The sequence below is a fragment of the Saccharopolyspora sp. NPDC047091 genome (assembly GCF_040643635.1).
GTDB lineage: Bacteria > Actinomycetota > Actinomycetes > Mycobacteriales > Pseudonocardiaceae > Saccharopolyspora_C.
The window spans coordinates 1-55,780 of the sequence record NZ_JBEYUS010000023.1 but is presented as its reverse complement, the minus strand read 5'-3'; the positions used below and the strand labels follow the sequence as shown (position 1 = coordinate 55,780).

Here is a 55,780-nt window from a genome sequence, read left to right as displayed (position 1 = left end):
CGCGGTGCGGGTACGGCCGTGTAGGCCGCCGCGATCAACAGGTACGGTCGTCACCTGTGCGGCCACGGTGGGCGACGGGCTGCCGGTGCCGACGGGCCGGCCGACCCCCGCCCCACCTGGCCATCCAGCCGGTGCCCCCTCCTCCTCGGTCTGGTCCGATGTGGACGGTTCGGCGCGGCGAGCCGTACCGGTGACGCGGAAGAGGAGAGCGAACAGTGAGTGGCCGGATCTCGTTCATCGGCGCTGGACCCGGCGCCGCGGACCTCATCACGGTCCGCGCCGCGCGACGCATCGCGGAAGCCGACGTCGTGGTGTGGTCCGCCAGCGTGCTCGCCCCCGAATGCGTGCGGGAGCACGCGAGCGCCGACGCGGAACTGCTCGACTCCTCCCAGCTCACCCACGAGCAGGCGGTCGAGGTGTACCGCCGCGCGGAGCGGGACGCGCTGCGCGTCGTGCGGCTGCACTCCGGTGACCCGGCGCTGTGGGGCTCGGTGCAGGACCAGCACGACGCCTGCGCCAAGATGGAACTGGACGTGGAGATCGTGCCCGGCGTCAACGGCTTCTCCGCCGCCGCGGCCGCCGTCGGCCGCGAGCTGACCACCGCGGAAACCGCGCGATCGGTGCTGGTCACCCGCCTCGGCGCCGGGAACCCGGACGCCGAGCAGGTGCGCGAACTGGCGCGGCACCAGGCGACGATGGCGGTGACGCTGCCCGCGTCCCGCGCCGCGCAGCTCGTGGAGGAACTGCGCGCCGGTGGCTGCGCCGAGGACGTGCCCGTGCTCGTCGCCTACAAGGTGAGCTGGCCGGACGAGGTGCTGCTGAGCACCACCGTCGGCGAACTGGAGCAGGCGGTGAAGCAGCGCAAGCTGTGGGGCACCGCGCTGTTCCTCGTCGGCAAGGCGCTCGGCGCGAGCGGCCGATCCCGCGGCTACGGCGACGCCGGCTACCGCCGGACCGAGTCCACCGGGCGCCGCCGCGGCTACCGATCGGCGCGGCGCCCCGAAGCCGACCGCACCGGCTCCGACCAGGAGGACGCCCCCGGCTCCCGCGCCGCGTTCCAGGTCGGCACCGGCCCCGCCGCCGCCCGGCCCGCGCCCGCGCCCGCTCCCGCTCCCGCGCCTGCGCCCGCGGCCGAACCGGCGGCGCCCGCGGACCCGATCTCCGGCCGGGGCTCCGACGGCGCGACCGCGGTGCCGAACATCGCCTGGTGGGCGGTGCGGGAGTGGCAGGAAGCCGCCCGCGGTGCCGCCCGGGCGCAGACCCGGCAGCGGCGCACCGAGGACCCGGGGCAGTCGGAGCTGTTCGGCGAAGCACCGGAAACCGGGGCGGCGTTAGGCCCGGACGCGGCCGACGAACCGTCGAGCACCGCGCAGGACCCGGTGGACCCGGACACGACCGCTGGCGGGACGGCCCCCGAAGGGTCCGAAGTGGACGAAACGGCGCGGCCCGCGCTCTCGGTCGTCCGCGACTCCGGCGCCGAGGACGCGGTGGCGGAACGCGGCCCCGACGGTGGTGCGGCGGATCCCGGCTCGCAGCACGGCGCCACCGACGCACCGGCCGCCACCCCGGCGGACTCCGAGGCGACCGGCGAGGCGAACGGCGCTCAGGCCGGGACCGAGGACACCGCGCGCACCTCGGCCGCGGCGACCACCGGCTCCCGCGCCACCGCCAAGACCCGCAGCAAGGCGAAATCGCCCGCCAAGGCCCAGACCAAGGCCCAGACCAAGGCCGCGGGCACCAGGTCTCGCGGCGCTGGCGCGAAATCGGCCAAGAACAAGGGCGACGCGTCCAGCTGAGCGCAGGCGCATCTCCAGACGTGGCAAGGTGAAACCGGGCTCGTGATCCGCGGGTCCGGCCGGTGAAGCGGCGTGGCAGGACGAGGTGGAAGACGTGACGGTCACGGTGATCGGGATCGACGGGGCGGAGCTGCCCGCGGGCGCCGCCGAGGTGCTGGGTTCGGCGCGGCTCGTGGTGGGCTCGCGCAGACACCTCGACGCGCACGCCCCGCAGCAGGCCCGTTCGCTGGACCTCGCGCAGTGGAGCCAGGCGCTGGGCGCGCTGACCTCGCTGGCCGGCGAGGAGACCGGTGTCGTGCTCGTCGACGGCGACCCGGGGTTCTTCGGCGTGCTGCGGGAACTGCGGGAGCGCGGGGTGCGCTGCGCCGTCACCCCCGCCGCGCCGGGCGCGGCCCGGCTGATGGCCCGCCTCGGCAGGCCGTGGGACTCGGTGCCGGTGGCGGCGGCGAGCGAGGACGACCTGCCGCGGGTGCTGAACCTGTGCCGGGCGCGCCCCGCCGTGCTGGTGCTGGGCGGGCCCGGCGCGGGTCCGGCGCGGCTGGCGTCCGGGTTGATCGGCTGGCGGCGCACCCTCGTCATCGGCGAGGACCTCGGCGGCGCGGACGAGAAGATCAGCACCACCACCCCGGAGGAGGCCGCGCAGCGCAGCTGGCGCCCGGACGCGGTGGTGCTGTGCGCGGCGGAACCGAAGGAGGTCGGCGCCCGCGGCTGGCTCGCCGGTGGTGAGGTGCTGCCGCCCGCGAACGGGTGGGCGCTGTCCGAGGACGAGTTCTCGCACCGCGACGGCGAGGTGACGCCCGCCGAGGTGCGCGCGGTGGCGCTGGCCGACCTGGCCGCCCGGCCCGGCGCGCTGATCTGGGACGTCGGCGCCGGTTCCGGTTCGGTCGCGGTCGAGTGCGCCCGGCTCGGCGCCGCCACGATCGCCGTCGAGTCGGACGAGACCCAGGTGGTGCGGCTGATCACCAACGCCGCCGGGCACGGCGTGGACGTGCGGGTGGTGGAGCGGGCCGCGCCGGACTCGTTGCGGGAGCTGCCGAAACCGGACGGCGTGTTCGTCGGCGGCGGTGGCCCGGACGTGGTCGCGGCCTGCGCGCACGCGGGCGCGGCGCGGATCGTGGTGGAGCTGACCGAGCTGGAGCGGGTCGGCCCGACCCGGGAGGCGCTGCGCACCGCGGGCTACGAGGTCCGCGGCGTGCAGCTGGCCGCGAGCAGGCTGGTGGAGCTCGCCGACGGCGGGTCGAAGCTGGAGCCCACGGCGCCGGTGGTGCTGGTGTCCGGGCGCCGGAAGTCCGACTCGTGATCGGTCTGTTCCCGCACACCCCGCAGGAACGCCGCACCGCGACCGAACTCGCCGCCCGGTGGGGGCCGGACGCGGTGCTGGTCGACGGCGGGCCCGGCCCGGCGCTGCGCCGCACCTGGTCCTCGCTGGACGCGGTGGTGCTGTTCCTGCCGGTCGGCGCGGCGGTGCGGCTGATCGCGCCGCTGCTGGGCGCGGAGCGCGCCGACCCGGAGGTGGTGTGCGTCGACGACCACTTCGCCGTCACCGTCTCCGGCGGTTCGCGGGCGATCGCGGTGCAGGTCGCGGAAGTGCTGGAGCGCACCCCGGTGGTCACCACCGGTGCCGCGGTCACCGAGCTGGACGAGCTCGTGGACCACCTGGGGGCCACTGTGGACGGTGACCTCGCCGGGTGCGCGCAGGCGATCGCGGCCGAGGAACCGGTGCTGCTGGCGAACCCGCGCGGGTTCGCGCTGCCCGCGCTGCCCGCGACCGTGTCCCCGGACTGCGGCGAACCGTCCTGGACGGTGCTGCTCGACGACCGGCGGCCCACCGGGGAGCTCGGCGACCGCGTCGTGCGGCTCATCCCGCGGACGCTGCTGGTGGGCGTCGGTTCGATGAGCGGCGTGTCGCGGACCGCGGTGACCGAGCTGATGTCCCGGCTGGACCGGGAGTACGGGTTCGACCCGCGCGCGATCGGCGCGTTCGCCACGGTGGAGGCGAAGGCGGCGGAGCAGGGAGTCCTGGACGCCGTGGAAGACCTCGGCTTCTGGTACGCCGAGGACGGCGCCGAACCGCCGCTGTTCGCCTACCCGGCGGCGGAGCTCGCCGAGGTCGACGTGCCGAACCCGAGCGAACGGGCCCGGGCGGAGACCGGTACCGCGTCCGTCGCGGAAGCCGCCGCGCTGCGCGTCGCCCACGAGTTCGCCGCGCGGACCGCCGACGACGTCGAGCTGGTCGTGCCGAAGCAGGCGGGCGACGGCGTCACCGTCGCCGCCGCCCGGCTCCGGCCGCGCGGCGAGGTCACCGTCGTCGGCATCGGCCCCGGCCCGGAGGACCTGCGCACCCCGCTCGGGAACACCACCATCCGCCGCGCCGCCGCGGTCGTCGGCGACGCCGCGGCGATGGCGCTGGTCGGCGACTTGGTGCACCCGGGCGCGATCACCCGCACCGTCGAGTCCGCCGCGGAGGGCGCGCTCGCGGTCGCCGAACTGGCCACCGGAGGTCGCTCCGCGGTGTTCGTCGGCTCGGGGGACGCCACGCCGGAACGCGCGGCCGTCCAGGCCGAACCGGCCTGCCGCGCCGTGCGCGTCGCCGACGTTCCCGGCGTCCGGGCCTGACGCCGGCGGCGATCACGCCATCAAGTGCACCCGCCGGTGCTGGCGGGCGCCGATGTCGTCCGCCGCGGTGTCGAGCAGCTTGTGGCCGAGTTCGAACAGCGCCCTGGCGAGCGCGATCTCATCTCCGATCTGCGGGACGTCCGGGTCGTCCGGGTGCCGTCGCGCGGCGCCGTGCCCGTGCAGCGCCCGGCCGTCGCCGGTGACCATCCCGACGTCCGCGGTGGTCTTCATCCCGGCTTCGATGACCTGCATGTCCAATGTGAGCGTCCGGTTCGCGTGCATGGCCGCCTCCCTGGGTCGCCTGTCCCCAGGATGCGCCGCCGCGAACCGCGCGGCAAAGCGGTCCCGGCACCGGTTCCGCTGGTGAGAGAGGTCACCGCAGGTTTGACCTCCGTTCCGGGCCGGGTGACGATACTGCGGCCGGTCGAGGCGCCGCCGGATCGTTCGGCGGCGGACCCGGCGGCACCCCGTGGCAGGATGGTCCGGCGCCGCGCTCGGCAGGCGCCCCGCCCCGGCGGATCGGACCCGGCGACGGGTCGAGGTGACGCAGCGGCGTCCCCCGCTCAGGCCACGGCGACGCGCCGCGGTGAACATCGACACGAACGACGGACGGCATGACCACGCACTCATCTGCGCAGCACACCTCGGGCGAACACCACTACTTCGCGGGACTCGACCTCACCGGCAAGCGGGTGGTGGTGGTCGGTGCGGGCGGCGTCGCGCAGCGACGGGTGCCCCGGCTGATCGGCGCGGGCGCGCTGGTGGAGGTCATCTCGCCGGAGGCCACGCCCGCGGTCGAGGCGATGGCGCAGTCCGGGGAGATCACCTGGCACCGCAGGCCGTACGCGGACGGCGACCTGGACGGCGCCTGGTACGCGGTGGCGTGCGCGACGGGCCACGAGGTCAACGCGGCCGTCTCCGCCGAAGCCGACCGCCGCCGGGTGTTCTGCGTGCGCGCCGACGACGCCGCGCAAGGCACCGCCGTCACCCCGGCCGTCGCCGAGCACGGCGGGCTGCTGCTCGGGGTGCTGGCCGGGGGAGCGCACCGGCGTTCCGCCGCGGTGCGGGACGCGCTGGTCGGCGCGCTGCGCTCCGGCGTCGTGGACGAGCACGCGGAACGGCCCGCGGCGGGCGTCGCGCTCGTCGGCGGCGGACCGGGCGCCCCGGACCTGATCACGGTGCGCGGCAGGCAGCTGCTCGGCCAGGCCGACGTGGTGATCACCGACCGGCTGGCGCCGCGCGAACTGCTGGAGGAGCTCGGCCCGCACGTGGAGGTCGTGGACGCCTCGAAGATCCCGTACGGCCGCGCCGCCAACCAGGACGTGATCAACGAGCTGCTGGTGGAGCACGCGCGCGCCGGGAAGTTCGTGGTGCGCCTCAAGGGCGGCGACCCGTACCTGTTCGGCCGCGGCTACGAGGAACTGCTGGCCTGCGTGGCGGCCGGGGTGCCGGTCACCTCGGTCCCCGGCATCACCAGCGCGTTCTCCGTGCCCGCCGCGGCCGACGTGCCGGTCACGCACCGCGGGGTGGCGCACGAGGTCGTGGTGGTCTCCGGGCACGTCGGCCCGCACGACGAGACCTCGCTGGTGGACTGGCCCGCGCTGGCGCGGCTCCGCGGCACGCTGGTGCTGATGATGGCGGTCAAGCGCATCGGCGAGTTCGCGGCGGTGCTGGTCGAGCACGGCCGCGACCCGGAGTCGCCGGTCGCGATCGTGCAGGAGGGCACCACCCGCACCCAGCGGACGGTGCGCACCACGCTCGCCGCGGCCGCCGACGCGGTCCGCACCCACGAGATCGCGCCGCCCGCGGTGATCATCGTCGGCCCGGTCGCCGACCTCACCCCGCCGGAACGCCGCTGAGACGCGAACGCCGCCGACGCGTGGAGGTCGTCGACGCCGGAAGGCTGCTGATGTCCGAAGGTCGTTGACGCCCGAGGGCCGCTGACGTCCCGACACCGCCGACGCCCGAGGGCCGCTGACGTCCGAGGGCCGCCGACGCCCCGACGCCGCCGACGCCCGAAGGCCGCTGACCGCAGGCGAACGGCCCACCCACCCGGTACCGCCGGGCAGGTGGGCCGTTCATGCGCGGATCAGCTCTCGTTGGGGGCGCCGCCGAAGCGGGCCCGATAGCTCTCCAGGTCGTCCTCGGTGACCTTCGCGAACAGCACCGGCGGGATGGTGAAGTCGGTGCCCGCCGGGACGAGCTCGAAGGACCGCGCCTCCTCCACCGACACCCAGCTGCGCTGCGGGTCGTCGGAGGCGAACGCCGCGCGCATCGCCTTCGCCGCGCCCGGGATCAGCGGCTCGGACACCACCGCGTACAGGTAGATCAGGTTCATCGCGGTGCGCAGCGTCAGCGCGGCCGCGTCCTGGTCGGTGCGGATCTGGATCCAGGGCGCCTTCTCCTCCAGGTAGGAGTTGCCCGCGCTCCACATCGACCGCAGCGCCTGGGCGGCCTTGCGGAACTGCTTGGCCTCCAGGTGGGTCTGGTAGTCGACGAGCAGCCCGCCGATCTCCGCGGCGAGCCGCTGCTCCGGTTCCCCGGCCGCGTCCCCGGCGGGCACCTGGTCGCCGAACCGCTTGCGGGAGAACGACAACACCCGGTTCACGAAGTTGCCGAGGGTGTCGGCGAGGTCCTTGTTCACCACCGAGGCGAACAGCTCCCAGGAGAACGAGGAGTCGTCGGACTCCGGCGCGCTCGCGATGAGGAAGTAGCGCCAGTAGTCGGCGGGCAGCAGCTCCAGCGCCTGGTCGGTGAAGATCCCGCGCTGGTCGCTGGTGGAGAACTTCCCGCCGTAGTAGGTCAGCCAGTTGAACGACTGGACGAAGTCGACCATCTTCCACGGCTCGCGGGTGCCCAGCTCGGTCGCCGGGAACATGACGGTGTGGAACGGGACGTTGTCCTTGGCCATGAACTCGGTGTAGGTGACGTCCTCGGCCTCGTACCACCAGGACTTCCAGTCCCGCTCGGCCGGCGCGAGGTCCGACCACTCCTTGGTGGCGCCGATGTAGCCGATGGGCGCGTCGAACCAGACGTAGAAGACCTTGCCCTCGGCGGCCAGCTCCGGCCAGGTGTCGGCGGGCACCGGCACGCCCCAGTCGAGGTCGCGGGTGATGGAGCGGTCCCGCAGCCCCTCGGTGATCCACTTCCGGGCGATGGAGGAGGACAGGTTCGGCCACTCGGCGCTCACCTCGTCCAGCCAGCCCTCCACCTCGTCGGTGAGCTTCGACTGGGTGAGGAACAGGTGCTTGGTCTCGCGGACCTCGAGTTCGGTGCTGCCGCTGATCGCCGACCGCGGCTCCACCAGGTCGGTGGGGTCCAGCACCCGGGTGCAGTTCTCGCACTGGTCGCCGCGGGCCTTCTCGTAGCCGCAGTGCGGGCAGGTGCCGATGATGTAGCGGTCCGGCAGGAACCGGCCGTCGGCGGCCGAGTAGACCTGCCGGATCGACTGCTGCTCGATGAAGCCGTGCTCGTGCAGCTTCCGCGCGAAGTGCTGGGTGATCTCGCGGTTCTGCTCCGAGGAGGTGCGGCCGAAGTGGTCGAAGGACAGCTGGAAACCGCGGTAGATCTCGGCCTGCGCCCGGTGCTGCTGCTCGCAGAACTCCGCCACCGGCAGCCCGGCGTCGGCGGCGGCCAGCTCGGCCGGGGTGCCGTGCTCGTCGGTGGCGCAGATGTAGAGCACCTCGTGCCCCCGCTGGCGCAGGTACCGGGAGTAGACGTCGGCGGGGAGCATGGAGCCGACCATGTTGCCCAGGTGCTTGATGCCGTTGATGTACGGGAGCGCACTGGTTACCAGGTGGCGGGTCATTCGAGAATGCTCCAATAGCGTTATTTCGGTGCAGACCCCGCGGAATCCGGCCGACGCCGGCGCGCGCACAGGTGCTGACGAACACCGTTGACCAGGGAGATGCTACCGGCACGGGATCGTCGGCACGGCTCGCCCTCGCCCGGCCGGACGCGGTTCGCGAGGGGGCGTCCGGGCCGGGCGGGCGCAATTCAGTCCCGCACGAGGAAGGACGGCGCGCCCGGCTGCCGGATCTCCCGGACGCCCAGGTGGCCGAGGTCGGCGACGAACCGGTCGCGGGACACCGGGGGCTGCCGCCGGCCGCGGACGTGCGCGAGGTACTCGGCGTACAGCTCGTGCGCCTCCCGCTCGCCGTCCCACAGCAGGCCGCGTTCGAACCAGTCGACGACGGTGTCGTCGGGGGTGGGGTGCTGCTCGGTCGTGGTGCCTCCTCGGCGTGCTGCGACCGTCCCGCCGCGCGGCGGCGGCCTCCTGCTCAGGTGCGGGCAGGACCGCCGGCGTCGGGCAGTGGGCACGCGCCCGGCTTCGACCGCCCGGCCCGGGCGGCTCGGTCGATGGGCCCGGAGGGATTCGCGACTGCGGCGGCTCCGCGCGGGTGGGACGTGGTCGAATGTCGCGGTGGACGAGGAGCAGCAGGACGGGCGGCGGCGCCGGGTCCGGAATCCGCAGTGGACTCGGCAGGCGATCATCGACGCGCTGCTCGGCGCGATCAACGAGGGCCAGTACTCGCCGACGGCGCGCGGCATCGCGGAGCGGGCGGGCGTGTCGGAGCGCAGCGTGTTCACGCACTTCCGGGACTTCGACGATCTCCGCACGGCCGCCGGGCAGCACCAGCGGGACCGGATCGCCGCCGAGCTGGCGCCGATCCCGGCGGAGCTGCCGCTGGCGGACCGGCTGGACCGGGTGCTGGCGCAGCGGGAGGCGGTGTTCGCGCTCATGGCTCGGGTGCGGGTGGTGGCGCTGTGGCAGAGCCCGGACGCGCCCGCGCTGGACGTCGACGACCTGCTGCGCGGCCAGCTCGCCGAAGTGTTCGCGCCGGAGCTGGCGGTCAGCGCCGATGCCGAGCGCCTGCTGGACGTGCTGGAGATCGCCTCCGGCTGGTCGCTGCGCTTCCCGCTGCAGGTCCAGCGGCGGCGCGACCCGGCCGACGTCACGGCCACCGCCCGCCACGCCATGCTCGCCGCCCTCAACGTGAGGTGAGTGGCCCACCTGCCCAGCCGTACTGGTCGAATGGGTCATTCACCTGGGGTGGGCGCGCGGTGTTCGTCGTCGTCGACGTGAGGTGAATGGCCCACTGGCCCAGTCGCGTTGGTCGGGTGGGCCACTCACCTGGGGTGATTTGGATCGGTCGGGTCAGGTGGGCAGGGTCTGGAGCGCGGTTGCGGCTTCGTCCCACGGGTGCGGGGTGGCTACCAGGGTGCGGAGGGCGCGGGTCGGTTTCGGGGGCACGCCGATGGTGAGCGCGCCGCAGGCCGCACCGCCGCGCCGGTAGAGGGCCGCGGCCTTCGGCGCCGCCGGATCGGTGCCGTCGAGCACGCGCAGCAGCACCTCGTCGGGGGCGTCCAGGTCGCCGAACGCCTGCACCTTGAACCGGTACTGGTCGGACCAGAAGTACGGCACCGGGGCGAACGGGCTGCGCTCCCCGAAGCGGTCCGGCGCGAGCTCGGCCAGCAGGTTCCGCGCGGCCGCCATGCCCTGCTCGGTGGCGTTCATCCGGTGCTCCACCCGGAGGGCGCGGCCGAGCACCGGGTGCGGCCAGCGCGCCACGTCCCCCGCCGCGTAGATGCCGGGCGCGGCCGCGCAGAACTCGTCGCAACCGACGCCGTCAGCGACGTCCAGCCCGCTGCCTGCGAGCCAGTCCACGGCCGGTCGGGAACCGATCGCGACCAGCACCGCGTCCCCGGTGATCTCCTCGCCGCCCGCCAGCCGGACCCCGACCGTGCGGCCCTCCTCGTGCACGAGACCGGTGACGGATTCGCCGAGCCGCAGGTCGACGCCGTGCGCCCGGTGCGCGGCGGCCAGCAGCGCGCCCGCCTCGGCGCCGATCGCGCGTTCCATCGGCACCTGCTCCGGCGCGACGAGCACCACCTCGTGGCCCAACTCGCGGGCGACCGCGGCCACTTCCGCGCCGAGCACCCCGGCGCCGACGACGACCAGCCGCCGCCCGGGGACCGCCAGCGGGGCGCGCAGCGCCAGCGCGTCGTCGAGGGTGCGCAGCACGTGCGCGCCCGGTGACTGCTCCGGCAGCGCGCGGGCCGCGACACCGGTCGCGATGACCACCCCGTCGCAGTCCAGCGCGTCCGCGCCGAGCAGCACCCGGCGGTCCGCCACGTCCAGCCCGGTCGCCCGGGTGCCCAGCCGCAGGTCCAGGTCGAGCCCGGCGAGGGCGTCGGCGGCGCGCAGCCCGGTGCGGTCCGGTTCCCACGCGCCCGCGAGCACCTGCTTGGACAGCGGCGGCCGGTCGTAGGGCAGGTGCGGTTCCGCGCCGACCAGCGCGATCTCCCCGTCCCAGCCGCTGCGCCGCAGCTGTTCGGCGGCGGTGAGCCCGGCCGCGGAGGCGCCGATCACCGCGATGCGACCGGCGCTCATGCGTCGACCCGGATCACCGCTGCCGGGCACACCGCCGCGGCCTGCCGGACCGCCTCGTGCACCTCGGGCGGGGGCGCGGCGTCCAGCAGCACCACGACGCCGTCCTCGTCGCGCTGGTCGAACACCTCCGGTGCGGTCAGCACGCACTGGCCCGCGCCGCAGCAGCCGTCCTCGTCGATCGTGATCTCCATGCTCCCTCCTTACTCCTCAACGGGTTCCGGCGTCACCAGGTGACGGGCGGTTCGCGGCAGCCGTGGATGAACAGGTCCCGCCGGAACCCGATGTCCCCGACCGGCACGCCGCATCCCGGGGAACCGCGCCGGCAGCACGCGCAGCGCGATCCGCGGTTCGACGCGGGCGAGGCACTGGTGCACGCCGAAGCCGAACACGAGGTGGCGGGTGTCCCCGCGGGCCGGGTCGCCCACGTCCGGGCCGGAGCGGGCCTCCTCGTCGTGGTCGCCCGCGGGAACGGGCCCCGGCCCGCAGCAACCGCCCGCCGATCTCGACGTCGGCGACGACGGCCCGACGCGGCCCGGTGCGCACGATGCCGTGCACGTGCCGCAGTTCTTCGACGGTGCCCGGCAGCGGCGCGGGGTCGGCGCGCAGCCGGTCGGCGAGCCGGCTCAGCAGATCCGCACGTCCTCCCGCTCCCCGTCGGAGAGGAACCGGGCGAGCCGCCGGGCCTCGTCGGCGACCTCGGCGCGCTCCGCTCGGGTGAAGCGGCGCAGCGGCTCGACCCGCAGCGCCGCCGGATCGGCCCGCCAGGTGCCCGCGACCCGGCCGTCCACCAGCACCAGCCGCTCGCCCGCGACGGACAGGCCGCGGTGCTCGTCCGCCACGATCCGGCTCCGGTCCTGGTAGCCGAGGACCGCGTTGTCGAACGCGGGCAGGAATCGCACCGGCGCGGGCGCGTCCGGGTCGGGGCGCGGCGCGTCCGGCAGGTCGAGCAGTTCCCGGCCGCGCTCGTCGCGGAACGACACCAGTTCCTCCCGCAGCTCGGCCACCGCGCCCGGCAGTCCGGCGAGCCCGCACCAGGCGCGCACGTCGGCGGTCGCCGCCGGGCCGTGCGCGGCCAGGTGGCGGCGCACCAGCTCCCGGCCCACCGGATCGGAGCCGGGCGGGGCCTGCGGATCGGCCTCGTGGCCCAGCCAGTCCGCGAGCGGCACCACCCGCACCCCGCCGCTGCTGCGCCACAGCCCGCGCGGCGGCAGCTGCACGGTCGGGACCAGCGCCGCCACCAGCACTTCGCCCAGCGCTCGCCGGGACGGGCCGGGCCACCGGTCGGTGAGCTCCGCGGCGAGCTCGGCCATCGTCCGCGGCTCGCCGTCGGCGAGCACCGCCCGGCCCGCGGCCGCCAGCTCGTCCAGGTCGATCCCGGCGAAGTCGCGGCGGTAGGCCGAGAGCCCGCGCTGCCGCAGCATCGCGTCGTGCCGCGACCGCCAGGCGAGCGCGTCCTCGGCGGTGAGCAGGTGCACGGTGCGGCGCATCAGGTGCGCGCGCACCAGCCGCCGCCGCACCAGCAGGTCCGAGAGCTCCGCCGGGTCGAAGTCGCGCAGCCGCGCGAACAATCCGGCGAACGGGGCCTGCGGTTCCTGCGCCTGCATCCCGCACAGGTGCGCCACCGCCGCCGCCACCGGCAGGTCGGCGCGGTCCAGCAGCAGCTGCCGGGCGAGCGCCGCGCGGTTGAGCGCGCGGGTCCCGAGAACGGTCATCCCAGTCCTGTTCGTGGCCGGGCCGGCACCCGCCCGGGAGCGGGCGCCGGCGGGGTGATCAGAATCCGCGGCGGCCGTCGATGGATTCGCGCAGGATGTCGGCGTGCCCGGCGTGCTGCGCGGTCTCGGCGATCACGTGCATCAGCACCCGGCGGGCGCTGCGCACCTCGCCCGGCGGGTTCCACGGCACCTCCGGCAGCGGGTGCGCGAGGTTCAGGTCGGGCAGCGAGGACACGACCTCCGCGGTCCGCGCGGCGACCTCCGCGTAGCGGGCGAGGACGCCGGCGAGGGTGTCCTCGGGCTGCATCCGGAACTCCTCCCGGAACTCGATCATGCGCTGCGGCAGCGTCGTCGCCGTGCCCGCCATGAGGTCCTCCCAGGTGACACCGTCGGGCAGTTCGACGGCCATCGCGGAGGTGCCTTCGAGGATGAAGCGCAGCCAGTTCGCCTCCACGGACGCCACGTGCTTGATCAGGCCGCCCAGGCACAGCTCGCTGGCCGTCGGCCGCAGGCCGAGCTGCTCGTCGTCCAGCCCGTCGGTGGTGGTGATCAACGCCTTGCGGGCGGCGTCGAGCTGGGCGAGCAGGTCGGTGCGTTCGGCGTCGAGGGTGGTGGTCACGGTGGTCCTTCCGGTCGTGCTCCGTCGTTGTGGTCCCCACCTTGGCACCGGTAGCGGACAGGGTGCGTCCGCTTCTTCGGGCAGGATGGAATTCGTGCCCAAGACTTCCGCGCGACTGCTGTCGCTGCTGTCCCTGTTGCAGGCCCGCCGGGACTGGCCGGGCGCGCTGCTCGCCGAACGCCTCGACGTCAGCCCGCGCACGGTGCGCCGCGACGTGGACCGGTTGCGGGAGCTCGGCTATCCGATCGCGGCGAGCAAGGGGCCGGACGGCGGCTACCGGCTGGGCGCGGGCAGCGAGCTGCCGCCGCTGCTGTTCGACGACGACCAGGCCGTGGCGCTCACCCTCGCGCTCCAGCTCGCCACCACCTCGGGGGCCGGGGTGGAGGAGGCGGCGGAGCGGGCGCTGCACACGATCCGGCAGGTGCTGCCCGCGCGGCTGCGGCACCGGGTGGACACGCTCCAGGTGACCGCGGTGGCGCCGCCGGAGGCGCGGGTGCGGGTGGAGCGCGGGGTGCTGGTGGCGCTGGGCGCGGCGGTGCACGCCCGGGAGGAGCTGCGCTTCGACTACTCGCACCCGAGGCGGGAGGGGCCGCCGCGGCGGGTGCAGCCGCACCACCTGATCACCTGGGGCGGGCGCTGGTACCTGGTGGCGTGGGACCTGGACCGGGCCGACTGGCGCACCTTCCGCGCCGACCGCATCGCACCCCGCACGCCGACCGGGCCGCGGTTCACCCCGCGCGAGGTGCCCGGGGGCGACGTGGCGCGGTTCATCACCGAGAAGTTCCGGGGAGCCGAGGGCTGGCCGTGCCGCGGCGAGGTGGTGGTGCACCGGCCCGCGGAGGAGGTCGCCGAGTTCCTGTCCGACGACCTGGTGGAGCCGCTGGACGAGGGCCGGTGCCGGTTGCTGGCCGGTTCGTGGTCGTGGGCGGGGCTGGCGGCCGCGATCGGCCGGTTCGGCGTGGACTTCGAGGTGGTCGGGCCGCCGGAGCTGCGCGCCGCGGTCGCCGACCTGGGCCGCCGGTGCGCGGCGGCGATCGACTAGCCACCGACCTGCTTCCCGGGGCGTGGCACGACGCGGTGGTACTCGACGGTGGGCCCGGAACTCGCCGCGCGGCCGAGCGCGGTGCTCGCCCGGGCGCCTGGTGGACCGGTGTGGTCGGGCGGGTCGGGCCGTTCACCCGGTGATGCAGGAGGGTGGGGGCGGACGACGGAGCGAGGAGGGCGCGCGGTGGGCATCGTGTTGATCACCGGGGGGAACAAGGGGCTCGGGTACGAGGTCGCGCGGCGGCTGCTCGCCGCGGGCCACACCGTCCACATCGGAGCCCGCGATCCGGAGCGGGGCGCGCGGGCCGCGGCCGACCTGGGCGCCAGGTCCGTGCGGCTCGACGTCACCGACGACGACTCGGTCACCGCCGCGCTCACCGAGGTCGGGGCGGCGGAGGGGCGGCTCGACGTGCTGATCAACAACGCCGGTGTCTCCGGCACGCCCGGCGTCGGCGGGATCACCGGCCCGGACGCGCTGCGCCAGTTCGACACCAACGCGCTCGGCGTCGTCCGCGTCACTCAGGCCGCGCTGCCGTGGCTGCGGCGGTCGGCGAACCCGGTGGTGGTGAACGTGTCCAGCGGGCTCGGCTCGTTCACGGCCACCGCGGACCCGGAGCGCGTCGAATCCCGGGTGCCCGCGGTGGTCTACGGGGCGACGAAGGCCGCGGTGTCCATGCTGACCGTCCAGTACGCGAAGGCGGTGCCGGAGATCCGGTTCAACGCGGTCGACCCCGGCTTCACCGCCACCGACCTCACCGCCGCCGTCGGCGGGGGCCGTCCCGTCGAGGAGAGCGCCGAGGTCGTCGTCCGGATGGCGACCACCGGGCCGGACGGGCCCACCGGCACCTTCCAGGAGCTGGACGGCGAGCTCGGCTGGTGACCCCTCCGGCCGCCGGTGGGGTCAGCGGTCGTAGCGGCCGGTCTTCACGGCGGTGAGGAACTCGGTCCACCGGGGACGAGCGGTCAGCACGTATCCGGCCGATCGGTCCTTGGTGTCGCGGACGGCGGGCCGCCCGTCCACCCGCCCCACCTCCACGCAGTTCCCGTTCGGCTGGCTGCGGGAAGAGGTGCGCCAGTGCTGCGATGTCATGCCGCCTGCTCCTTCTCGTCGATGATCAGCTCGATGAATCTGATCGTCTCCTCTTGGTCCAGCGCAACCTTCTTGATCACTCGAACGGCGGAATGATAGGCCTGCACATCGTCCTCGTCGGGAACGAATGCGCCTGAGCTGTAGTGCTCGAAGTGCACCACGTCGGGTGAATCCGGGAATTCGTAGAGCACGAAGGGGCCTGCCACTCCGGGATGCCAGCCGGTGCACCGCCGGACGACCTGGATCGCGATGTTGTCGCGGCGGGCGAATTCCAGCAGGTGCTGCAACTGGTCGAGCATCGTCTCGGCATTTCCGATTCTGTCCCGAATCGCGTCCTCGCCGATCAGCGCGGTGAGGTGGACGGGCGAGCGCCTGGTGACGACTTCGCGCCGGCCCATGCGAATCGTGACCCGGCGCTCGATCTCCTGCCGGTCCATGCCGCTCGACGTGGCGATCGATCGCGCGTAATCCGCGGTCTGGAGGAGTCCCGGTAATCCCATCGGCGCCCACTCGACGATCGCCGAAGCGGACCGTTCGCATTCCACGGCTCCCGCGAGCTGCTGCGGAATTCCCGGCATGCCGACGGTGAGCCAGTTCGGTTCGCTGGCGTGCCGGGCCAGTTCGAGTAGGCGCTGCCGCTCCTTGCCGGTCACCCCGGCGGCGCCGAGCAGTCCGGCGACGTCCTCGGGTGTCGGCACTCGCCGCCCGGTCTCCCAGTGCGACACCGTGCCGTGGCTGACTCCCAGTCTGCTGCTCAATTCTCGGCCGCTGATTCCGGATTTCTCGCGCACGGATCTGATTGCGGAGGAAAGTGCGCGGGCGCGGGGGGTTATACCGCTGGTGTCTGCAGGCATGTGACAAATACTAGCCAGCGCGGAATTGTTCGATCATCACTCGAAGGTGGAATTGAGAAACGTCTATTAGACGTCGATCATGGTTGTAGGCGCAACGGGCGGAGGCGATCGGTGGCACGGGTGTTCATGGCCTCGGAGCAGGAATCGGTGTGGCACGTGGTGGAGCTGCGCACCGGTGGTCCACGGCCGATCGCCCGCTGCGGCCACGTGATCCGCGGCCGCGTGCACCGCCGTCTCGGCCGCCCGGAGCGACCGCGCGGGATGTGCGACCCGTGCGCGTCGGACGTGAACGGCCGCGAACCGCGCCCCACGTCCGAGGCGTCCTGAGCCGTCCAGCCGACCCTCGGCACCGACCGTCCGAGATCGGACCGGTCCGCGCCCCTGACCCCCGACCAGGTGCGGGCCGGTTCCCGGCCGGGTCGCCCTGCGCTCCTCCCCGAGCGCGGCGGCCCGGCCTGCCCCCGGTGGCGGGCGGAGCACCCCCGATGTCCGCCCGCCGCCGAGGCCCGCCGCCGCGGCGAATCCCGTTGCGCGGCAGCGGATCGGCCTCAGCCCGCGGGGGCGTCGTTGACGGAGGTCTCCATCAGGCCGCCGCGCCAGTCCACGGATTCGCGGAGGGCGGCGGCGATGTCGGGGGCGGTGCCGGTCAGGTCGGCGTAGGCGCGGTGCAGGTTCGCCACGATGCGCTCGGAATCGGCCCAGCCCGCGAACTCGCCCAGGTCCGCTTCCCGCGCGGCCTGCAGCGGCGGGGTTCCGGCGGCCACCCCGGCTTCCGCGAGCTCCAGGACCAGCCGGTAGTAGCGCTCGTGCGCGGCGAGCACCGCGGGCAGGTCCGCCGCCTCGATCACCGGCCCGTGCCCGGGTACCACGCGTCGCGGCTCGAACTCGGCGATCCAGTCCAGCGCCCGCGCCGCGCCCGCGGGCGAACCCATGAACACCAGCGGCGTGAGGCCGTGGAACAGCAGGTCACCGCTGAACAGGACGCGTTCCTCCGGCAGCCAGGCCACCACGTCACCGCCGGTGTGCGCGGAGTGGCCGGGATGCCGCAGCTCGACGGTGCGCCCGCCGACGTGCAGCGACAGCTCGGACCGGAAGGTCACCGACGGCACGCGCCGCACCACGTCCCCCCAGTCCGGGACGGGCGACCAGAACGGCGGGCAACCGTCGATCATCGGGTCGGCGGCGAGTGCGGCCCGCATGTGCTCGTGTCCGAACAGGACGGTCTCGGCGGGCAGCAGCGAGTTGCCGTAGGAGTGGTCGCCGTGCTCGTGGGTGTTCACCGCCCACCGGATCGGCGAATCCGGTGCGGTGCGGGCGATCTCGGCCAGGAACCGGCGGGTGCGCTGCTCGGTGGCGCAGGTATCGACGACGAGCAACCCGTCGTCCCCCGAGATCACCCCGGCGTTGTTCACCCACCAGGTCCCGTCCGGCTGCACCCACGCCCACACCCCGTCGGCGAGCGGTTCGAGGCGGGGCTGCGCGTCGTTCGTGTGCATGCGAGCAGTGTGCACCGGCGGCCTGAGTCCGTCTCGACCCGTCTCCGGGCGGGTTCGTGGGGGGAAGGCCGCAGTCATACCCGTCGCGCGCGGAGATCGGCCGACCACCCGCCGTGCGGCTCTACGCTCCGAGTTCCTGGACAGGTGAGGAGGCCGTGTCGTGCAGGTGAAGAAGTTCCTCGGTGCGCTGGTGCTGGCGGGCGGTGTCGCGGTGGCGGCCCCGGCGGTGGCGCTGGCGGCGGACCCGCCGCCGGACCAGACCGTCCCCGGCAATGGCGACGCCGACGAGACCACGCCCGGTTCCGGCGGTACCAGCGACGGCACCGTGCCCGGCTCGGGCGGGGTGGGCACGATCGCCCTGGCGCAGGGCGACGGCGGCATCGGCGACAGCGGCGATGGCGGGTCGGGCATCGGCGACAGCGGTGACGGCGGCTCCGGCATCGGCGACAGCGGCGGCGGCTCGGGCATCGGCCAGAGCTGACCCGATCGCCCGCGCGGAACGGCCCGCCCGACCGTCCGGTCGGGCGGGCCGTTCCGTCCTCGATGGGGAGAGGTCAGGACCCCTGCGGCCCGTCCTCCAGGTCGCCTTCGGTCTGGAGGTAGATCTCGTGCAGGGCGGTGATCGTCTCCGGGTTCGGGGACTCCCACATGTTCCGGTTCGCCGCCTCCAGCAGGCGTTCCGCGATGCCGTGCAGCGCCCACGGGTTGGACTCGGTGAGGAACTTCTGGTTCTCCTCGTCCAGCACGTAGGTCTCGGCGAGCTTCTCGTACATCCAGTCGCCGACCACACCGGTCGTGGCGTCGTAGCCGAACAGGTAGTCCACGGTGGCGGCCAGTTCGAACGCGCCCTTGTAGCCGTGCTTGCGCATCGCGGCGAGCCAGCGCGGGTTCACGACGCGGGCGCGGAACACCCGCGAGGTCTCCTCGGTCAGCGAGCGGGTCCGGATGGCGTCCGGGCGGCTGCTGTCGCCGATGTAGGCCGCCGGTGCCTTGCCGGTCAGCGCGCGCACCGTGGCGATCATGCCGCCGTGGTACTGGAAGTAGTCGTCGGAGTCGGCGATGTCGTGCTCGCGGGTGTCGACGTTCTTCGCCGCCACCGAGATCCGCTTGTAGGCGGATTCCATGTCGCCGCGCGCCTCGGTGCCCTCCAGGCCGCGGCCGTAGGCGTAGCCGCCCCACACCGCGTACACCTCGGCGAGGTCGGTGTCGTCGCGCCAGTTCTTGCTGTCCATCAGCGGCAGCAGACCGGCCCCGTAGGCGCCGGGCTTCGAACCGAAGATGCGCATGGTGGCGCGGCGTTCGTCGCCGTGCCCGGCCAGGTCGGCCTGCGCGTGGGCGCGCACGAAGTTCTGCTCGTCCGGCTCGTCGAGCGCGGCGACCTTGCGGACCGCGTCGTCGAGCAGCGTCACCACGTGCGGGAACGCGTCGCGGAAGAACCCGCTGATCCGCACCGTCACGTCCACCCGCGGGCGGCCCAGCTCCTCCAGCGGGATCACGTCGAGCCCGTTGACGCGCCGCGACGCCTCGTCCCAGGTGGGCCGCACGCCCATCAGCGCCAGCACTTCCGCGATGTCGTCGCCGGAGGTCCGCATCGCGGAGGTGCCCCACACCGACAGGCCCACCGAGCGCGGGTACTCGCCGGTGTCGGCGAGGTAGCGCTCGATCAGCGAATCGGCGATGGCGTGCCCGGTCTCCCAGGCGAGCCTGCTCGGCACCGCCTTCGGGTCCACCGAGTAGAAGTTCCGGCCCGTCGGCAGCACGTTGATCAGGCCGCGCAGCGGGGAACCGCTCGGGCCCGCGGGCACGTAGCCGCCGTCGAGGGCGTGCAGCGTCGCGGTCATCTCGTCGGTGGTGGCGTCCAGCCGCGGGACCACCTCGGTGACGGCGAACTCCAGCACCCGCACCACGTCGTCCGGCGCGTCGCCCAGCACCGAGCGGCACACCTCGACGACCGCGCCGAGCTCCCAGCCGCGTTCCTCCATGCCCGCGACGAGGGCGTGCGCGGAGGTCTCCACGTCGTCCACGGTGCCGCGGGCGACGCTGCCGTCCTCCGCCATGCCCAGTGCCTCGCGCAGGCCGGGCAGCGCGCCGCTCCGCCCGCCCCACACCTGCCGGGCGCGCAGCATCGCCAGCACCAGGTTCACCCGCGCCTCCCCGGTCGGGGCGGCACCCAGGACGTGCAGGCCGTCGCGGATCTGCGCGTCCTTGATCTCGCACAGCCAGCCGTCGACGTGCAGCAGCATGTCGTCGAACTCGGCCTCGTGCGGGCGCTCGTCCAGGCCGAGGTCGTGGTCCAGCTTCGCGGCCTGCATCAACGTCCAGATCTGGCTGCGGATCGCGGGCAGCTTCGCCGGGTCCATCGCCGAGATCTGCGCGTGCTCGTCGAGCAGCTGCTCCAGCTTCGCGATGTCGCCGTAGCTCTCCGCGCGCGCCATCGGCGGCACCAGGTGGTCCACCAGCGTCGCGTGCACCCGGCGCTTCGCCTGGGTGCCCTCGCCCGGGTCGTTGACCAGGAACGGGTACACCAGCGGCAGGTCCGCCAGCGCCGCGTCCGGTGCGCAGGACGCCGACATGCCCGCGGTCTTGCCGGGCAGCCACTCCAGGTTGCCGTGCTTGCCGAGGTGCACCATCGCGTGCGCGCCGAACTCGTCGGTCATCCAGCGGTAGGCGGCCAGGTAGTGGTGGCTCGGCGGCAGGTCCGGGTCGTGGTAGATCGCGATCGGGTTCTCGCCGAACCCGCGCGGCGGCTGCACCACGACGACGACGTTCCCGGCGCGCAGCGCGGCCACCACGATCTCGCCGTCCGGGTCGTGCGAGCGGTCCACGAACTGCTCGCCCGGCGGCGGACCCCAGTGCTGCTCGATGCTCTCCCGCAGGTCCTGCGGCAGCGTCGCGAACCAGTCGGCGTAGCGCTTCGCGGGGATGCGCACCGGGTTGCCGGACAGCTGCTCCTCGGTCAACCAGTCCGGGTCCTGGCCACCAGCGGCGATCAGCGCGTGCACCAGCGCGTCGCCGTCCTGCGCGGCCACGCCGGGCAGCGCGTCCGGGCCGTCCACCGGGCCGATGTCGTAGCCGGCCTCGCGCAGCCGCTGGAGCAGGCCCACCGCGCTCGCCGGGGTGTCCAGGCCGACGGCGTTGCCGATCCGGGAGTGCTTCGTCGGGTACGCCGACAGCATCAGCACCAGGCGCTTGTCCGCGGCGGGCACGTGCCGCAGCCGCGCGTGCTTCACCGCGATCCCGGCGACGCGGGCCGCGCGCTCCGGGTCGGCGACGTACACCGGGAGGCCTTCGGCGTCGTTCTCCTTGAACGAGAACGGCACCGTGATCAGGCGGCCGTCGAACTCGGGCACCGCGACCTGGGTGGCCATGTCCAGCGGGGACAGGCCTTCGTCGTTGTCCTCCCACGCCTCGCGGCTGGAGGTCAGGGTGAGGCCCTGCAAGATCGGCACGTCCAGCGCGGCGAGCGCGCCCACGTCCCACGCCTCGTCGTCGCCACCGGCGGAGGCGGTCGCGGGCTTCGTGCCGCCCGCGGCCAGCACCGTCACGATCAGCGCGTCCGCCTCGCGCAACGTGTCCAGCAGGCCCGGTTCGGGGGCGCGCAGCGACGCGCAGAACACCGGCAGCGCCTGGCCGCCCGCGTCCTCGATGGCGTCGGAGAGGGCGTGCGCGAACGCGGTGTTGCCCGCCATGTGGTGCGCGCGGTAGTAGAGCACCGCGACCTTCGGGCCTTCGGTCCGGCGCGGGGTCCGCTCCAGCAGGCCCCACTTCGGCGTCTCCACCGGCGGTTCGAAGCCGTGGCCGGTGAGCAGCACCGTGTCGGACAGGAAGTTGAACAGCTGCGTCAGGTTCTCCGGCCCGCCCTGCGCGAGGTAGCCGTGCGCCTGCGAGCAGACGCCGCCCGGCACCGTGGAGCACTCCATCAGCTCCGCGTCCGGGGCCTGCTCACCGCCGAGCACCACGACCGGGCGCGGTCCGGCGAGCAGCGAGTCCAAGCCCTCCTCCCACGCGCGGCGGCCGCCGAGCAGCCGCACCACGACGAGGTCGGCGCCCTCCAGCAGCGGCGGCAGGTCGTCCACGCCGAGCCGCGCCGGGTTGCCGAGGCGGAAGTCCGCACCGCTGGCGCGTGCGCTGAGCAGATCGGTGTCCGATGTGGACAGCAGCAGGATCATGCGGCACGCTCCCGGCTGAGCAGGGACGCGGGCGTGCGGGCAGGACGCATGGTCAACCTTCCTCGGGGTCCTCGCCCCGGAGTCGTCGGCACCCGGTGTCGCACCGGGCGGTGGCGGCGCCGGAGTGTCCTGGCTCCCGGATCGCCGCTCGCCCCGTGCCTTCCCACCCGCGCGGCGCGCGGGCAGTGGCCTCGTACTCGGAGTTCGCTCCCCGGTGACAGTGGCGGGACCGCGCCGGACTCGCACCGGCTTCCTCCGCACGTCGCCGCCGACAACTCTCCGCAACGGGGCGATCGTTCGTCAAGTGGCCGGTCGTGCGGTCGCGCGAGAGATCCCGCACTCGACGCGTCCGGCCGTCCGGTGAGGCGCATCGCGTTTTGCGGACGTGATCCGGGCGGGACGTAGTATCGACGGTCGCCGGTGCGCCCCCGAGTCCGCGCACCCCGGACAGCGGCGTCGTGCGCTGCGAGTTCCGGACCAGACCATGATCGACGAGAGCGGGGACGAGCGTGCCGCGACGAGCCGGACCCGACGCGTGCCCCGGCGCGCTGCGGGTGCACGAGGCCGCTGACGGGGGACTGGCCCGCGTGCGGGTGCCCGGCGGGCGGCTCGCGGCGCGGCAGGTGCGGGCGCTGGCGACCGCGGCCGCGCTGGGTGACGGCGGCTGGGAACTCACCTCGCGGGCGAACATCCAGGTCCGCGGGCTGTCCGCGGCGGCGGTGCCGGAGTTCGCGGAGCTGCTCGGCGCGGCCGGTCTGCTGCCGTCGCCGACGCACGAGCGGGTGCGCAACGTCGTCGCCTCGCCGCGCACCCGTCCGGGCGCGCTGGACGTGCGCGCGGTGGCGGTGGCGCTGGACGAGGGGCTGCGCGCCGACCCGGAGCTGGCGGAGCTGCCCGGGCGGTTCCTGTTCACCGCGGACGACGGCGGCGGCGAGGTGACCGCGCTGGGCGCGGACGTCGCGCTGCACCCGGCGGACGGCGCGGTGGCGGTGCTGCTCGCCGGGGCCGACCTCGGGCTGCGGGTGTCCGCGGCCGACGCGGCCCGCGCCGCGGTGCTCGCGGCCGCCGCGTTCCTCGCGGAACGGGGCCGGCTGGGCGCGGAGAGCTGGCGGCTGGCGGAACTGCCCGGTGGCGCCGAGCGGATCGCCGACCGCATCCGGGCGGAATTCTCCTGCATGGCGGCGGAAACCGCGGTCGCGCCCGGTGATCCGGTGCGCACGCACGCGGAGCTCGGCGTGCTGGCCCGCGCCGACGACCGGGTCGATCTCGCCCTCGGCGCGCCGCTGGGACGGCTGGACGCCGGGCAGATCGCGGTGCTCGCCACGCAGACCGAGGAGATCGCCGGACAGGCCGAAGGCAGCGCCGAACAGGCCGAGGACAGCGCCGCGCAGGCCGAAGGCAGCGCCGCGCAGACCGCCGCACCGCACCCGCTGCGGCTCACGCCGTGGCGCGCGCTGCTGCTCACCGACGTCCCCGCGGACGAGGCGCCGCGCAGGCTCGCCGAGCTGGACGCCGCCGGGTTCCTCACCGACCCGGGCGCGCCGCTGGCCGGGGTGACCGCCTGCGCCGGCAGCCCCGGCTGCGCGAAGTCCCTCGCCGACGTGCGCGCCGACGCGCGGCGCACCACCCGGCCCGGCCCGCTGCCGGTGCACTGGGCGGGCTGCGCGCGCCGCTGCGGCCGACCGGCCGGACCAGGAGTGGAAGTGCTGGCCACCGAGGCCGGCTACGAGGTCGGCGGGCACCCCGCCGGCGAGACGTCCGCCGCGCTCGACGCGGCACGGAGGGCAGTGTGAACACCGCAGACAGCACCGGCGGCTACGAGTACGTGCGTGACGGAGCGGAGATCTACCGCCGCTCGTTCGCCACGATCCGCGCCGAAGCGGAACTCGACGGCATGCCACCGGAAGTCGCCCAGGTCGCCGTCCGCATGATCCACGCCTGCGGCATGGTGGACCTGGCCCGCGACATCGCCTGGTCGCGGCGCGCGGTGCTCGCCGCCCGCGAGGCGCTGCGCGGTGGCGCGCCGGTGTTCTGCGACGCCGCGATGGTCGCCGCGGGCGTCACCCGGCGCAGGCTGCCCGCCGACAACGACATCGTCTGCACCCTCGGCGACGAGCGGGTCCCCGGCCTCGCCGCGGAACTCGGCACGACCCGCAGCGCGGCGGCGATGGAGCTGTGGCGGGACCGGCTGGAGGGGTCCGTGGTCGCCGTCGGCAACGCGCCGACCGCGCTGTTCCGGCTGCTGGAGATGATCGACGCGGGCGCGGGCAGGCCCGCCGCCGTGCTCGGCCTCCCCGTCGGGTTCATCGGCGCCGCCGAATCGAAGCAGGCACTGGCCGACCACCCGGCGCTGGAGCACCTGGTGGTGCACGGCCGCCGCGGTGGCAGCGCGATGGCGGTGGCCGCCATCAACGCGATCGCGAGCGAACAGGAGTGAGCAGCACCGTGGAGCAGGCAGGCAGGTTGTTCGGCGTCGGGCTCGGACCCGGAGATCCGGAGCTGGTGACGGTCAAGGCCGCCCGGCTGATCGGCGAAGCCGACGTGATCGCCTACCACAGCGCCCGGCACGGCCGCAGCATCGCGCGTTCCGTCGCCGCGCCGTACCTGCGGGAAGGCCAGGTCGAGGAACCGCTGGTGTACCCGGTGACGACCGAGACGACCGATCACCCGGGCGGCTACCAGGGCGCCATCGACGAGTTCTACGCCGACGCGGCCGAACGGCTCGCCGCGCACCTGTCCGCGGGCCGCACCGTGGCGCTGCTGTGCGAGGGCGACCCGTTCTTCTACGGCTCCTACATGCACATGCACAAGCGCCTGGTGGGCCGGTTCGAGGTGGCCGCGATCCCCGGTGTGACCTCGGTGAGCGGGGCGGCGGCGATGCTCGGCAGGCCGCTGGCGGAACGCGACGAGGTGCTGACGGTGCTGCCCGGCACGCTCGACCCGGACGTGCTCGCGGAGAAGCTGGCGGGCACCGACGCGGCGGCGGTCATGAAGCTGGGCCGCACCTTCGACGGGGTGAAGGCGGCGTTCGAGAAGGCGGGCCGGCTCGACGAGGCCTACCTCGTGGAGCGCGCCACCACGGACCGGCAGCGGCTGCTGCCGCTGGGCGAGGTGGATCCGGCGTCGGTGCCGTACTTCTCGCTGGCGCTGCTGCCGAGCCCGGTGAACGCGGACAGCCCGCTGAACCTGACCGACGCGTCCGGAGTGCCGGTTTCCGCTGCGGCGCAACGGGAAGCTCCCGAGCCCGCGCCGACGGCGAGCACCGGTGAGGTCGTGGTCGTCGGCCTCGGCCCGGCCGGTCCGCAGTGGACCACCCCGGAGGCGCACACCGCCGTCGCCGCCGCCGACGACCTCGTCGGCTACGGCCCCTACCTGGACCGGTTGCCGACGAACCCGCGGCAGCGCAAGCACGCCTCGGACAACCGGGTGGAGGCCGAGCGCGCCGAGTTCGCCCTGGACCTGGCGCGGCGCGGTTCCCGCGTCGTCGTGGTGTCCTCGGGCGATCCGGGCGTGTTCGCGATGGCCAGCGCCGTGCTGGAGGTCGCCACCGAGGAGCGGTTCGCGGCGGTGCCGGTGCGGGTGCTGCCCGGGCTCACCGCGGCGCAGGCGGTGGCGAGCCGGATCGGCGCGCCGCTGGGCCACGACTACTGCGTGCTGTCCCTGTCGGACCGGTTGAAGCCGTGGGAGGTCATCGTCGAGCGGCTGGCCGCGGCGGCGAAGGCCGACCTGGCGATGGCCATCTACAACCCGGCGTCGCGCAGCCGCACCTGGCAGGTCGGTGCCGCCCGCGACGTGCTGCTGGAGCACCGCTCGGCGGAGACGCCGGTGGTGATCGGCCGCGACGTGGGCGGGCCCCAGGAGTCGGTGCGGGTGGTGCCGCTCGGCGAGCTCGATCCGTCCGATGTGGACATGCGCTGCCTGCTGCTGATCGGCTCGTCCACCACGCGTTCGGTCGGCGGGACGGTGTTCACGCCGCGCCGCTATCCGGCGTGACGCAGCCGTTCCACGGCGGCGGCCACGGTCTCGACCACGGGCACCGGCGGTTCCGGCGGGCGGCGCACGAGCACCACGGTGACGCCGAGCAGCCGGGCCGCGTCCAGCTTCGGGCGGGTCATCGGGCCGCCGCTGTCCTTGGTGACCAGCACGTCGATGCGGTGCTCGCGCAGCAACGCCACCTCGTCGTCGAACGCGAACGGCCCGCGGGCCAGCAGCAGTTCGGTGCGCGGCGGCAGCGGCGGTTCCGGCGGGTCCACGGCGCGCACCAGGAACCGCAGGTCCAGGTGCGCGAACCGGTGCACGCCCTGGCGCCCGGTGCTGAGGAAGATCCGCTCGCCCAGGCCGGGCAGCGCGGCGGCGGCCTCGTCCAGCGAATCCACCAGGTGCCAGTGCGGTTCCGGTTCCCAGCCGGGCCTGCGCAGCACCAGCAGCGGCAGACCGGCCAGCGCGCAGGCGCGCACCGCGTTCGCGGTCATGGCGGCCGCGAACGGGTGCGTCGCGTCCACCACCTCGTCGATGCGTTCGGCGCGCAGCCACGCGGCGAGGCCGTCGGCGCCGCCGAAACCGCCGATCCGCACCTCGCCGTCCGGCAGCCGCGGATCGTGCACCCGCCCCGCCAGCGAGGAGATCACGTGCACCGCCGGTTCGCCGCCGAGCCGGGCGGCGAGCTCGCGGGCCTCCGCGGTGCCACCGAGCACCAGCACCCGCCGCACCTCGACCATGCGGCCAGCCTAGGCGGTGCGCCGTGACCGGCCAGGCGCTGCGCTACGGCTGGACCACCGGGGCCTGCGCCACCGCCTCCACCGCCGCCGCCTACACGGCGCTGCTCACCGGCGGGTTCCCCGATCCGGTGGGCATCGTGCTGCCGAAGGGGCACCGCCCCGAGTTCGCCCTCGCCAAGGAACGCCTCGACGTCGGGTCGGCGATGGCCGCGATCGTGAAGGACGCCGGCGACGACCCGGACGTGACGCACGGCGCGCTGGTGTCGGCCACGGTCCGCCCCGCCGAACCCGGCGCCGGGGTGGTGTTCCGCGCCGGGCCGGGCGTGGGCACCGTGACGAAACCGGGCCTGCCGCTGCCGGTGGGCGAACCGGCGATCAACCCGGTGCCGCGCGAGCTCATCCGCGGCGTCGTGCGGCAGGTCGCCGCCGAGCACGGCGGCAGCGGGGACGTGGTCGTGGAGATCGCCGTGGAGGACGGGGCGGAACTGGCGCGGCGCACCTGGAACCCGCGGCTCGGCATCCTCGGCGGCCTGTCCATCTTGGGCACGACCGGCGTGGTGGTGCCCTACTCGTGCTCGGCGTGGATCGACAGCATCCGCCGCGGCGTGGACGTGGCGCGCGCCGCCGGGCTGGAGCACGTCGCCGGGTGCACCGGCAGCACCTCGGAGAAGCTCGTCGACCGCACCTACGGCCTCGCCCCGGAGGCGATGCTGGACATGGGCGATTTCGCGGGCGCGGTGCTGAAGTACCTGCGGCGCCACCCGGTGCCGCGGCTGACGATCGCGGGCGGCATCGGCAAGCTCGCCAAGCTCGCCGACGGGCACCTGGACCTCCATTCGAAGCGGTCCCAGGTGAACTTCGCGCTGCTGGCGGAGATCGTGCGGGACGCGGGTGCCTCCGCCGAGTTCGCCGCGGGCGTCCGCGGCGCCAACACGGCGCTGGACGCGCTCACCCGCTGCCAGGCCGAGGGCATCCCGCTCGGCGACCTCATCGCCGCCCGCTCCCGCGACTTCTGCCTGATCACCCTCCGTGGCGCACCGATCGACGTCGAGGTCCTGGTCATCGACCGGGCAGGCAACCTCGTCGGCCACGCCCCGTTCGCCTGATCGGCGGCTACCGCGGTCGCGGTCACCGGGTGCGCAGGAAATCCACCTCGTCGTCCGCGCTGCCGTCGGCGGCGGCCTCGCGGGTCATCTCGTCCAGGACCGCCCGCCGCGCTTCGCATCCGCAGGCATGCGCGTGGGCGAGGCGGGCGCCGTGGTGGTCGGGGTGCTGCTCGGTGGGACTCCGGCCGGACTCCGGCGGCCCGTCCGGTGCGATGCGCGAATGGTTCGGCAGGTCGGCCGTTCGCCGGGTCGTCGCCACCGCGTCCCGTTCGGGCGGTCCGGTCATCGTCGTGCTCCCTGCGGCTCGGACGTGCTCACCGTGTCCGCAGCGTAGCGACGCGGCGCTGCGCTGCCGGGGATGCCCGGGTGCCGGACGGGCTGTCGGGGGTGCCCGGGGCGGCTGGTGCGGATGTTCGGGAGTCCCGGGAAAGCGGGAGTCGGCGGTGGGGCGAGGGCGGATGCTCTGCACCAGCGGGACGCGTCCGCTGCGGGGGTGGAGCGCATCGCGGGAGGTGATCGGGAACGGGATGTCCCGGGGGTCAGGAGGGCAGGCCGAGGGTGGCGGTGGTGACCGCGTCGGGGTGCCCGGCCTGCCGCCAGTGCACTCGGGCCGGGAGGTCGTGGTGCGGGCCGTGCGGGTCGATTCCGCTCGCGCGGTAGGCGAACGCCTCGTCGTGGGAATACACGATCACGACGTCGACGACGCCGGACGGCCAGTGCCGCACGTACAGCAGGGCGTCCAGTTCGCCGACGTCGTTGTGCACCGGAATTCCCCGGAAGCCCTGCGCGACGAGGCAGTGCAGGTTGTCGATCGCGTTCATGGCGCGAACTCCGTTCGAGGGGAACGTCGAGGTGGGGGTCTCGATGCGGGCGGGGTTCGGAGCGGGGGAGGGGAGCCGGTGGGACCGGGCCGCGTCGGGGCGGATCGGTCCGGTCCCACCGGCGGCATCGGGTGGTGAGCGGCGGGGAGAGGGGGCCGCTCGTCCGCCCGGTGCGGCGGTGATCACCGGACTCGATCACCGATGTGGAGCACGCTACATTTGAGATGTGCTCCGAACTAGATCCCTGATCGGGTGATGATGTCGGTGGTGGCGGCCGGGCACACTCCTAACGCCACGACGGGGAAAGGGCGGCGAGTGAGCACGAGTCCGACGGCGCTGAAGCGCTGGATCGCCGGAGAGCTGGCACGGCTCCGGGAGCGCAACGGGGCCACCAGGGCCGACGCGGCCAAGGCCATCCGGGGCAGCATCCAGAACATCGGCCACTTCGAAGTCGGCCGCCGGATGCCGAAGGCCCTCGAACTCGAAACCCTGCTCCGGTTCTACGGCGTGCCGGACCGGGTGGACTTCTTCCTGTCGCTGCGGGATCGGGCGAAGAAGGGGACGGATTGGTGGGTCGGCTTCGACGCTGACGACAGCGCGCTTCCCGCCTACTTCAAGCTCTTCCTCGGTCTGGAAGCGATGGCGTCGAGGATCGAGAGCTGGGACGTGCAGGTGATCCCCGGCCTGTTCCAGACCAGCGAGTACGCCGAGGCCGTGATCCGCGGCGGCGAACCCGAACTCCCCGAAGCGGAAGTGGCCCGCCGGATCGAGCTGCGGATGGCGCGGCACCGCGAAGTGCTGGAACGCGAGCACCCGCCCTCGGTCTGGGCCGTGCTGGACGAAGCGGCGCTGCGTCGCGTGGTCGGTTCCGCCGAGGTGATGCGCGCGCAGCTCGAACTGCTGCTCCAGCTGGCGCAGCGGCCGAACGTCGAAGTGCAGGTGTTGCCGTTCGGTTCCGGCGCGCATCCTGGCACCGAAGGCGCCTTCACGGTGCTGACCTACCCGCCGGACTTCGACGGCGACCTCGGCATGGTGTACGCGGAAACGAGGGTGCGCGGCATCTACTACGACGAGCAGGAGGACGTTCGGAAGTACCGCGAAACCCTCACCCGCCTGCAGGTCGCAGCGCGCAAGCCGCGAGACTCGCTCGAGTCAATCAAGCGACTAGCGAAGGACCTCTGACCCTCATGCGCCACCCGCTCGCCGAACCGAACGCCGTCGCGAACTGGCGGAAGTCGTCCCGCAGTCAGGCGCAGAACGGGTGCGTCGAAGTCGGTTCCGGCGCGGATCGGGTCGGTGTCCGGGATTCCAAGCTCGGCGCGGGAAGCCCGGTGCTGGTGTTCACGGCGGCCGAGTGGGCGTCGTTCACCGCGGGCGCCCGCCGCGGCGCCTTCGACCGCTGAGCACCGGGATCAGGTGGCGAAGCCGCCGTCGGAGTTGAGGATCGCGCCGGTGACGAACGCGGCTTCCGGACCGGCGAGGTGGGCGACGAGGTTCGCGATCTCGTCCGGGGTGCCGAAGCGGCCCAGCGGCGTGGTGGCCTGCAGGACTTCCGCGCGCGGCCCGGCGGCCGGGTTCATCGCGGTGTCGACGGCGCCGGGCTGCACGTCGTTCACGGTGATGCCGCGCGGGCCCAGGTCGCGGGCCGCGCTGCGGGTGAGCCCGGCCAGGGCGGTCTTGCTGGTGATGTAGGCGATCATGTGCTGGAACGGCAGGTGGTCGGCCAGCGAGGTGCCGATGTTGATGATCCGCCCGCCTGCCTGCAGGTACTTCGACGCTTCCTGGATGGCGACGAACGGGCCGCGCACGTTCACCGCCAGCGCCCGGTCGAAGTCCGCCAGCGACAGCTCGTCCAGGTGCCCGGACTCCACGGTTCCGGCGTTGTTGACCAGGACGTCCAGCCCGCCGAACTCGGTGGCGGTGGCGGTCACGGCGGCGCGGATCTGCTCGGGGTCGCCGGCGTCGGAGCGCAGCACCAGCGCGTGCCCGCCGGAGACCGTGATCTCGGCGGCCACCTGCTCCGCGGCCGCGGCCGAGTTCGAGTGGGTGAGCGCGACGGCCGCGCCGTCGGCGGCGAGGCGGCGGGCGATCGCGGCACCGATGCCGCGCGAGGCCCCTGTCACCAGTGCGGATCGTCCGGCGAGCGGCTGCATCGTCATGCGGAGTCCCCTTCCCCGGCCGGGATCGGCACCACCGACTAGAGCACTCCGCGATCGCGGGCGGTACCGCCGCGCGAGTCCGGTGGATCCGGTGCGCCGGTCGCACCGCAGCGACGACGGCCTTCGGGTCCACTGTGGACCGAATCGGTCAATTCGCGCGCGGGGCGAGGGACAGCACCGGGAACACCCGGTCCGTCTTCGCCTGGTACGCGGCGAAGTAGGGGAACAGGGCCGTCAGCTGCGCGAACTTGACGTCCCGGAGCACGCCGGTGATCTCCTGGGACCGGACGTCGAGCACGTCGGGCCCGACCTCGATGCGGGCGTCCGGGTGGGCCCGCAGGTTGAAGTACCAGTCGGGGTGCACGTCGGATCCGGCCTTCGAGGCGAACACCAGGTACCGGCCGTCCTCCTCCAGGTAGGCCAGCGGGGTGACGTGCGCGCGGCCGGTGCGGGCGCCGGTGCTGGTCAGCAGCAGCAGCGCCGCCCCGGCGAAAGCGCCGCCCACCACGCCCGCGTTGGCGCGGAACTCCTCGATCACGGGTGCGTTGTACCGAGCCGCGACGATCGCGGTGATCTCGTTCCCCTCCACTGGACGTGTTCCTCTCCCTGCGCGGTGGGTGGCCGCGTCCGCCGCCGCGGACATCATGATCACGATAAGGAACCGGGCGGCCGGAGGGAACTCGCCGGTGGGAACTCGACAGTCCCCGACCGGCGTGCGGTCGAGGAACTCGTGCGGGGGCACTGCTGCGACTTCCCGCGATGCGGACGTCCGTCGGTCCCGCCCCATCCGAGGAGCGGGACCGACGGGGAGTGGATCAGGGCAGGGTGAACGTCGGCTCGGCCTGCGGCAGCGGCGCGGTGAACATCGCGAGGTAAAGGTCCAGGTACGGCGCCCGCTCGCCCGGAACCTCGACGTCGTCGGCCGGATCGTCCAGCGCGAGGTCGAGCCGCGCACCGTGCACCTGCACGGTCTCCCGCGACGGCGTGTCGATCCAGTCCCGGAACGGGGTCTGGACGCCGCCGGGTTCGACGGTGCCGATCTCCACGGCCAGCGAGTGCCCGGCGGGCAGCGTCCAGTCCGTCGACTTGAGGTCGAACTCGGTGGTCCCGGAGCGCAGCACCGCGACCTGCTCGTCGAACATCACCGCCGTGCCGTCCGGGGCGACGTCGTGCAGCTGCACCATGACGTTCCCGCGGCCCGCGGTGTCCAGCGCGATCCGCGGCGTCCCGGTGATCCGGGTGTCCCGCGCGACCGGCTCGGACCGTTCGACGATGCCGCCGGTGGGTCCGTCGTCACCGCCGTCGTCCAGGTAGGACCCGCCGGTGAGCTCGACCGTCGCGGGGCGGTCGGAGATCGGCCAGCTGTCCTGCCCGCGCCAGGTCCCGGTGCCGTCCTGCACGGCGAAGGCCGGGTGGCGGACCGGCGGGGCGATGCCCTTGAGGTGCTCGTCGTAGAAGGACATGGCCTCCTCGAACCAGCCGTCGCGGCCCATCGCCAACCGCCCGTCCGCGGTCCGCTCGTCGCCGCGGACGTGGTCCCACGGCCCGATCCAGCCGCGTTCCGGACCCTCGTGGTTGTCGAGGAATTCCTGCATCGCCTCCGGTTCGGTGTTCCACTCCAGCAGGCCCTGGGTGATGAACAGCGGGGTGTCGGTGCCCTTCGCGAGTTCCGGCAGATCGCGAGCCCGCCAGTACTCGGAGTCCGGGTTGCCGTTGAGGTAACCGGCCTGGTTGTCGATGAGGCACTCCGGGTGCGCCTGCTCGTACTCGGAGTTCGCCCGGTAGTGCGGGTCGTCGTCGGGCAGCTGCGGCAGCACCGCCAGCCCGTTGTAGGTGCTCGCCACGTTGACGGCGGTCGTGCGCGGCACCCCGTTGGAGTGGATGTTGCGGTACGGGTCCCAGATCGGTTCCTGCGCGATGACGGCCTTCAGCGCGTCCTGGTCCAGGTCGTTGCCGATCAGACCGGTGATCGCGTCGTAGGACTTGCCGTACATGCCGACCGATCCGGTGGACCACGGTCGGCTCGCCGCCCAGTCGATCGCCGCGCGGACGTCCGCCTGCTCGCCGGGGCCCGCGAAGTCGAGGCAGCCGGTGGAGCCGCCGAACCCGCGGGTGTCCACCCGCACGAACGCGTAGCCGCGCTCGAACAGGTTCGTGCCCTCGATGAACTCGTCGAACCGGCCGGAAGGCCCGGTGTGCTCGAAGCCCTCGTCGGTGAGCTGCCCGGAGTGCCCGAAGTACGGCCCGGCGGAGAGGATCACCGGCACCTGCTCGCCCGGCGCGAGCCCGTCCGGCAGCAGCACGTCGGCGTGCAGCTCGGTGCCGGAGTCGTCCGCGGACGGGAAGTAGTGCTGCGTCCAGGCCGCGCCTTCGGGCACGCGGTCGTTCTGCTCGTGGGTGACGGGTTCTTCGGCGGTGGCGACCGAGGCGGTGCCCGCCGCGGAGGCGGCGGCTCCGGTCAGGGCGAGGGCCGCGGCGAGCGCGGAGGCTGCGCCGACGGCCGCGCGAGTTCTCTTCATGGGTTCCTCCCAGGCGGGTGCGGTGCGGTGATCGCGTCTGGGAGGAGCAGACACCCGGCCGCAGCGGCATGCTCAACACCGCGGTGCCGTGACCCGGGTCACGCCGGGCGCCGTTCCGGGGAGCGGGCGCCCGGTGCGGATCACACTTCGTCGAGCAGCCGCCGGGAGGCCTCCCAGAGCCGTTCGGCTGACTCCGGGTCCAGCGCCCAGCGTCGGACGCCGCCGCGCACCGCGGTGGTCTCGGCGTCGTCGGCGATGACCGGGGATTCGGCGCAGTCCTCCAGGTACTTGCCGCCGACGCCCGCGAATTCGGGGGCGAGCGCGGCGGTCATCGTGGTGGCCGCGCCCTGCTGCGGGGTCTTCAGCGTCGGGACCTGGGACCACTCGGCCCGGGTGTCGGCGGGGATGTGGCGCTGCAGGTTCGTCATGATCCCGCCGGGCATCAGCGAGTTCGCGTGGACGCCGTCGCCGCTCCAGCGCCGGGTGGCCGCCACCGCGAACAGCGCGTTCGCGGTCTTCGACTGGCCGTACGCGCTCCACGGGTCGTAGGGCCGGTGCTCGTAGTGCAGGTCGTCGAACACGACCGGCGAGGCGTGGTGCCCGCTGGAGGACACCGCGACGAGCCGCGCGCCCCCGGCCGCCGCGAGCGCCCGGTGCAGGCCGGTCGCCAGCGCGAAGTGGCCGAGGTGGTTGGTGGCGAACTGCTGCTCCCAGCCTTCCCGGGTGCGCCGCAGCTCCGGCACGGCCATCACCCCGGCGTTGTTCACCAGCAGGTGCAGCGGGCCGGTCCAGTCCGCGGCGAACCTGCGCACGCCGGCGAGGTCGACGAGGTCCAGCTCGGCGACCCGGACCTCGGCGCCGGTGGTGGTGGCGATGTCCTCCGCGGCGGCGCGGCCGGCGGCCGGGTCGCGGACGCCGATGGTGACCTCGGCACCCGCGCGGGCCAGGGTGCGGGCCGTTTCGACGCCGATCCCGGAGGCGCCGCCGGTGACGACCGCGCGCTTGCCGGTCAGGTCGTGGCCCGCCGCGACCTCGTCCGCGGTGCTGCTCGCGCCGAAGGGAGTGGTGATGAGGGACATGGGAACTCCTGCCAAGTGGTGTCCTTGGCAGTGTATGTCAAAACTGTCAGTCGCTGTCAACTGTGGCGGCGACTGTCACCTGACGGTGGGGTGCCGGTGGTCGCCTCCGAGGCGAGCCGGAACAGTTCGTGCAGGTCGTCGACGCCGTCGTGGGCCGCCCAGTGCATCAGCACCGCGTGGAACGTCGCCAGCGCCGACTCCAGGATCGCCGGGGCCAGCAGTTCCGGGTGCGGCGCGCCGCGCAGCCGCCGCAGCACCTCCGGCTGCAGCAGCTCCACCCACACCCGCTGCTTCTCCAGGTGCTTCGCCCACAGCGCCGAGGTGTTCAGCATGATCGTCGAGATGCCCAGCGCGGCCGGATTGGCCACCACCACGCCGACGAAGTCGTCGAGCGCGCCGCGCACCGCCGTCGTCGCGTCCTCCGCCGCGGGCCGGGTCTCCAGCGCGTCCCGCAGCACGACCCCGAACTCCCGCGGATCGCCGATGACGACGTCCTCCTTGGTGGGGAAGTAGCGGAAGAAGCTGCGCGCGGAGATGCCGGCTTCGGCGGCGATCTGGTCGACGGTCGTGGCGTCGAAACCCTTCGCGAGGAACAGCTCCATCGCGACGTCCTCGATCTTCTGGCGGACCGCTCGCCTCGAGATCTCCCGCGTGGAAAGCCGCTCACCCATGACGGGCAGTCTACGGCCCGGCCGCCGGGCGACCTCGCCGCGCGCGGGCCCGGTGCCGCGGTGGACGCCCCTCCGCCCCCCGATCGCGCGGAGGGGAGCCCACCCGGCCCCTCAGTCCCCGGCGGGCGTGAGCGCCATCAGCGGGATGGTCCGCCGGGTGCCGCGCTGGTACTCGGCCATGATCGGGAACGCCGCGACCACCTCGGTGAAGAGCTCGGCCCGCTCGGCGCCGGTGATCTCCTCGGCGCGGACCTCCAGCCGCTCGGTGCCGACCTCGATCACCGCGTCCGGATTCGCCTTCAGGTTGTGGTACCAGGCGGGATGGGTGTCCGCCCCGGCCTTGGAGGCGAACACGAGGTAGCGGCCCTCGCGCTCCAGGTACGCCATCGGGTTGATGCGGGTGGCGCCGCTGCGGGCGCCCCTGTTGTGCAGCAGCAGGATCGGCAGGCCCGCGAAGTCGCCGCCGACCTTCCCACCGGTCGCGCGGAACTCCTCGATGACCGGGGTGTTGAACCGCTCGGCCCATTCGGCCGTGACCGCATTTCCGTCCATTGTGGACACTCCTTTCGGATCAGGCCGCCAGCGCGGGGTAGTCGGTGTAGCCCTGCTCGCCGCCGCCGTAGAAGGTCGCCGCGTCGGGGGCGTTGAACGGTCCGCCCGCGGCCAGCCTCGCGGGCAGGTCCGGGTTCGAGAGGAACAGCGAACCGAAGGTCAGCGCATCGGCCGTCCCGTCCGCCACCAGCGCCAGGTCCTCCGGCCCCGTCGGGCGGCCCGGGGTGTGCGGGTTGAGCAGGAACGCGCCGTCGAACCGGTCCCGCAGCCGCAGCGTCCGCTCCCGGTCCGGACCCTCCAGCACGTGCAGGTAGGCGAGGCCGAGCGGGTTGAGCGCGTCCACCAGCGCCGAGTAGGTCTCGTCCACCGCGTGCTCGGCGGTGTCGTTCGTGCCGGTCCCGGGGGACAGCCGCAGCCCGACGCGGCGCCCGCCGATCTCCGCCGCCGCGGCCCGGGCGACCTCGACGACGAGCCGGATCCGGCCGGCGACCGAACCGCCCCAGCCGTCGGTGCGCAGGTTCACCCCGTCCGCCAGGAACTGGTGCAGCAGGTAGCCGTTGGCGCCGTGCAGCTCCACGCCGTCGAACCCGGCCTCGACCGCGTTGCGGGCGGCGGTGGCGAACTCGGCGACGACCTCGGCGATGCCGTCCTCGGTGAGCTCCACCGGCGTCACCAGGTCCTGCATGCCGGTGGCGGTGAAGATCTGCCCGGCGGCGCGGACCGCGGACGGCGCGACCGGGAGCCTGCCCGGCGGCAGCGCGCTCGGGTGGCTGATCCGGCCGGCGTGCATCAGCTGGGCGAAGATCGCGCCGCCCTCGGCGTGCACCGCGTCGGTGACCTTCCGCCACGCGGCGATCTGCGCATCGCTGTGCAGGCCAGGAGTGTTCGGGTAGCCCTGGCCCTGCTCGGAGGGCTGCACCCCCTCGGTGATGATCAGCCCGGCGGTGGCGCGCTGCCGGTAGTAGGTGGTGGTGGCCTCGTCGGGCAGGGTTCCCGCGGCGCGGCTGCGCGTCATGGGGGCCATCGCGATGCGGTTGCGCAGGCGGGTTCCGGCCAGGTCCAGCGGGTCGAATGCGGTGCTCATGCGGATCGCTCCCGGGTTGCGGACGGTGATTTACCTGTCCGAACAGGTAATTGCGCCGAAAGCTTCCCGCGAGGGCGGATGTGCAGTGCTGGTCACATCTCCCGGTCTGTGTGCGGCTTCGTGGGTTAAGGTGGACAGTTCGATTCACTGCCCGATCAGCCGTCCGGAAGAAGGAGGAACCGGTGGACCCGTGCCGCGCGGAACCCGCAGCAGCGCCGCCGTGCTCCGACGCGGGGCCGCTCAGCTACGCGATCTTCCGGCTCGCCCGGGTGCACCGGATGCTCGCCGGTCAGCTGCTGCGCCGCTGCGGACTGCACCCCGGGCAGGAACTGCTGCTGATGCACCTGTGGGAGACCGGCGCGCAGCGGCAGACCGACCTGATCACCGTGCTCGGCTCCGACTCCGCGACCATGACCCGCACCGTGCAGCGGCTGGAGCGCGCCGGATTCGTGCGCCGCACCCGCAGCGAGCAGGACCGCCGCGCGGTGCTCGTCGAACCCACCGCCGCCGGGCTCGCGCTGCGCGACCGGGTGGAGCGGATGTGGGAGGAGCTCGAACGCGCCACCTGCGGCGAGCTCACCGCCGCCGAGCAGGCCGGGGCCCTCGGCGTGCTGGAACGCCTCGAACGCAACGTCACCGACGTCGCCTGCCCGCTCGCCGCCGAAGAACAAGCCATCGGCACCTGAGCGGCCGTCCCCGCTGCTTCTGCTGCCCGGTGCTGGGGTGGCGGAACCTCGCGGACCGTCTTCGAACCTGCCCGGCGGGTCTTGGCCGTTTCCTGTCAGCGGCGAAGCCGATGAGCAGCGACCACCCGAGCAACCGGCACCGCAGCGGGTTCTCAGCGGCCCCCTCGCGAGGACAGCGTTGTCGCATGTGGCGGAGCCACCTGCGAAAAGCGATCCCGCAGCGAGGGAGCCGCTGAGGTTCCGCCACCCGATCACCACGCAGAACGAGCCGAGAGAGCTCAACTCCGGCAGCGCGTCGTCGAGTACAGGTGGCTGTCCGGGAAGGACGACGCCGTCAGCACCTCGCCGACCACCACCACCGCGGTCCGGGTGATCCCCGCCGCCCGCACCGCCGCCGCGATGTCGCCGAGCGTCCCGCGCAGCACCACCTCGTCGGCGCGGCTCGCCGCGGCCACCACCGCCACCGGGCAGTCCGCGCCGTAGTTCGGCACCAGCTCCGCCACCAGCGACTCGATCCGGTTCACCGCCAGGTGCAGCACCATCGTCGCCCGGCTGAGCCCCAGCGTCGCCAGGTCCTCGCCCACGGGCATCGGCGTCGCCTGCGCGGACGTGCGGGTCAGCACCACGGTCTGGCCGACGCCCGGCACGGTGAACTCGCGCCGCAACGCGGCCGCCGCGGCCGCGAACGCGGGCACCCCGGGCACCACGTCGTAGGGCACCCCGGCCGCGTCCAGGCGGCGCATCTGCTCGGCGACGGCGCTGAACACCGACGGATCACCGGAGTGCAGCCGCGCCACGTCCAGCCCGGCCTCGTGCGCGGCGACGAGCTCGGCGAGGATCGCGTCCAGGTCCAGGTTCGCGGTGTCCACCAGCCGCGCGCCGTCCGGGCAGTGCTCCAGCAGCTCCACCGGCACCAGGCTGCCCGCGTACAGGCACACCGGGGACGCGGCGAGCACGTCCCGGCCGCGCACCGTGATCAGGTCGGCGGCACCCGGACCGGCGCCGATGAAGTGCACCGTCATGCCGTCACCGTCCACTGGGTGATGCGCATCGCGGGCCGCCAGCCGGTGAACCCGCCCACGGGGGAGGCGTGCTCCGCCGCGATCCGCACCAGCTCTCCGCCGCAGCGGGCGTACCAGTCCGCCACCAGGACCTCCGATTCGATCGTCACCGCGTTCACCACGAGCCTGCCGCCCGGTCGCAGCGCGTCCCAGCACCGCTGCAGCACTCCCGGGACCGTCGCGCCGCCGCCGACGAACACCGCGTCGGGTGCTTCCAGGTCGTCCAGCGCGTCGGGCGCGGCACCGACGACCACGTCCAGGCCGGGCACGCCGAGGGTCATCGCGTTCGTCGTGATGCGGGCCGCCCGGTCTTCGCGGTGCTCGACGGCGATCGCGCGGTTCGCCGGGTCGCAGCGCATCCACTCGATCGCGATGCTACCGGCGCCCGCACCCACGTCCCACAGCAGTTCACCGGGCGTCGGGGCCAGCCGGGACACGGTGAGGGCGCGCACGTCCCGCTTCGTCAGCTGCCCGTCGTGCTGGAACGCCTCGTCCGGCAGGCCGGGCGTGCGGGGCCTGCGCTCCGCGTCGTCGTCGGGGGAGCAGTGCACGGCGATCACGTTCAGCGCCGCCACGTCCGGGTGCGGCCAGCGCGCCGCCGTCGCCGCCACCCGCGACTCGCCGGGCCCGCCGAGATCGCCCAGCACCGCCATCGAGCTACCGCCGAAACCGCGCGCCACCAGCAGCGCCGCCACCCGCGCCGGGGTCTGCGCGTCCGAGCTGAGCACCACCAGCCGGCGACCCGGCTGGATCTCCGGGTGCAGCAGTTCGGCGTGCCTGCCCACCAGGCTCACCACCGACACGTCCTGCTGCGCCCAGCCCATCCGGGCGCAGGCCAGTGCCACCGACGACACCTGCGGCAGCACCCGCAGCCGCTCCGCGCCCAGCACCCGCGCCAGGGTGGCGCCGATGCCGTGGAACATCGGATCGCCGCTGGCGAGCACGCAGATCGCGCGGCCCGCGTGCTCCTCGAACAGGCCGGGCAGCGCGGGCAGCATCGGCGACGGCCAGGCCACGAGCTCCGCGGTGCCCGGCGGCAGCAGGTCCAGCTGGCGGCCGCTGCCGAACACGACGTCGGCGGCGGAGATCCGCTGCCGCGCCACCTCGGTCAGGCCGTCCCAGCCGTCCGCTCCGATGCCCACCACGTCGACCGGTTCCCGCTGCTCGCTCACCCCACCACCTCACCACGCGCGGCCGCGGCGAGCGCGATCAGGTGCGCGCGCTTGACCTTGACGCGCGGGTCAGGGGTTAGCGTCCGCGCGCTCCAGCCACGACCGGGAGGAACCCGATGTCCCGCACGTCCCGCGAGGTCCGCCTCGCCGCCCCGCCCGCAGGCCTGCCCACCGCGCAGGACTTCACCGTCGTCGAGACCGACGTCCCCGAACCGGGACCGGGGGAGGTGCTGGTGCGCAACCTCGGCTTCCAGGTGTTCGGCGCGGCCGTCACCACCGCGCTCGGGCAGGACGTGGCGAACTTCCCCGGCCTGCACCCGGGCGGCGTGCCGTTCGGTCCCGCCGTCGGCGAGGTCGTCGCGGGCGGCGGCGCGTTCGCCCCCGGCGACCTGGTCGCGCACGGTGCGGGCTGGCGCGAGTTCGCGGTGCTGCCCGCCGACCGGTGCGCGCCGCTCGGCGACGCGCTGCCCGACCCGCTGCTGCACCTCTCGCACGGCTGGACCGCGCACACCGCGCTGACCCGCGTCGCGCCGGTGCGGCCGGGGGACGTGGTGTTCGTCAGCAACGCGGCCGGGGCCATCGGCTCGCTGGCCGGGCAGGTCGCGCGGCTGCTCGGCGCCGGACGGGTGGTGGGCAGCGTCGGATCCGCGGCGAAGGCCCGGCGGCTCGTCGCCGAACTCGGCTACGACGCCGCCGTGCTGCGCGGAGAACCGCTGGACGCGCAGCTCGCGGCGGCCGCACCGGACGGGCTCGACGTGGTCGTGGACCTCGTCGGCGGCGAGCAGCTGCGAGCCGCGATCCGGGCCGCCCGCCCGCACGCCCGCATCGCCCTCACCGGCGCGCTCACCGCGCAGTACGACGCGGGCGGGCCCGCGCTGCACGCGCCGGTGGAGCTCGACCTCGCCGAGCTGATCCTCAAGAGCGTCCGCGTCGCCGGGTTCCGCGCCGACGACCACCCGGACGCCCTGCCGGAGTGGAACGAGCGGTTCGCGACCTGGATGCGCACCGGGCGGATCGAGTTCCCGCACACCCGGATCAGCGGAATCGACCGGGCCCCGCAGGCGTTGGAGGACGTGCTGGCCGGGCGGCACGTGGGCGCCGTGCTGGTGGAACCCTAGGCCGGACGGCGCGGTACGACGAGCACGAGGAGCGCGGATGCGGATCGGCGACGCGGCGGCAGCGGCGGGCACCACCCCGCGCACCCTCCGGTTCTACGAGCAGCGCGGCCTGCTCGACCCGCCCGAGCGCACCGCCACCGGGCAGCGCACCTACCGGGAGCGGGACGTGGCGCGGGTGCGGATCATCCGGCAGCTGCTCGCGCTCGGCCTCACCGTCGAGGACGTGGCCACGATGGCGGACCACCTGCACCTGATCGAGGGGGATTCGCTGCCGGAGCGCGGAATTCCGCTGGACCTGCCCGGTCAGGAACAGCTGCTGCGTGACGCGACCCGCGTCGCGGGCGACCGCCTCACCGCGCTGGACGCGGAGATCGCCCGCCTCAGCCGCTTCCGCGACCTCCTCGCGGCCTGCCACACCCACGTCGCTCGAACCGGTTGATCGTTCGCCCGCTCGCCTCGCTCGGGGGCGGAACCGCACTGCCTGTTCTCGCTGCTCCTGCCGCGTAGTGGTCAGGTGGCGGAACCTCAGCGGTTTCCTCGCTGCGGGATCGTTTTCACCGGTGGCTCCGCCACAGGCGACAACGCCGTCCTCGCGAGGAAACCGCTGGGAACCCGCTGCGGTGCGAGTTGCTCAGGTGGTCGTCGGCTCAGCGGCTTCGCCGCTGACGGGAAACCGGCCCGCCGGGCAGGTTCAGCGACGGGCGGTCAGCGGTGTTCTCGCCGCGGGAGCCGTGCTCGGTCGGCGGCGACGACGTTCGCGGGAATCCAGCTGCGGAACCGCGGGTGGCCGGGCCGCGGCGTGGACGCCGCCGGAAGGAAGAAGACGTGCGGCCGCGAAGACCGGTGGTGCGATCGGGACGCCGCGTCAGAGGTTGCTGAGCGCCCTCGTGACGGTGATGTCGAGGACGACCCGGTTCGGGTTGGGGCGGGGCGGGCGGCCGTAGCGGGCCTCGGCGCGGGCTTCGGCGTCGGCGCGGAACTCGGGGTCGTCCCGGACCACCGCGACACCCTCCACGGTCGCCCAGCGACGACCGTCCACCTGGCACAGCGCCACCCGGGCACCGGCGGCCCCGGCGGCCCGGACGCGGCGCGCCTTGTGCGAACCGGCCGAGCACAGCACCCGGGCGGTGCCCGCCGCGAGGTCCAGCGTGGAGTTCACCGGCACCACGTGCGGCGTGCCGTCCGGGCGCACCGTCGTCAACGTGGCCACGTGCGGTTCTTCCCAGAACGAACGGAAGTCAGCGCTCGCGGTGGCGAGGTCGACGGTGCGCGAGGACGCCACGATCAGCCCGCCCAGGACTGCCGGGAGCGCTGCGGGCGCTGCCCGCCGCGGCCGTTCGGGCCGCCGCGCCTGCTCCGGTCGCCGCCGCGCTGCTCGTCGAACGACGGGCGGCCGCGCTGGTCGCCGCGGGCCGGGCGGTCCTCGCGGGCCGGACGTCCCTGGCCCTCGCGGCCGCGGCCCTGGCCGTCACCACGCGGCGGGCGCGGCCCGCCCTGCCTGCGGCCGCCGCCCTTCGGGCCGCCGCTGCGCGGGGTGTCCTTGCGCGGTTCGACGACCGCGACACCGCTGGGTTCGCGGGCGCCGGTCAGCCGCACCAGTTCCGCGTCCTGCGGGGAGATCTTCGTGGTCGTCGCGTTCACCCCGGCCTTCGAGGCCATCTGCTGGAAGGCGCGCTTCTGGTCGTCGGTCACGATCGTCACCACGGTGCCGGTGGCGCCCGCCCGGGCGGTGCGGCCCGCGCGGTGCAGGTAGTCCTTCGGGTCCGCAGGCGGTTCCACGTGCACGACGAGGCTCACGTCGTCGACGTGGATGCCGCGGGCCGCGACGTTGGTGGCGACCAGCGTTTCGGTGGTGCCCGCGCGGAACTCGTCGAGGATGCGGGTCCGCGCGTTCTGCGCCTTGCCGCCGTGCAGCGCGCCCGCGCGCACCCCGGAGGCGCGCAGCTTCTTCGTCAGCCGGTCGGCGTGGTGCTTGGTCCGCACGAACATGATGGTGCGGCCGTCGCGGGCGGCGATGCGAGAGAGCACCGAGAGCTTCTCCTCCGCGGACACCAGGAACTGGTGGTGGTCCATGCTGTCCACGCTGGCCGCGGGCGGCGCCAGCGAGTGCACCACCGGGTCGCTCATGTACTCGCGCACCAGCTTGTCCACGTCCCCGTCGAGCGTCGCGGAGAACAGCAGCCGCTGGCCGTCGGCCGGGATCAGGTCGAGGATCTCGCGGACCTGCGGGAGGAAGCCCATGTCGGCCATCTGGTCGGCCTCGTCCAGCGCGGTGCGCTCCACCTCGGACAGCACGCAGGTGCCCTGCCGCACGTGGTCGGACAACCGGCCGGGGGTGGCGACGAGCACGTCGACGCCGCGGCGCAGCGTGTCGGCCTGGCGGTTGAACGGCATGCCGCCGACGACCTCGCGCACGTACAGGCCCAGCGACTTCGCCAGCGGCTTGAGCGCGGTGGTGACCTGCGTCGCGAGTTCGCGGGTGGGCACCAGCACCAGGCCGCGCGGGTGCAGCGGGCGGGCGCTGCCGCGCTGCAGCGCCAGCAGCGGCAGGCCGAACGCGAGGGTCTTGCCGGACCCGGTCTGGCCGCGGCCGAGCACGTCGCGGCCGCTGAGCGCGTCCGGGATGGTGGCCGCCTGGATCGGGAACGCCTCTTCCAGCCCGGCCTCGGCGAGGGCGGCCACCAGCTTCTGCGGCAGGCCCAGCGAGTCGAACGGCGCCGGGTCGACCGCGGTCACGCCGACCTGGTCGAACAGGCTCGGAGCGGGTGCCGCGGCGGGCTTGGAGCCGCGACGGCGGGGCCGCCGGGAGCGGGCGGCGGGGGACGAGTCAGGACGCACTGCGAACCTCCGGGAACTGGCACGTCTCGGGGAGGTAGCGCGGTCGTGCGCTGATCACAAGGACGAGCCCGGCGCAACGACGGCGCCGCTGGTGGATGGCGGAGCACCGGAACCGGGGAGGACCGATCGGTTGCGAGGTCCTGCTTCACCCGCCGGGATCGTCCCGTGCGAGCGGTTGTCCAGTGCGGTCGCAGTCTACCCGATGTGGTCATGGAACCGGCCGAGCGGGGCGCCTTTTCAAGATCAACTAGCGTTGCGGGGCGTGCCGGTGCGGCAGCGCTCGGTGAGCGCTCCGGTGGTCGGCGGACGGGTGATCAGGCGGGGACGACCACGCACAGCGCCCGCTCGGACTCCTGCTCCACCCGCATCCCGGCGCCGCGGGCCAGCCGCAGCACGCCGTCCACATCGGCCGGTTCGTCCGCGGCGGCCGCCAGCACCCGCGCCAGCCGTCCCTTGTGGGACTTGTTGTGGTGGCTGACGACCTTGCGCTTCCCGTCCGCCGATTCCGACAGCACCCGCACCGACACCGCGCCCGGCACTCGCGCCAGCTCCGCGTAGGCGCCCGAGCGCAGGTCCACCACGAACTCGTCCGAGCCCTGCAGCACCGGTTCCAGCACCGGCCGCCACACCGTGCGCAGCCCGCCGAGCCCGGGCAGCGCGCTCCCGCCCGACAACCGGTACGCGGGAATCCGGTCCGAGCCGCGCACCAGCCCGAACAGCGCCGACGCCACCGCCAGCCGGGCGTCCGCCCGGGACCGCTCCGGCGCGGCCAGCGACCGCACGTCCAGCGCGTCGAACAGCACTCCCGTGTAGCGCTCCAGGCCCGGCGCCGTCGGCGAGTCGAACAGCGCCGCGTTGCGCTCCACCTCGCCGGTCTGCCGCGCGGAGATGCCCAGTGCCGACAGGCTCGCGGGCACGTCCGCCGCCAGCGAGCGCAGCGCCTCCGCCAGCTTCCGCCGCGTCGGTGTCAGCTCCGGATGAGCGAGCGCGTCCAGCTCCAGCGGCGGCCCGTCGCCGCCGGCGGCCTTGGTCTCGGAAGGGGGCAGCAGCACCAGCACGGTCGGCCAGCGTAGTGAACCCGCGCCCGGCGCCGAGCACCGCACCGCACCGGTAATCCGCTGGCAGCACCCCCGGTAGCTGCCGATACCCTCGACGGATCGCCGCACCCCACCGACCAGCACGAGGAGCCCCCGCCGTGATCACGAGGATGTCGACGTTGTTCTTGCGAACCCTTCGCGAGGATCCGGCCGACGCCGAGGTGCCGAGCCACAAGCTGCTCGTGCGCGCCGGGTACGTGCGCCGCGCCGCCCCGGGCGTCTACTCGTGGCTGCCGCTGGGCCTGCGGGTGCTGCGCAGCGTCGAAGAGGTCGTGCGCCAGGAGATGGACGCCATCGGCGCGCAGGAGATCCACTTCCCCGCGCTGCTGCCGCGGGAGCCCTACGAGCAGTCGAACCGGTGGACCGAGTACGGCCCGCTGCTGTTCCGCCTCAAGGACCGCAAGGGCGCCGACTACCTGCTGGGGCCGACGCACGAAGAGCTGTTCACCCTCACCGTCAAGGGCGAGTACAACTCGTACAAGGACTACCCGGTCATGCTGTACCAAGTGCAGACCAAGTACCGGGACGAGGAGCGCCCCCGGGCGGGCATCCTGCGCGGGCGCGAGTTCGTCATGAAGGACTCGTACTCCTTCGACCTCGACGACGAGGGCCTGGAGAACTCGTACCGGCTGCACCGGGACGCCTACGTCCGGATCTTCGACCGGCTCGGCCTGCGCTACGTGATCGTCGCCGCCACCTCCGGCGCGATGGGCGGCTCCGCCTCCGAGGAGTTCCTCGCGGAGAGCCCCACCGGCGAGGACACCTTCGTGCGCAGCACCGAATCCGGCTACGCCGCGAACGTCGAGGCCGTCGTCACCCCGGTTCCCGAGGCCGAGTCCATCGAGGACAAGCCCGCCGCGCAGGTGCACCACACGCCCGGCACGCCGACCATCGAGACCCTCGTCGACCACCTCAACGGCGCCGGGCTCGGCCGCGAGTTCACCGCCGCCGACACCCTGAAGAACGTGCTGGTCAAGACCCGCGAACCGGGTGCCGAGAAGTGGCAGCTGCTGGCCATCGCGGTCCCCGGCGACCGCGAGGTCGACTTCAAGCGCCTCGAAGCCGCCGTGGAACCCGCCGAGGTCGCGCTGCTCGACGAGGCCGACTTCGCCGCGAACCCGTTCCTGGTGAAGGGCTACATCGGCCCGAAGGCGTTGCAGGACAACGGGATCCGCTTCCTCGCCGACCCGCGCATCGTGCCCGGCACCGCGTGGGTGACCGGCGCCGACCAGGCCGACCACCACGTGGTGGACCTGGTGTGCGGCCGCGACTTCACCCCGGACGGCACCATCGAGGCCGCCGAGGTCCGCGAAGGCGACCTCGCCCCCGACGGTGGCGGCACCCTCGTCGCGGCCCGCGGCATCGAGATCGGGCACATCTTCCAGCTGGGCCGCAAGTACGCGGACGCGTTCGGGCTGGACGCGCTCGGCCAGGACGGCAAGCCGAAGCGGATCACGATGGGCTCATACGGCATCGGCGTGTCCCGCCTCGTCGCCGCCATCGCCGAGCAGAGCCACGACGAGCTCGGCCTGGTGTGGCCGCGCGTGATCGCCCCCGCCGACGTGCACGTGGTCATCGCGGGCAAGGACGAGACCGTTCGCGAAGGCGGCGAGCGGCTGGCCGCGGAGCTCGACCAGGCCGGGGTGCGGGTGCTGCTGGACGACCGCACCTCCTCGCCGGGCGTGAAGTTCGCGGACGCCGAACTCGTCGGCGTGCCCACGATCCTCGTCGTCGGCAAGGGGCTCGCGAAGGGCGTCGTCGAGGTCAAGGACCGCGCCACCGGCGAGCGCGCGGAGATCGACGTGGACAAGGCCGTCGAGCACCTCGTCACCCTCGTCCGCAGCTGACCCCCGCCAGGTGAACGGCCCACCAGCCCGCGGGCAGGTGGGCCGTTCACCTGCGGCGGAGCTTCCGGAGCGCGACGAGCAGGGGCGGCGCGAGCACCGCGGGGAGGACCAGCGCCGGGTGCGTGGTGAACTCCCGCAGCACCGCGGCGGCGTAGCCGAGCACGGCGGCGAGCAGCACGAGGTCCGCCCACCGCAGCCACGCCGGTAGCGGAACCGCGGTGCCGCGGAGGACGCCGCGCGCCGCGTTGAGCAGCAGCAGCGGTACCGCCACCGACCAGCACGCCCACCCCGCCGCCGAACCGTGCCCGTAGCGGGCCAGCACCGGCTGGACGACGAGCAGCACCAGCAGCGCCAGCGCCGGGGCGGGCAGGAACTTCAGGGCCGCGCGCAGCCGCGGTCTCGGCGCGGAGGCCACCGGGAACTCGGCCGATTCGCGGTCGCGGTCCGATTCGCGGTCTCGGGCTGCCCCGCCTTCCTGGGCTGCCTCGCGGTCGCGGACCGATTCGCGTCCCCGGGCTGATTCCTGGTCTCGGGCTGCCCCGCGTTCTCGGGCTGATTCGCGGTCTTCGGCTCCGCGTTCCTGAGCCGATCCGCGTTCCCGAGCGAGTTCGCGTTCCTGGGTCGGCTCGGTTTCCGGGGTCGTTTCGGGAGTCCGGGTCGGCTCGGTTTCCGGGGTCGTTTCGAGAGCCCGGGCCGGCTTGCGTCCGGGGGCCGTTTCGGAACCCCGGGTCGACTCCCGTCCCGGGACCGATTCGGAACCCCGGGTCGGCTCGGGCTCGGGGGCCGCTTCGGGTTCGGGGACCGTTTCGGAACCCCGGGCCGGCTCGGGTCCGGGAACCGACTCGGGTGCCCGGTCCGGTTCGGGCGCGGGGGCAGGTCCGGGTTCCCGCGCCGACCCCGTTTCCGGCACCGCCCCGGGCCCTGCGGCGGCCCGCTCCGCCGCCCCGTCGCGCAGCCGCGCGGCCAGTTGCTCGGCCCGCCGGTGGTCGCCCGCGTCCCGGTACAGCCGCGCGCACCGCTCGTAGTCCCGCCGGGCCGCCGCGGCATCGCCGTTCGCGGCATGCAGGTCCGCCAGGTGGTGCAGCGCGGTCGCGGCGCGGTGCGGGAACCCGTGCTGCCGGGCCGAATCCAGCGCCGCCCGGTGCTGCCGCGCGGCGCCCTCGACGTCGCCGCGCCGCGCCAGCACCGCGCCCAGCTCGTTCGCGGCGAGCTCGACCTGCTCCGCGCACCCGTGCTCGGCCGCCAGTTCGCGCGCCGACCCGTACCGGCGCGCCGCCTCGTCGAGGTCGCCGCCGAGCAGCGCGACCCGCCCCAGCCCGCGCCGCGCCGCGCACTGCCCGGGCACGTCCCCGTCGCGGCGGGCCCGGTCCAGCAACCACCGGTACTGCTCCACCGCCGCCTCGTGCTCGCCCGCTTCGGCCGCGAGCCGCGCGAAGGTCGCGAGGAACGGCACCGGGAGCTCGTCGAGCGCGCGGGCCAGCTTGCCCGCTTCCCGGAGGGACCGGGCCGCCGCGGCGTGCCGACCGGCCGCGAGGTGCGCTTCGCACAGCACCAGCAGTGCCCGCAGCTCCGCGTCCCGGTCACCGAGGACCTGGGCCGCGCGCACCATCGGCACCGCCACCCGCACCGCTTCGGCCGCGCGCCCGGTCCGCTCGCAGCGGGCGACGAGCGCGGCGGCGATGCGCAGCGCAGCCCGGGCCGTCCGCACCTCCTCGGTGCCCGTTTCCGCTGCTCCCGAGCCCGCCGCGCCCATGCCTGCGCCTGCCGTGCCCGGGCCCGCCGCGCCCACCTCCGGGGAGCCGGGCTCGGCCGACCACGCACCGGCCGCGGCCCGCAGCCCCGCCAGCAGCGCCTCGTGCTCGTCGTGCAGCGTCCGCAGCGCCGCGCCGATCCGCGCCGCGCTCGCGTCCGCACCCGGCAGCAGCGGCGCCACCGCCGCGTCGGCGATCTCGGCGCAGCGCTCGGCGAACCGCAGCGCGAGCGACCGGCGCCGCGCGGCGGGCAGCGCCGTGAAGGACTCGGCCGCGCACTCGCCGGTGAGGTCGTGGAACGCGCCCCCGTGCGTGCGCGGCTCCAGCAGGTGCGCGGACCCCAGCCGGTCCAGCAGCAGCCGCGCGAGCCGCGGATCGGGCTCGTCCAGCAGCGGCGCCACCCGGTCCGCGGTGAACGTGAGCCGCGGCAGCATCCCGAGCCGGTCGAACAGCTCCGCCGCCCGCTGGTCCACCCGCTCCGGCGACCGCCGCAGCGCCGCCACCGACAGCGCCACCGCCGAGCGCACCCTCTCCAGCACCGACAACCGGTGCGGCGAGTCCAGGTCGGCGGCGACCACCCGCGGTTCCCGCCGCGGATCACCCCGCAGCACGTCGCCGACGACCCGCAGCGCCAGCGGCAGGTGCCCGCAGCGCTCCGCGACCTGCCGCAGCTCGTCCCGCCGCCGCGCGCGCGGATCCGCGGGATCGCCCCGGACGATCTCGCGCCGCAGCAGTTCCACCGAGGCCGCCGCGGGCAGCGCGGCCAACCGGACCACCGCCGCGTCCACGTCGAGCTGGTCCCGCGAGGTGAGCAGCACCCCGTGCACCGCGTCGGTCGGCAGCAGCTCGCGCACGTCCCACCGCGGCCCCACGTCGTCCAGCACCAGCAGCAGCGGCAGCTCCGCGCGGGCGAACTCGGCGAACCGGCGGCGGACCAGCTCCGGTCCGCCCGTCGGCCCGCCCGGCACCTGCAACAGCGCTTGCAGTTCCGCCGCGGCCTCCCGGAGCCCGAACTCGCCGTGCGCCGCGTAGCCGTGGCAGGCCAGGAACACGACCCCGCCGGGATGGGCGTCGCGCAGCCGGTCCGCCGCCGCGATCGCGAGCGCGCTCTTGCCGCAGCCGCCCATGCCCACCAGCAGCCGCACCGGGTTCGCCGCGCCGAGCACCGCGTCGAGCTCCGCTTCCCGCCCGGTCAGCGGCCCGGCCGCGCGCGGCAGCGTGGAACCCAGCGGCCGCGGCGCGGGAGTGGGGTCGGAGAAGTGCACGTCGCCGAAGATCTGCCCGGCCTGCACCACGATGCCCTCGTTGCCCCGCACGGTGTTCTCCGCCCGGACCCCGTGCCGATGCCGCTCCCCGCCCATCACCCACGTATAGCGCAGGAGATCACCCGCGGACACCGCATCCGCGCGGATCGATCAGCCCTGGACGGCCTTGAGGACGGCGGCGGTGTCGGTGAGGTCGGGGAGGACGACGTGGGCGCCCGCGTCCCGCAGCTCCCGCTCGTCGCTGCGGCCGGTGGCCACGCCGATCGCGATCGCGCCGTGGTGCAGCGCGCCGACCACGTCGCGCGGGGTGTCGCCGACGACGACCACCGACTGCGGGGCGAACTCGGCGCCGTGCTTGGCGGCGGCCTTGCCGACGGCCGCGCTGATCAGGTCGTGCCGGTGCGGGGAGTCGGCGCCGAACCCGCCGATGTCGAAGTCCACGTGCCGGTGCAGCCCGAACGCGTCGAGCTTGTGGAAGGCGACCTCGGGGAGGTTGCCGGTGACGAGGCTCTGCACCACGCCGGGCGCCTCGGCCAAGGCCGCCAGCGCCTCCGCGGCCCCGGGCATCGCGCTGCCGCGCAGCGACAGCGAGTCCAGATCGGCCAGCACCACCTCGGTGAGCGTGCGGAACATGGCGCGCACGGTGTCGTCCGCGGCGTCGATGCCGTGCGCGGCCAGCACCTCGCCGGTGATCGCCAGCTCGGTCTTGCCCGCCATGTCCGGCACGTGCCGCAGCGACGTCCCGGTCACCTCGGCGAGGGTGCGCCGGTACCAGTCGACGCCGATGCCGCGGGCGTCGATCAGCGTCAGGTCCACGTCCCACAGCACGAGTCGGGCGGTCATCGCACCATCGTGGCACGCGGACCCGCGACCATGATCAAGATGTGAGCCATCTCCGCACGATCCGGTTTCACCCGAAGAGGTGGCATCAGCCTGCGAGGAAGCTCAGCCGGACCCGCCGCACCGGGTTGTCCACGTTCGTGTCCACCAGGCACACCGACTGCCAGGTGCCCAGCGCCATCCGCCCGTCCAGCACCGGCACCGTCGCGTACGGCGGCACCAGCGCGGGCAGCACGTGATCGCGCCCGTGCCCCGGCGAACCGTGCCGGTGCCGCCACCGGCGGTCCGCGGGCAGCAGCTCCCGCAGCTGGGCCAGCAGGTCGTCGTCGCTGCCCGCGCCGGTCTCGATCACCGCGAGGCCCGCCGTCGCGTGCGGCACCCACACGTTCAGCAGCCCGTCCCCGGCACCCGCCGACCGCAGGAACCGGTCGCACTCGGCGCCCAGGTCGTAGACCACCTCGACGGACCCGGTCCGGATCTCCACTTCCTCACTCCACATACCGCCACCGTAGAGCTCACTGGTTCGGCTGCTCGGCTCCTGTTGCTCAGAACTCGGGTGGCGGAACCTCAGCGGGATTCTCGCTGCGGGATCGATTTCACCGGTGGCTCCGCCACAGGAGAAATCGCTGTCCTCGCGAGAATCCCGCTGAGAACCCGCTGCGGTGCCGGGTGCTCTGGTGGTCGCTGCTCAGCGGCTGCGCCGCTGACCGGAGAACGGCATGGCGGGGCGGGGTGGGCTGGCGCGGGTTCTCGTGCGGGCCTGGTCCGGTGCTGGCGCGGGCGGGGTGCCGTGGACGAGGATCGGGGGATGCGCACCGCCTTCGGCCTCCGGTTCGACGTTCCCGACGGATACCTGAACACCGCGAGCATCGGGGTTCCGTCCACCGGCACCGTCGACGCCGTCACCGCCGCCGTCGCCACCTGGGGAGCGGGCGGTGCCCGCCCCACCGACTTCGACGCCGACACCGACGCCGGCCGGGACCTGTTCGCCCGGCTCGTCGGCGTGCCCGCCGACCGGGTCGCCGTCGGCGCCACCGTTTCCCAGCTCGTCGGCATCATCGCCGCCGACCTGCCGGACCGGGCGCGCGTGCTGGTCGCGGAGGACGAGTTCACCAGCGTCAGCTTCCCGTTCGCCGCGCAAGCCGACCGCGGCGTGCAGGTCGACGAGGTCCCGCTCGCAGCGATCCCGGACAAGGCCGCCGACTACGACCTGGTGGCGGTGAGCGTCGTGCAGTCCGCCGACGGCGCCGTCGTCGACCTCGACGCGCTCCGCGAAGCCGTGCAGGGCCGCTCGACCCGGGTGCTGCTGGACACCACCCAGGCCGCGGGCTGGCTGCCGATGCGGCTCGACTGGGCCGACCACGTCGTCGGCACCGGCTACAAGTGGCTGCTCGCGCCGCGCGGATCGTCCTGGCTCGCCCAGCACCCGGACGCGCCCGCGCCGCGGGCGAGCCACGCCAACTGGTACGCCGGTGGTGGCATGGACAGCATCTACGGGCTCCCGCTGAAGCAGGCCCCGGGCGGGCGCGGGCTCGACCTGTCGCCGGTGTGGCTGGCCCAGGTCGGTGCCGCCGCCTCGATGCGGGAGCTCGCCGCCCTCGACCTCGAACAGGTGCGGGACCACTGCACCGGCCTGGCGAACCGGGTGCGCGCCGAACTCGGACTCGCCCCCGCGGGCTCGCCGATCGTCGCGGTGCCCGGCGACGATGTCGCCCGCAAGCTCGCCGAGGCGGGCATCGCGTCCGCCGCCCGCGCGGGCAAGGCGCGGCTCGCGTTCCACCTGTACAACACCGACGCCGACGTCGACCTGGTGCTCGGTGCGCTGCGCGGCTGAGCAGCCCGAACGTCTTCGCTGCGCACGTGCTGTTCTGCGCGCGATCCGCAACCGCTACCGTTAGTGCCCGTGCCGGACCCCCAAGGTGCACCCGAAGAGATGACAGGCTCGCCGCAGAACGCGCAGCGAGCTGACACTGCGCCACTCCAGCGCGACAACTCCCTGGTGAACCAAGAGCACCGCAGCGCCAGCCCCGCCGACTTCAGCCCGGACACCCTGGGCGGACCCGGCGAGACGACCCGCCCCGCGTTCCAGCAGCCGTCGGCCCAGCAGCCGCACGGCCAGCCGCCCGCGCAGCAGCCCGGCGGTGGTCCCAGCACGCCCGGCTACGGCCAGCCCCAGCAGAACCAGGCGCAGCAGAGTCAGCCGCAGCAGGGCCAGAACCAGGCGGCGCAGACCCAGATCGCGCACCAGCAGGCCTACCCGCAGCACTACCAGGGCTGGGGCGGGCAGCAGCAGTACGCGCAGCACCCCGGCCAGCAGCAGTACCCGCAGCAGGGCTACGGCCAGCAGAACCCGGGCCAGCAGAGCGCCGGACACCAGAACCCGGGCCAGCAGCACCCCGGACAGCAGAACGCTCCGCAGCAGAGCGCCGCGCAGCACAACCCCGGGCAGCACAACCCGGCGCAGCAGAACCCGGCCTACCCCGGGCCGCAGGGCGGCGACATCAACCAGCGCGCCTACCCCTCCACCAGCAGGCAGGAAGCCGTCCGGCCCGAACCGGCGGCGCGCGCGGGAGGCGGCCTCCTCGCAGGCACCTCCATCACGCCCTCCGGCTGGCTGCTGCGCGGCCTCGTGCTGTTCGGCGTCGCCGTCGTCTCCGGCCTGCTCTGGCTGCTGATCAAGCCGTCCTCCGGCGACGACCAGGCGGCCGACCCGCCCGCGCCCGCCCCGCAGACCCAGAACCCGTTCCACCTCGAACTCCGCGAAGAGGGCCAGCAGGGCTGCGCCAACGTCTCCACCGGCCGGATCAAGGCGTTCTTCAACGAGCACAGCTGCGAACACCTCACCCGGGCGCTCTACACCACCGACCTCCCGGACGGGCAGCGCGTCCTGACCTCCGTGGTCACCGTGCGGCTCGCCGACGCCGCCAGCGCCGCGCAGCTCAACCAGCTCGTCACCCAGGACAACACCGGCAACGTGATGGACCTGGTCTCCGCGGGCCGCGACCTGCCCGACGACTTCCCCGGGCTCAGCAGCGACGTCGGCTACCACTCCGAGCAGCAGGACCGGCTCGTCGTCGTCGGCGAATCCGGGTACTTCGGCAAGCCCGACAACTTCGAGGACCAGCAGCTCACCGACGTGACCAAGGACGCGGTCCGGTTGGGCTGGCCGCAGGACAGCGGCTGATCCGTCCCGCTCCGGTGGTGGAACCTCGGCCGCCCCTCGCCGCGGGATCGTCGTCGCCGGTGGCTTCCGCCACCCGTGCCGGCGCCGTCCTCGCGAGGGGGCCGCTGAGAACCCGGGGGGTCGGCCCAGCGGCTGCCGGGATCGCCGGCCCCGCCCTCGTCAGGGCTTGCCGGGCTGGGCTTCCGCGGCGGGGTTCTGGCCGATGGTGATGCGCCAGCGGGTGGCGCGGGTGGCGGCCGTGGTCAGGGCGGTGAGCGCCAGCCGCCGCACCGCCGGGTCCACCTCGTCCGGCTCGGTGTTCTCCAGCACCGAGCGCCAGCCGATCTGGCACTCCCGCTCGGCCACGACGAGCGCGCGGATCGCCGAGCCCTCGTCGGACACCCGCTCCGGCAGCGAATAGGCGGGCGCGGCGGCCGGGGGAGTGGCGCCGGTGGCCCTGATCAGGCGCTGCGCCTCGTCCCGGTGCCCCTCGTGCACCCCGGTGGCCTCCGCGACGGCCGCCTGCACCTGCGGGCGGGTCACGAACGCGGTCACCAGCTCGTAGGTCCACACCGCGGCGTTCTCCGCGTCCAGCGCCGCGTCCACGGCGGTTCCGGCCTCGTCCGGCAGTTCTCGGCTCATGCCAGTACCTCCGCCAAGCTCGCGCAGCTCGCCGAGATCGATCCGGTCAGCCCCGCCCGGTAGCCGGGCAGGGTCGGGCACAGCTTCCCCGCGGCCTGCTCCGCCACGGCCAGCGCCTGCTTCAGCGCCGCCTGCGCCTCGGGAGCCGAGGCGGGCACCTGCGGGGCCGGGGTCCGGTGCTCGCGGGGCTCGTCCGGCGGGTCGAGGCGGTCGATCTCCTGCTGCAGCAGCCGCGCGTGCTCGGCGCGGATCTCCGCCATCGCGCCCGCCTCCGCCCCCAGGGCGGGATGGCTGCGCGCGACGCCCTGCGCCAGCGCCGCGTCCGACCGGGCGCCGTCCGCCAGCGCCGCCAGCGGATCCGGCGCGTCCTCGCCGCCGGCGCACGCGGTGGTCACCGCGGCCACCGCGGGCAAGGCCGCCAGCAGCCGCAACACCGCGCGCCGTCCGACACGCGCTGGCCCGTTCGAGTGACGGGAGGGGAGGGGTGCTCGCACGCTGATCCATCCTGCCAGGCAGGCCCCCGACCGCCGCGCTGGGCCGGACGGAGGCCACGCCGCGCCGTGCCTGGAACCGACCAGATAAGCTGGACGACCGCGGCCCGCGCGCCCAGCGCCGGACGTGGGTTTCGCGAGTCCGGCCGAAGGCGGCGCCGCCCGAACCGGGCGTCGCCGGACCGCCCGGCCCGATCACCTCCGAAGTGACCCGATCATCCCCGAATCTAGGAGTGCCAACGTGTCCAGCCCGCCGCGCGATGAGTCCGTCGCGCTGCTGGAGCCCGTCGTCGCCGACGCCGTGTCCCAAGCCGGTTTCGACCTCGAGGAGCTCGACGTGCAGCAGGCTGGCAGACGCCGCCTGGTGAAGGTCGTCGTGGACTCCGACGACGGGGTGGGTCTCGACGAGATCTCCGAGCTGAGCCGAGCCGTCTCGCAAGTGCTGGACGCGCACGAGCACGTGCTCGCCGGGGCGTACACCTTGGAGGTGACCTCGCCCGGCACCGACCGGCCGTTGACCAGGCCCCGGCACTGGCGCCGCGCCCGGCACCGGCTGGTCAAGATCAAGCTCTCCGGCGGCGGCGACCTGACCGCGCGCGTCGGAGCCGCCGACGACGAAAGCGTGCAGGTGCTGGCCGACCAGCAGATCCGCACGCTGGCCTACCGCGACATCGAGCGCGCGGTGGTCGAGGTGGAATTCCAGCAGCCACCGGCGCAGGACCTCGTCCTGCTCAAGCGGGCGGCCGACGGCCCGGAAGGCGACGACCGGGAAGACACGGAGGAGTCGAGGTGAACGTCGACATCGCCGCGCTGCGCGCGATCGAACGCGACAAGGACATCCCGTTCGAGACGGTCCTGGAAGCGATCGAATCAGCGCTGCTGACGGCATACCGGCACACCGAGGGGCACCAGCAGCACGCCCGGGTGGAAGTGGACCGCAAGACCGGCGTGGTGCGGGTGCTCGCGCACACCCTCGACGCCGAGGGCGGGGTCGAGGAGGAGTGGGACGACACGCCCGAAGGCTTCGGGCGGATCGCGGCGACCACCGCGCGCCAGGTCATCCTGCAGCGGCTGCGCGACGCCGAGCACGAGCGCACCTTCGGCGAGTTCTCCACCAAGGAGGGCGAGATCCTCGGCGGCGTCGTGCAGCGCGACGCGAAGGCCAACTCGCGCGGCATGGTCGTCGTGCAGGTCGGGGACAGCGAAGGCGTCATCCCCGCCGCCGAGCAGGTGCCGGGTGAGCGCTACGAGCACGGCATGCGCGTCAAGTGCTACGTCGTCGGCGTCTCCCGCAGCGCCCGCGGCCCGCA

At 74.3% G+C, this 55,780-nt stretch carries 55 protein-coding genes and 1 riboswitch (1 of these 56 cut by a window edge); of the genes, 24 read left to right on the top strand and 31 right to left on the bottom strand.

Annotation, left to right across the window (positions count from 1 at the left end; translation table 11 throughout):
• The 4 genes from ABZ805_RS12980 to ABZ805_RS12965 form a co-directional block, all read left to right on the top strand.
• A protein-coding gene (locus tag ABZ805_RS12980; RefSeq protein ID WP_358438641.1) for a cobyrinate a,c-diamide synthase crosses the window boundary here: on the top strand, positions 1-24 show its end. 1,371 nt of this gene lie to the left of the window's left edge; 24 of the gene's 1,395 nt are visible here — the last part of the coding sequence; its start codon lies beyond the left edge, outside the window; it ends in the stop codon at positions 22-24.
• Positions 25-215: 191 nt separating this feature from the next.
• On the top strand, positions 216-1,796 hold the full coding sequence (locus tag ABZ805_RS12975) for a cobalt-precorrin-4/precorrin-4 C(11)-methyltransferase (RefSeq protein WP_358438638.1): 1,581 nt from the start codon (positions 216-218) through the stop codon (positions 1,794-1,796).
• A gap of 94 nt (positions 1,797-1,890) precedes the next feature.
• Positions 1,891-3,096 carry an SAM-dependent methyltransferase gene (locus ABZ805_RS12970; RefSeq protein WP_358438635.1) on the top strand — a complete coding sequence of 402 codons (1,206 nt, stop codon included), beginning with the start codon at positions 1,891-1,893 and terminating at the stop codon, positions 3,094-3,096.
• Entirely contained in the window at positions 3,093-4,412 is a 1,320-nt protein-coding gene (locus ABZ805_RS12965) for a cobalamin biosynthesis protein (protein WP_358438633.1), read from the top strand. The genes ABZ805_RS12970 and ABZ805_RS12965 overlap by 4 nt, the downstream gene beginning before the upstream one ends.
• A 12-nt stretch (positions 4,413-4,424) precedes the next feature.
• On the opposite strand, the gene ABZ805_RS12960 is transcribed toward ABZ805_RS12965, so the two are convergent.
• Positions 4,425-4,694, bottom strand: coding sequence for a DUF1876 domain-containing protein (locus ABZ805_RS12960; protein ID WP_358438630.1), 270 nt, complete (start codon positions 4,692-4,694; stop codon positions 4,425-4,427).
• A 332-nt stretch (positions 4,695-5,026) separates the two neighbouring features.
• On the opposite strand from ABZ805_RS12960, the gene cobA reads away from it, so the two are divergent.
• Entirely contained in the window at positions 5,027-6,271 is a 1,245-nt protein-coding gene (gene cobA / locus ABZ805_RS12955; RefSeq protein WP_358438627.1) for a uroporphyrinogen-III C-methyltransferase, read from the top strand.
• A 230-nt stretch (positions 6,272-6,501) separates the two neighbouring features.
• On the opposite strand, the gene metG is transcribed toward cobA, so the two are convergent.
• Positions 6,502-8,220 carry a methionine--tRNA ligase gene (gene metG / locus ABZ805_RS12950; RefSeq protein WP_358438624.1) on the bottom strand — a complete coding sequence of 573 codons (1,719 nt, stop codon included), beginning with the start codon at positions 8,218-8,220 and terminating at the stop codon, positions 6,502-6,504.
• Between the two features lie 188 nt (positions 8,221-8,408).
• Positions 8,409-8,732 (bottom strand): hypothetical protein, encoded by a 324-nt coding sequence (locus tag ABZ805_RS12945; RefSeq protein ID WP_358438622.1) that lies wholly within the window; start codon positions 8,730-8,732, stop codon positions 8,409-8,411.
• 103 nt (positions 8,733-8,835) lie between these two features.
• On the opposite strand from ABZ805_RS12945, the gene ABZ805_RS12940 reads away from it, so the two are divergent.
• Positions 8,836-9,417, top strand: coding sequence for a TetR/AcrR family transcriptional regulator (locus ABZ805_RS12940; RefSeq protein ID WP_358438619.1), 582 nt, complete (start codon positions 8,836-8,838; stop codon positions 9,415-9,417).
• Positions 9,418-9,570: 153 nt separating this feature from the next.
• Here the strand turns inward: ABZ805_RS12940 and ABZ805_RS12935 are convergent, their stop codons facing one another.
• From ABZ805_RS12935 to ABZ805_RS12920, 4 genes are all read right to left on the bottom strand, one after another.
• Entirely contained in the window at positions 9,571-10,806 is a 1,236-nt protein-coding gene (locus ABZ805_RS12935; protein WP_358438617.1) for an FAD-dependent oxidoreductase, read from the bottom strand.
• Positions 10,803-10,997, bottom strand: a complete 195-nt coding sequence (locus tag ABZ805_RS12930) for a ferredoxin (protein WP_358438614.1) — start codon at positions 10,995-10,997, stop codon at positions 10,803-10,805. Before ABZ805_RS12930 ends, ABZ805_RS12935 begins: the two co-directional genes overlap by 4 nt.
• A 432-nt stretch (positions 10,998-11,429) precedes the next feature.
• Complete coding sequence (locus ABZ805_RS12925; protein ID WP_358438611.1) at positions 11,430-12,518, bottom strand: winged helix DNA-binding domain-containing protein; 1,089 nt, start codon at positions 12,516-12,518, stop codon at positions 11,430-11,432.
• A gap of 58 nt (positions 12,519-12,576) precedes the next feature.
• The gene (locus tag ABZ805_RS12920; RefSeq protein ID WP_358438608.1) at positions 12,577-13,137 is read right to left on the bottom strand and encodes a DinB family protein; all 561 of its coding nucleotides are present in this window, start codon (positions 13,135-13,137) and stop codon (positions 12,577-12,579) included.
• 94 nt (positions 13,138-13,231) lie between these two features.
• On the opposite strand from ABZ805_RS12920, the gene ABZ805_RS12915 reads away from it, so the two are divergent.
• The gene (locus ABZ805_RS12915; protein ID WP_358438605.1) at positions 13,232-14,179 is read left to right on the top strand and encodes a WYL domain-containing protein; all 948 of its coding nucleotides are present in this window, start codon (positions 13,232-13,234) and stop codon (positions 14,177-14,179) included.
• A 186-nt stretch (positions 14,180-14,365) separates the two neighbouring features.
• Entirely contained in the window at positions 14,366-15,061 is a 696-nt protein-coding gene (locus ABZ805_RS12910) for an SDR family NAD(P)-dependent oxidoreductase (protein ID WP_358438603.1), read from the top strand.
• A gap of 21 nt (positions 15,062-15,082) precedes the next feature.
• Here the strand turns inward: ABZ805_RS12910 and ABZ805_RS12905 are convergent, their stop codons facing one another.
• A complete protein-coding gene (locus ABZ805_RS12905; RefSeq protein ID WP_358438600.1) occupies positions 15,083-15,271 on the bottom strand; it encodes a DUF397 domain-containing protein in 189 nt (62 codons plus the stop codon).
• On the bottom strand, positions 15,268-16,125 hold the full coding sequence (locus ABZ805_RS12900; protein WP_358438597.1) for a helix-turn-helix transcriptional regulator: 858 nt from the start codon (positions 16,123-16,125) through the stop codon (positions 15,268-15,270). Before ABZ805_RS12900 ends, ABZ805_RS12905 begins: the two co-directional genes overlap by 4 nt.
• Positions 16,126-16,236: 111 nt before the next feature.
• Between ABZ805_RS12900 and ABZ805_RS12895 the strand changes: the two genes are divergently transcribed.
• Entirely contained in the window at positions 16,237-16,452 is a 216-nt protein-coding gene (locus ABZ805_RS12895) for a hypothetical protein (RefSeq protein WP_358438594.1), read from the top strand.
• Positions 16,453-16,673: 221 nt separating this feature from the next.
• Here ABZ805_RS12895 and ABZ805_RS12890 read toward each other — a convergent pair whose 3' ends face one another.
• A complete protein-coding gene (locus tag ABZ805_RS12890; protein WP_358438591.1) occupies positions 16,674-17,621 on the bottom strand; it encodes an MBL fold metallo-hydrolase in 948 nt (315 codons plus the stop codon).
• A gap of 160 nt (positions 17,622-17,781) precedes the next feature.
• Between ABZ805_RS12890 and ABZ805_RS12885 the strand changes: the two genes are divergently transcribed.
• Complete coding sequence (locus tag ABZ805_RS12885; protein ID WP_358438588.1) at positions 17,782-18,102, top strand: hypothetical protein; 321 nt, start codon at positions 17,782-17,784, stop codon at positions 18,100-18,102.
• A gap of 73 nt (positions 18,103-18,175) precedes the next feature.
• On the opposite strand, the gene cobN is transcribed toward ABZ805_RS12885, so the two are convergent.
• Positions 18,176-21,790, bottom strand: coding sequence for a cobaltochelatase subunit CobN (gene cobN, locus ABZ805_RS12880; protein ID WP_358438586.1), 3,615 nt, complete (start codon positions 21,788-21,790; stop codon positions 18,176-18,178).
• Positions 21,791-21,912: 122 nt separating this feature from the next.
• Positions 21,913-22,046: riboswitch (cobalamin riboswitch) on the bottom strand.
• A 253-nt stretch (positions 22,047-22,299) separates the two neighbouring features.
• Between cobN and ABZ805_RS12875 the strand changes: the two genes are divergently transcribed.
• Genes ABZ805_RS12875 through ABZ805_RS12865 form a run of 3 tightly spaced genes read left to right on the top strand, consistent with a single transcriptional unit; the run spans position 22,300 to position 25,783 of the window.
• The gene (locus ABZ805_RS12875) at positions 22,300-23,583 is read left to right on the top strand and encodes a precorrin-3B synthase (RefSeq protein WP_358438583.1); all 1,284 of its coding nucleotides are present in this window, start codon (positions 22,300-22,302) and stop codon (positions 23,581-23,583) included.
• Entirely contained in the window at positions 23,580-24,227 is a 648-nt protein-coding gene (locus tag ABZ805_RS12870; protein WP_358438580.1) for a precorrin-8X methylmutase, read from the top strand. Before ABZ805_RS12875 ends, ABZ805_RS12870 begins: the two co-directional genes overlap by 4 nt.
• Positions 24,224-25,783, top strand: coding sequence for a precorrin-2 C(20)-methyltransferase (locus tag ABZ805_RS12865; RefSeq protein ID WP_358438577.1), 1,560 nt, complete (start codon positions 24,224-24,226; stop codon positions 25,781-25,783). Before ABZ805_RS12870 ends, ABZ805_RS12865 begins: the two co-directional genes overlap by 4 nt.
• Here the strand turns inward: ABZ805_RS12865 and ABZ805_RS12860 are convergent.
• Complete coding sequence (locus ABZ805_RS12860; protein WP_358438574.1) at positions 25,771-26,508, bottom strand: cobalt-precorrin-6A reductase; 738 nt, start codon at positions 26,506-26,508, stop codon at positions 25,771-25,773. The genes ABZ805_RS12865 and ABZ805_RS12860 overlap by 13 nt on opposite strands.
• Before the next feature lie 23 nt (positions 26,509-26,531).
• Between ABZ805_RS12860 and ABZ805_RS12855 the strand changes: the two genes are divergently transcribed.
• Positions 26,532-27,614 (top strand): cobalt-precorrin-5B (C(1))-methyltransferase, encoded by a 1,083-nt coding sequence (locus ABZ805_RS12855; protein WP_358438571.1) that lies wholly within the window; start codon positions 26,532-26,534, stop codon positions 27,612-27,614.
• 22 nt (positions 27,615-27,636) lie between these two features.
• On the opposite strand, the gene ABZ805_RS12850 is transcribed toward ABZ805_RS12855, so the two are convergent.
• Together ABZ805_RS12850 and ABZ805_RS12845 are read right to left on the bottom strand one after the other, a co-directional pair.
• A complete protein-coding gene (locus tag ABZ805_RS12850) occupies positions 27,637-27,900 on the bottom strand; it encodes a hypothetical protein (RefSeq protein ID WP_358438568.1) in 264 nt (87 codons plus the stop codon).
• Between the two features lie 253 nt (positions 27,901-28,153).
• Positions 28,154-28,435 carry a hypothetical protein gene (locus tag ABZ805_RS12845; protein ID WP_358438566.1) on the bottom strand — a complete coding sequence of 94 codons (282 nt, stop codon included), beginning with the start codon at positions 28,433-28,435 and terminating at the stop codon, positions 28,154-28,156.
• Between the two features lie 315 nt (positions 28,436-28,750).
• Between ABZ805_RS12845 and ABZ805_RS12840 the strand changes: the two genes are divergently transcribed.
• A complete protein-coding gene (locus tag ABZ805_RS12840; protein WP_358438564.1) occupies positions 28,751-29,617 on the top strand; it encodes a helix-turn-helix transcriptional regulator in 867 nt (288 codons plus the stop codon).
• Positions 29,618-29,622: 5 nt separating this feature from the next.
• A complete protein-coding gene (locus tag ABZ805_RS12835; RefSeq protein ID WP_358438563.1) occupies positions 29,623-29,838 on the top strand; it encodes a DUF397 domain-containing protein in 216 nt (71 codons plus the stop codon).
• 9 nt (positions 29,839-29,847) lie between these two features.
• On the opposite strand, the gene ABZ805_RS12830 is transcribed toward ABZ805_RS12835, so the two are convergent.
• The 7 genes from ABZ805_RS12830 to ABZ805_RS12800 form a co-directional block, all read right to left on the bottom strand.
• Complete coding sequence (locus ABZ805_RS12830) at positions 29,848-30,588, bottom strand: SDR family oxidoreductase (protein WP_358438695.1); 741 nt, start codon at positions 30,586-30,588, stop codon at positions 29,848-29,850.
• 154 nt (positions 30,589-30,742) lie between these two features.
• Positions 30,743-31,183: a nitroreductase/quinone reductase family protein gene (locus tag ABZ805_RS12825; RefSeq protein ID WP_358438560.1), complete on the bottom strand. Its 441-nt coding sequence runs from the start codon at positions 31,181-31,183 to the stop codon at positions 30,743-30,745.
• A 226-nt stretch (positions 31,184-31,409) separates the two neighbouring features.
• Positions 31,410-33,113, bottom strand: coding sequence for a CocE/NonD family hydrolase (locus tag ABZ805_RS12820; RefSeq protein WP_358438557.1), 1,704 nt, complete (start codon positions 33,111-33,113; stop codon positions 31,410-31,412).
• 140 nt (positions 33,114-33,253) lie between these two features.
• The gene (locus ABZ805_RS12815; RefSeq protein WP_358438554.1) at positions 33,254-34,192 is read right to left on the bottom strand and encodes an SDR family NAD(P)-dependent oxidoreductase; all 939 of its coding nucleotides are present in this window, start codon (positions 34,190-34,192) and stop codon (positions 33,254-33,256) included.
• A 56-nt stretch (positions 34,193-34,248) separates the two neighbouring features.
• Positions 34,249-34,863: a TetR family transcriptional regulator gene (locus ABZ805_RS12810; protein WP_358438552.1), complete on the bottom strand. Its 615-nt coding sequence runs from the start codon at positions 34,861-34,863 to the stop codon at positions 34,249-34,251.
• A gap of 111 nt (positions 34,864-34,974) precedes the next feature.
• The gene (locus ABZ805_RS12805; RefSeq protein ID WP_358438549.1) at positions 34,975-35,415 is read right to left on the bottom strand and encodes a nitroreductase family deazaflavin-dependent oxidoreductase; all 441 of its coding nucleotides are present in this window, start codon (positions 35,413-35,415) and stop codon (positions 34,975-34,977) included.
• Positions 35,416-35,434: 19 nt separating this feature from the next.
• Positions 35,435-36,499 (bottom strand): alkene reductase, encoded by a 1,065-nt coding sequence (locus tag ABZ805_RS12800; RefSeq protein ID WP_358438546.1) that lies wholly within the window; start codon positions 36,497-36,499, stop codon positions 35,435-35,437.
• Between the two features lie 182 nt (positions 36,500-36,681).
• Between ABZ805_RS12800 and ABZ805_RS12795 the strand changes: the two genes are divergently transcribed.
• Positions 36,682-37,185, top strand: coding sequence for a MarR family transcriptional regulator (locus ABZ805_RS12795; RefSeq protein ID WP_358438543.1), 504 nt, complete (start codon positions 36,682-36,684; stop codon positions 37,183-37,185).
• A gap of 278 nt (positions 37,186-37,463) precedes the next feature.
• Here ABZ805_RS12795 and cobM read toward each other — a convergent pair whose 3' ends face one another.
• Positions 37,464-38,207 carry a precorrin-4 C(11)-methyltransferase gene (cobM, locus tag ABZ805_RS12790; protein WP_358438540.1) on the bottom strand — a complete coding sequence of 248 codons (744 nt, stop codon included), beginning with the start codon at positions 38,205-38,207 and terminating at the stop codon, positions 37,464-37,466.
• Positions 38,204-39,418 (bottom strand): precorrin-6y C5,15-methyltransferase (decarboxylating) subunit CbiE, encoded by a 1,215-nt coding sequence (gene cbiE / locus ABZ805_RS12785; protein WP_358438537.1) that lies wholly within the window; start codon positions 39,416-39,418, stop codon positions 38,204-38,206. Before cbiE ends, cobM begins: the two co-directional genes overlap by 4 nt.
• Before the next feature lie 116 nt (positions 39,419-39,534).
• Between cbiE and ABZ805_RS12780 the strand changes: the two genes are divergently transcribed.
• Positions 39,535-40,536, top strand: a complete 1,002-nt coding sequence (locus ABZ805_RS12780) for an NADP-dependent oxidoreductase (RefSeq protein WP_358438535.1) — start codon at positions 39,535-39,537, stop codon at positions 40,534-40,536.
• Between the two features lie 37 nt (positions 40,537-40,573).
• Positions 40,574-40,975: a MerR family transcriptional regulator gene (locus ABZ805_RS12775; RefSeq protein ID WP_358438533.1), complete on the top strand. Its 402-nt coding sequence runs from the start codon at positions 40,574-40,576 to the stop codon at positions 40,973-40,975.
• A 426-nt stretch (positions 40,976-41,401) separates the two neighbouring features.
• On the opposite strand, the gene ABZ805_RS12770 is transcribed toward ABZ805_RS12775, so the two are convergent.
• The 3 genes from ABZ805_RS12770 to yaaA form a co-directional block, all read right to left on the bottom strand.
• The gene (locus tag ABZ805_RS12770; RefSeq protein ID WP_358438530.1) at positions 41,402-41,818 is read right to left on the bottom strand and encodes a pyridoxamine 5'-phosphate oxidase family protein; all 417 of its coding nucleotides are present in this window, start codon (positions 41,816-41,818) and stop codon (positions 41,402-41,404) included.
• A gap of 2 nt (positions 41,819-41,820) precedes the next feature.
• Positions 41,821-43,290, bottom strand: coding sequence for a DEAD/DEAH box helicase (locus tag ABZ805_RS12765; RefSeq protein WP_358438692.1), 1,470 nt, complete (start codon positions 43,288-43,290; stop codon positions 41,821-41,823).
• A 398-nt stretch (positions 43,291-43,688) separates the two neighbouring features.
• Positions 43,689-44,432: a peroxide stress protein YaaA gene (gene yaaA, locus ABZ805_RS12760; RefSeq protein WP_358438527.1), complete on the bottom strand. Its 744-nt coding sequence runs from the start codon at positions 44,430-44,432 to the stop codon at positions 43,689-43,691.
• Between the two features lie 137 nt (positions 44,433-44,569).
• Between yaaA and ABZ805_RS12755 the strand changes: the two genes are divergently transcribed.
• Positions 44,570-46,318, top strand: coding sequence for a proline--tRNA ligase (locus ABZ805_RS12755; protein WP_358438524.1), 1,749 nt, complete (start codon positions 44,570-44,572; stop codon positions 46,316-46,318).
• Positions 46,319-46,364: 46 nt separating this feature from the next.
• Here the strand turns inward: ABZ805_RS12755 and ABZ805_RS12750 are convergent, their stop codons facing one another.
• The 3 genes from ABZ805_RS12750 to ABZ805_RS12740 form a co-directional block, all read right to left on the bottom strand.
• Positions 46,365-49,385 (bottom strand): hypothetical protein, encoded by a 3,021-nt coding sequence (locus ABZ805_RS12750; RefSeq protein WP_358438521.1) that lies wholly within the window; start codon positions 49,383-49,385, stop codon positions 46,365-46,367.
• A 99-nt stretch (positions 49,386-49,484) separates the two neighbouring features.
• Positions 49,485-50,177 (bottom strand): haloacid dehalogenase-like hydrolase, encoded by a 693-nt coding sequence (locus ABZ805_RS12745; protein WP_358438519.1) that lies wholly within the window; start codon positions 50,175-50,177, stop codon positions 49,485-49,487.
• A gap of 85 nt (positions 50,178-50,262) precedes the next feature.
• Entirely contained in the window at positions 50,263-50,673 is a 411-nt protein-coding gene (locus ABZ805_RS12740; RefSeq protein ID WP_358438517.1) for a YjbQ family protein, read from the bottom strand.
• Positions 50,674-50,982: 309 nt separating this feature from the next.
• Here ABZ805_RS12740 and ABZ805_RS12735 point away from each other — a divergent pair, with 309 nt between their 5' ends.
• Entirely contained in the window at positions 50,983-52,008 is a 1,026-nt protein-coding gene (locus ABZ805_RS12735; RefSeq protein WP_358438515.1) for an aminotransferase, read from the top strand.
• Positions 52,009-52,173: 165 nt separating this feature from the next.
• Complete coding sequence (locus ABZ805_RS12730) at positions 52,174-53,358, top strand: hypothetical protein (protein WP_358438512.1); 1,185 nt, start codon at positions 52,174-52,176, stop codon at positions 53,356-53,358.
• A 159-nt stretch (positions 53,359-53,517) separates the two neighbouring features.
• Here ABZ805_RS12730 and ABZ805_RS12725 read toward each other — a convergent pair whose 3' ends face one another.
• Together ABZ805_RS12725 and ABZ805_RS12720 are read right to left on the bottom strand one after the other, a co-directional pair.
• The gene (locus ABZ805_RS12725) at positions 53,518-53,979 is read right to left on the bottom strand and encodes a DUF4439 domain-containing protein (RefSeq protein WP_358438509.1); all 462 of its coding nucleotides are present in this window, start codon (positions 53,977-53,979) and stop codon (positions 53,518-53,520) included.
• Complete coding sequence (locus tag ABZ805_RS12720; protein WP_358438506.1) at positions 53,976-54,413, bottom strand: hypothetical protein; 438 nt, start codon at positions 54,411-54,413, stop codon at positions 53,976-53,978. Before ABZ805_RS12720 ends, ABZ805_RS12725 begins: the two co-directional genes overlap by 4 nt.
• Before the next feature lie 298 nt (positions 54,414-54,711).
• On the opposite strand from ABZ805_RS12720, the gene rimP reads away from it, so the two are divergent.
• Both rimP and ABZ805_RS12710 read left to right on the top strand, forming a co-directional pair.
• A complete protein-coding gene (gene rimP, locus ABZ805_RS12715; protein WP_358438504.1) occupies positions 54,712-55,263 on the top strand; it encodes a ribosome maturation factor RimP in 552 nt (183 codons plus the stop codon).
• Positions 55,260-55,780, top strand: a 521-nt coding sequence (locus ABZ805_RS12710; RefSeq protein ID WP_358438501.1) for a NusA N-terminal domain-containing protein, incomplete at its 3' end; no start/stop codon positions are given. The genes rimP and ABZ805_RS12710, both read left to right, overlap by 4 nt.

What these genes read in the sequence shown, in the direction of transcription:
- ABZ805_RS12815 (WP_358438554.1), bottom strand. Translation starts at nt 34,192, where the DNA reads ATGTCCCTCATCACCACTCCCTTCGGCGCGAGCAGCACCGCGGACGAG.
- ABZ805_RS12735 (WP_358438515.1), top strand. Translation starts at nt 50,983, where the DNA reads ATGCGCACCGCCTTCGGCCTCCGGTTCGACGTTCCCGACGGATACCTG.
- ABZ805_RS12820 (WP_358438557.1), bottom strand. Translation starts at nt 33,113, where the DNA reads ATGAAGAGAACTCGCGCGGCCGTCGGCGCAGCCTCCGCGCTCGCCGCG.
- metG (WP_358438624.1), bottom strand. Translation starts at nt 8,220, where the DNA reads ATGACCCGCCACCTGGTAACCAGTGCGCTCCCGTACATCAACGGCATC.
- ABZ805_RS12860 (WP_358438574.1), bottom strand. Translation starts at nt 26,508, where the DNA reads ATGGTCGAGGTGCGGCGGGTGCTGGTGCTCGGTGGCACCGCGGAGGCC.
- ABZ805_RS12850 (WP_358438568.1), bottom strand. Translation starts at nt 27,900, where the DNA reads ATGACCGGACCGCCCGAACGGGACGCGGTGGCGACGACCCGGCGAACG.
- ABZ805_RS12905 (WP_358438600.1), bottom strand. Translation starts at nt 15,271, where the DNA reads ATGACATCGCAGCACTGGCGCACCTCTTCCCGCAGCCAGCCGAACGGG.
- cobN (WP_358438586.1), bottom strand. Translation starts at nt 21,790, where the DNA reads ATGATCCTGCTGCTGTCCACATCGGACACCGATCTGCTCAGCGCACGC.
- ABZ805_RS12805 (WP_358438549.1), bottom strand. Translation starts at nt 35,415, where the DNA reads ATGGACGGAAATGCGGTCACGGCCGAATGGGCCGAGCGGTTCAACACC.
- ABZ805_RS12845 (WP_358438566.1), bottom strand. Translation starts at nt 28,435, where the DNA reads ATGAACGCGATCGACAACCTGCACTGCCTCGTCGCGCAGGGCTTCCGG.
- ABZ805_RS12900 (WP_358438597.1), bottom strand. Translation starts at nt 16,125, where the DNA reads ATGCCTGCAGACACCAGCGGTATAACCCCCCGCGCCCGCGCACTTTCC.
- ABZ805_RS12960 (WP_358438630.1), bottom strand. Translation starts at nt 4,694, where the DNA reads ATGCACGCGAACCGGACGCTCACATTGGACATGCAGGTCATCGAAGCC.
- ABZ805_RS12835 (WP_358438563.1), top strand. Translation starts at nt 29,623, where the DNA reads ATGCGCCACCCGCTCGCCGAACCGAACGCCGTCGCGAACTGGCGGAAG.
- ABZ805_RS12810 (WP_358438552.1), bottom strand. Translation starts at nt 34,863, where the DNA reads ATGGGTGAGCGGCTTTCCACGCGGGAGATCTCGAGGCGAGCGGTCCGC.
- ABZ805_RS12830 (WP_358438695.1), bottom strand. Translation starts at nt 30,588, where the DNA reads ATGCAGCCGCTCGCCGGACGATCCGCACTGGTGACAGGGGCCTCGCGC.
- ABZ805_RS12925 (WP_358438611.1), bottom strand. Translation starts at nt 12,518, where the DNA reads ATGACCGTTCTCGGGACCCGCGCGCTCAACCGCGCGGCGCTCGCCCGG.
- cobA (WP_358438627.1), top strand. Translation starts at nt 5,027, where the DNA reads ATGACCACGCACTCATCTGCGCAGCACACCTCGGGCGAACACCACTAC.
- ABZ805_RS12740 (WP_358438517.1), bottom strand. Translation starts at nt 50,673, where the DNA reads ATGTGGAGTGAGGAAGTGGAGATCCGGACCGGGTCCGTCGAGGTGGTC.
- ABZ805_RS12930 (WP_358438614.1), bottom strand. Translation starts at nt 10,997, where the DNA reads ATGGAGATCACGATCGACGAGGACGGCTGCTGCGGCGCGGGCCAGTGC.
- ABZ805_RS12745 (WP_358438519.1), bottom strand. Translation starts at nt 50,177, where the DNA reads ATGACCGCCCGACTCGTGCTGTGGGACGTGGACCTGACGCTGATCGAC.
- ABZ805_RS12890 (WP_358438591.1), bottom strand. Translation starts at nt 17,621, where the DNA reads ATGCACACGAACGACGCGCAGCCCCGCCTCGAACCGCTCGCCGACGGG.
- ABZ805_RS12935 (WP_358438617.1), bottom strand. Translation starts at nt 10,806, where the DNA reads ATGAGCGCCGGTCGCATCGCGGTGATCGGCGCCTCCGCGGCCGGGCTC.
- cobM (WP_358438540.1), bottom strand. Translation starts at nt 38,207, where the DNA reads ATGACGGTGCACTTCATCGGCGCCGGTCCGGGTGCCGCCGACCTGATC.
- ABZ805_RS12725 (WP_358438509.1), bottom strand. Translation starts at nt 53,979, where the DNA reads ATGAGCCGAGAACTGCCGGACGAGGCCGGAACCGCCGTGGACGCGGCG.
- ABZ805_RS12800 (WP_358438546.1), bottom strand. Translation starts at nt 36,499, where the DNA reads ATGAGCACCGCATTCGACCCGCTGGACCTGGCCGGAACCCGCCTGCGC.
- ABZ805_RS12775 (WP_358438533.1), top strand. Translation starts at nt 40,574, where the DNA reads ATGCGGATCGGCGACGCGGCGGCAGCGGCGGGCACCACCCCGCGCACC.
- ABZ805_RS12780 (WP_358438535.1), top strand. Translation starts at nt 39,535, where the DNA reads ATGTCCCGCACGTCCCGCGAGGTCCGCCTCGCCGCCCCGCCCGCAGGC.